Consider the following 57,671-nt stretch of genomic DNA (forward strand, 5'->3'; position numbering starts at 1 on the left):
CGCGTTTCCCTTCGACCGTCAAGTGCTTTTTGAAAACTTTTTTCAAGGCGCTTATTAGGTCGACTGACTCGGGCTTAATCAGTGGCTGTTTGGCCCTGTGCCGTGTCAGTGGATGCGCATTATAGGGCGCTGATTATTTAGCGCAAGGGGTTTTTGATCAAAAAGGATCAGTTGCTGATCATTTGCACACAAAACTCAATTTTTATGCAATATGGTTGGGTTTTAACCTAGCGCTACGATGCTAGAATTCGAGATTAGAAAATTTTGCAGAGAAATTAAGCGTATTTGCTAGTGGATAAGAGATTTTTTTATTAATATCAATAGTTGCGTAACAAAATTACGTTCATTCAGCCACATCATAACAACACAAGAGACAATAAAATGGCTAAACCATTACCAATCGCTGTCGTCATTGCACTTATTTGCGCAGCAGCAATTCAATTTATTCCAATCGAGATCCCCGCTTCAATAGCATTCTTAGTAGGCTCCACCATCTCTATCGCTGTCTATCAAATGACTGCACCCAGTCATGTTGGTGAGCAAGAAAGTATGACTCTTTATGTAGGTAACCTACCTTATCGTGTGCACGAGGGAGAAGTGAAAGCATTATTTGGGGAATACGGCACCGTCCAATCAGTACGCCTGGTACGCGATCGTAAAACCGGTCGTAGAAAAGGGTTTGGATTCGTAGAAATGCCGGAAGATGGTGCAAAGAAAGCGATGAATAAGCTTAACGATTTTACTTTCCAAGAACGAACACTAAAAGTTAGGGAAGCGAAATCTCAGGAGAATGAAGGAAAAAGTTAATACCTCCGCTCTTCTACAACAACCGCCATAATGGCGGTTGTTTTAGTTCACCCTCTAAACCGCATCGACCGACTCAAAGCCAAAACGCTGAATAGATCGAATTAACCCATCGGACAATAAGCTTTTGTCAGTACAGGCAGCACTCAAACAATTAGTGCTCGTGACAACTGGTGAGGTCGATAAGCCCATTAGATGGCTCACACGTTTTGCAATCGCGGTACCTGAATCAATCAGTTCAATGTCATTACCAATGACTTGGCGTATTTCATTAGACAATATCGGAAAATGAGTACATCCAAGCACAATGGTATCCGCATCAGACCCCATAACATCAGTTAATGCATGGCGTAAACGATTTAACGAAATCGCGTCTCCAGATAACTTTCGTTCTGCTAACTCCACAAGCAGCGTTGACGCGTATAAAGACACCTGAGCTTGGTCTGCATGGTCTTGAATGAGTTGCAAGGTGTAGTCGCGTCTGATTGTTGCCGGCGTTGCAAGCACGGCAATAGAATTGTTTCGACTCACTTTTGCAGCGGGTTTAATTGCAGGAACAACGCCAACCACGGGTCGCTGCAATCTCTTTCTTAAGTGAGGTAGCACCAGAGTGCTCGCCGTATTACAAGCAACAACTATCATTCCCGCACCTACCGCCTTTGCTTGTTTGCAAATCAGCTCTACGCAGCCAGATATCAGTTCATTGTCATCGAGAGCACCATAGGGCAAACGTGCGTTATCAAACACATAATGAACATCGATATTCGGTATTTGCTGTTGAATTTCGGCTAGAATGGACAGTCCACCAACACCGGAATCAAACACCAATAATGGTGATGACACAAACTTGCTCTCGTAAATAGTAGGTTGTCACGAATTTTTGCATAGCTGGCGCTAGGTTACAAAGGCTAATCAAATACTGGACAATTATTGGGCTTTCGCTAGTATTCGCATCGCCCCCTTAAAACGAATTGGATAATCCATGAATTTAGATGCAATCAGTCCAGACAATTACCAAGAACAATTGCAATCAAAAGGTACGCAACTAAGAGAGCAGTTTGCTCACTTCGATGCTCCAGCGTTAGAAGTTTTTGCATCTGAACCTAGCCATTATCGCATGCGCTCTGAATTTAGAGTGTGGCACGAGGGCGACGATTTGTTTTACATCATGTTTGATAAAAAGCTAAATCAGCGTGTTCGTACGAACCAATACCTGCCAGCCTCTAAGTTAATCAATCAAATGATGACGGCACTTATGGAGCAACTGCGTCCTAACGACGTATTAAGACGTAAATTGTTTCAGGTGGATTTTCTGTCGACATTAAGTGGTGAAATCTTAGTGAGTTTGCTTTATCACAAACCACTCGATGAGGAATGGCTACAACAAGCAAAACTACTAAAAGCTCAGTTGGGAAAGCAATTTCGTGTCAATATTATTGGTAGAGCACGCAAGCAAAAGGTCGTTATCGATAAAGATTACGTGGTTGAAGAGTTATTAGTAGACGGCCGCCACTTGGTGTACCAGCAAGTTGAAAACAGCTTCACACAACCCAATGCTAAAGTCGCCATTAAGATGTTGGAGTGGGCCATAGACTGTACGCGTGAAAGTGAGGGCGATCTATTGGAGCTGTATTGTGGTAACGGTAATTTTTCATTAGCTCTCGCTAAAAACTTTGAGCGCGTCTTGGCAACTGAGTTAGCAAAACCGTCGGTCGCGTCTGCACAATACAACATCAATGCCAATCAAATTGACAACGTCACTATTATTCGAATGTCAGCAGAAGAATTTAGCGACGCCATGGCGGGAACGCGCGAGTATAACCGGCTGAAAGGCGTAGACCTTAAAAGTTATCATTGCAATACCATACTTGTTGATCCGCCACGCGCTGGAATCGACGAAGAAAGCCTGCAATTGGTCAACCAATACGACAACATAGTATACATTTCCTGTAACCCAGATACATTGGAAGATAATATGCGTATTTTGTCAAAAACCCACCACATCGAGCGGTTTGCTTTGTTTGACCAATTTCCTTATACCCACCATAAAGAAGTGGGTGTATTGCTAAAGCGCAAAGCTTAATAGCGATTAGCTAACCCTTCTGCGCCCTTCACAACCATCCTTAATTGCAATACAAGTCGCTCTGTTAGCGGCTTGCGTTGCGATGATTTTAAATCCAAAGCTTCCGCGCCAGAATGAAATACTAGGGTAACTAAAGCTTCCGCTTGCGCCCACGCTGCGTCACTTGGGCGATCCGCCTGTTGTTCAATATAGTGGGCTAATTCTGCAATGAAATGACGTATTTCTCGAGCAACCGCGGCTCGAAAAGCTGGAGTTGTGCCCGAGCGTTCGTGCAGTAAGATACGGAATACGTTGGGATTAGAATCGAGAACTTCCATGAAGGTTTCTGCCGAAGTTCGAATGACGCTACCACCACTGGCAGCACGCTGTCGACCTTTGCGCATCAGTTGTCTCAGCGTTAAACCACCTTCATCAACCATGGTTAAGCCAAGCTCGTCCATGTCTTTAAAATGACGGTAAAAGGAGGTAGGGGCGATTCCAGCTTCTCGAGCTACTTCTCGTAGGCTCAACGATGAGAAGCTGCGCTCAGCACTTAACTGATTAAACGCCGCGTCAACCAAAGCTCGCCGAGTTTTCTCTTTTTGCTGTGCTCTTACACCCATAATTGTTTCCGATATTAACTGAACATTCAGGATGATAGCGCATCGCTGTAAAAATATCAGTACTCCGATCTCTTGCTAATTAGTAAATCTTTCTTGAAATATTGACGCGACCCACATAAATTAGCTTACAACTGTAAGCTCAAAATAATTAAGAAAAAAGGTAAGACTCATGAAAAAGCCGGATCTCATATGGCTTAACATATTTATATTTGCCGCAAGCGCTTTGGTCGCAATCGTTGGAGTACCTGTGTGGGCTGCTACAATTGGATTCGACGGATTTGAAATCTCTATTTTCGTACTATTTATCCTATTAAGTGGGATGTCTATTACTGGTGGCTATCATCGCCTTTGGTCCCACAAAGCCTATCAAGCCCACTCAATTGTCCGCTTCATCTACGCTCTTGGCGGCGCTTTGGCGCTGCAAAATAGTGCGTTGCATTGGTGCTCTGATCATCGCCGACATCATAAACACGTGGATGACAACGACAAAGATCCTTATTCTGCAAAAATGGGCTTTTTTTACAGCCACATTGGTTGGATGATTCGCGAGTACCAAGCACAGATCTACAGTGATTACTCCAATTGCCGCGACTTACAAAAAGACAAAATTGTTATGTGGCAGCATAAACACTACCTGTGGCTTGCTGCACTCATGAACATAGGGTTACCGTTGTTTCTTGGTTGGCTGAACGGGTCGATTTTGGGCATGTTACTGTTAGCTGGCGTAGCACGTCTGGTTATTGTGCATCACAGCACGTTTTTTATTAATTCGTTGGCGCACATTTGGGGTGGCCAACCCTACACTGATAAAAATACTGCAAGAGACAACGGCGTGTTGGCCATGCTTACCTTTGGAGAAGGCTACCACAACTTCCATCATATCTTTGAATACGATTACCGCAACGGCATCCGTTGGTTCCAGTTTGATCCAACAAAGTGGTTAATATGGAGTTTGAGCAAATTGGGGCTTGCACATAAGCTAAGACGCACCCCGCAGGAACGCATTGAAGCCGCAAAAGCCAAAATGCAATTGCAACGCAAAGCACAACATTTATGTAGGACGAAGGATGAAACCTTATTAAGTCGGTTAGAATCGGAGCACGAAATTCTGGTTGAACGCATGACGGCTTATTACTCTGCTAAGCGCGAGGCCATAGCCCAAGGCCGTTCAAAGATTAGCCAAGAGGGTAAGCAACAAATGGCTCAATTAGCATTGTCATTAAAACAGCAACGCGCGATTTGGATGCAGCTGCAGCAACAAGTAAAGTAGTGGTTAATCCATCAAAAAAGCTGGCTTGAGAGCCAGCTTTTTAGTTGGGAGAGATTAACCCTAACGCAACACTTGATTCAGTGCCTGCAGACACAAGGCGACATTTTCTTTACGAGCAGCGTAACCCATTAGTCCAATACGCCAGGCCTTTCCGGCCAAATCACCTAAGCCTGCGCCAATTTCTAAGTTAAACTCATTAAGTAAGCGGCTTCGAACCTTTGCATCATCAACTCCTTCAGGGATTGTGACCGCATTCAGTTGAGGCAATCGATATTGTTCGTCCACAATAAACTCGATGCCTAATTTGGTTAATCCCGTAGCCAAGTCTCGGTGCTGCTGACGGTGACGCGCCCACGCATTTTCCAGTCCTTCTTCAGCAAGCAGTCGCAGCGATTCATGCAGTGCATAGAGACCATTTACCGGAGCAGTATGGTGATAACTGCGCTTACCGTCGCCGCTCCAATAGCCCATGACCAAGGATTGATCTAAAAACCAGCTTTGCACCGGATGACTGCGATCTTGAATCTTTTGAACCGCCCGCGGTGAAAATGAAACCGGTGAGAGTCCTGGCACGCATGATAAACACTTTTGTGAACCTGAGTAGATGGCGTCAATGCCCCAATCATCCACTCTCAACTCAATACCGCCAAGTGATGTAACGGCATCGACAATAGATAAGCAATCGTATTGGCGAGCGATGGCGGCAATCGTTTGTACGTCGGAACACACCCCTGTTGAGGTTTCTGCATGCACTAATGCCACAAATTTTGCTTGTGGGTTTTGCTGTAATGCTTGTTCAACTTTTGCTGCTGAAACAGGTTGCCCCCATGGATCATCAACCACAACGGCGGTAGCACCAATGCGCTCGACGTTTTGTCGCATTCTTTCACCGAAAACACCGTTTCGACAAACAATAACCGTGTCCCCAGGTTCGACTAGGTTCACGAAACAGGTTTCCATGCCCGCTGAGCCTGGAGCCGATACTGCTAATGTCATCGGGTTGGTCGTTTGAAACGCGTATTGCAGTAAACTCTTTAACTCGTCCATCATCTTAATGAAAAGCGGATCGAGATGCCCAATGGTTGGCTTAGATTGTGCTGCCAGCACCTGAGGCGAAATGTCAGATGGGCCGGGTCCCATGAGCGTTCGTCTAGGGGGAAAAAATGTGGAAAATGCCGGTGCACTGATCATGTCGAGCTCCTTGTGAAAGCAAAAATCTGCAAGATAGCGAAAATCTAACAAGCCAATCTTCAGGGATAAAGCTACAAATCAATTTATGAGAGGTGATACATACATTAATGTTTGCTGGCTTGATTCAAAAATAATCGATAAGCCGGTGAGTCACTCTCATCTCGATAAACCAGCCCCAGTTCATCCAAAAATTGCATAAACTCTTTTTGGTCCGATTCTCGGGTTTCAAAGCCAACCAAAACCCTACCGTAAGCGGCGCCATGATTTCGGTAATGAAACAAGGTGATGTTCCAACGATGACCCAAAGTGCTTAAGAAGGTAAACAAAGCTCCCGGCGATTCTGGAAATTCGAAACTGTACAGCCGCTCACTAATGGGCGTTGGTGGGCAGCCTCCAACCATATAACGAATATGCTGTTTGGCTATCTCATCCTGTGTGAGATCGGTTACGGGGTAGTGATTTTGTCTCAATAATTCTATTACTTTGGGCAGTTCATCGGCCGCCTGACCTAATCGCAAACCAACAAAGATTTGCGCGCCTTCACGATCGGCAAATCGATAGTTAAATTCGGTTACCGCACGACCACCGAGCAACTTGCAAAAACTTAGAAAACTACCCGCGCGTTCAGGAATCGTTACCGCTAGAACCGCTTCTTTACCTTCCCCAAGTTCGCAACGCTCAGATACGTAGCGCAAGCTATGAAAGTTGACGTTGGCGCCACTGAGCACCGCCGCCACTTGCGTTACCGAGCCATCCGATTCATTTAAATACTTTTTAAGCCCCGCTAAAGCTAACGCTCCTGAAGGCTCTGCAATGGCTCTCGTGTCCTCGAAAATATCTTTTACTGCGGCACATATCTCATCGCTGCTTACCGTTATAACCGAATCAACACAGTGTTGAGCAATCTTAAAGGTATTACTGCCGATGCGTTTAACTGCTACTCCGTCGGCAAACAGTCCAACCTGTTCTAAATTAACAGGAGCGCCGTGTTCCAGTGCTGCTTTTAAACAACTCGAGTCGTGCGGCTCTACACCAATCACTTTTACGTGCGGCAACAATGCCTTGTAATAGGCTGCCATACCAGCAACTAGCCCCCCGCCCCCGACAGGGACAAACACACACTCTAGCTGTCGGTTTTGCTGCACCATCTCTTGCGCTACGGTCGCTTGACCGGCGATTACATCGGGGTCATCGAAGGGATGAATATAGGCTCGCCCGTGTTCTTCTGCGAGCTGTTTGGCATGGTCATTGGCCTGATCAAAACTGTCGCCATGTAAGACCACTTCGCCTCCAAAGCGTTTAACCGCTTCAACCTTAATCTCTGGTGTGGTGGTTGGCATTACGATTACAGCGTTGCATTGACGAGATGTTGCCGCTAAAGCTACGCCTTGGGCGTGATTACCCGCAGAAGCCGCAACCACGCCATTTTTCAACGTTTCTTTGTCTAAATGCGCAATGCAGTTGTAGGCACCGCGTAACTTAAACGAATGCACCGGTTGCTGGTCTTCGCGCTTTAACTGTATTTGACAAGCAAACCTTTGGCTCAACTTCTTCAGTGTTTGCAACTCTGTTTGCTTGGCGACATCGTACACTTTAGATAATAAGGTACGCTGCAAATACTCTTGGGTTAACGACATTAATGAAACTCCAAAAACAGATACCGTTATAAATGATCCAACTTGCTGAGATCGCGCACAGCACCTTTATCGGCACTGGTCGCTAATAACGCATACGCTTTTAGTGCTGGTGAAACCCTGCGCTCTCTGTTGTTCGCCTTATACGGACTGTTACTTTTTTCAATTACCTCTCGACGTCGGGCTAACTCGCTGGAATCCACAGCCAACTCGATGGATCGTTGCGGTATGTCGATATTTATCGTATCACCGTTTTCCACCAATGCTATTGCTCCCCCAGAAGCAGCTTCAGGAGAAACGTGTCCAATACTCAAGCCAGACGTACCTCCTGAAAAGCGACCATCCGTAATCAATGCACAGTCTTTTCCTAACCCTTTGGATTTCAGATAACTGGTTGGGTAAAGCATCTCTTGCATCCCCGGCCCGCCTTTAGGGCCTTCGTAGCGAATAACCACAACATGCCCTGCTTTCACTTCGCCTGACAAGATACCCGCAACAGCGTCATCTTGGCTTTCATAAACAATGGCTTTACCGGAAAAAACGAGGCAAGAATCATCGACACCGGCGGTTTTCACAATACAGCCATCTTCCGCAAGATTCCCACCTAAGACAGCCAAGCCGCCTTCTTGACTAAACGCGTTGGCGGCCGTGCGAATGCAACCATTTTGTCGATCCGTGTCTAAGGTGTCCCATCGACAATCTTGGCTGAAAGCTTGAGTGGTTGGAATGCCCGCGGGACCAGCTCGATAGAAATTTTTGGTACGCTCAGAAGCACTTTGCATAACGTCATATTCCGACAGCACTTCAGCTAAAGTGCCACCAGCAACATGATTAACATCGGTATGCAACAGATTAGCCCGCTGCAGCTCACCCAAAATGGCCATAACCCCACCGGCTCGATGCACATCTTCCATATGATAATCCGGCGTGGATGGAGCCACTTTACACAGGTGAGGTACTCGCCGTGACATACGGTCAATATCTGCCATGGTAAAGTCAACCTCAGCTTCTTGAGCAGCGGCTAACAAATGCAATACCGTATTACTCGACCCACCCATCGCAATATCCAATGCCATGGCATTTTCAAAGGCATCAAAATTGGCAATATTCCTTGGTAAAACGGAACTATCATCGTCACCATAATAACGTTGGCACAGGTCAACTATGCGCTTGCCGGCGGTTAAGAAAAGTTGCTCTCGATCAGCGTGCGTTGCCAACATAGAGCCGTTGCCGGGAAGTGATAACCCCAACGCCTCTGTTAAGCAGTTCATCGAGTTTGCCGTAAACATGCCTGAGCATGACCCGCACGTTGGACAAGCGCTGCGCTCAATCGCCTCTGAATCTTCTTGCGATACTGACTCGTCGGCTGCAGCAACCATTGCATCGACTAAGTCCAGTTTAATTATCTTATCGGAAAGCTTAGTTTTACCGGCTTCCATAGGACCACCGGAGACAAAGACTACCGGTATATTTAAACGCAATGCGGCCATTAACATGCCGGGGGTAATTTTGTCGCAGTTGGAAATGCATACCATGGCATCGGCACAATGTGCGTTTACCATGTATTCCACTGAATCCGCTATCAATTCGCGGCTTGGAAGGCTGTATAGCATGCCGCCATGCCCCATGGCGATGCCATCATCAACGGCAATGGTATTAAACTCTTTCGCTATGGCGCCGGCTTCTTCAATTGCGCCGGCCACCAACTGCCCCATGTCCTTTAAATGAACATGGCCGGGTACGAATTGCGTAAACGAATTCACCACAGCAACTATTGGCTTTCCAAAGTCTTGATCTTTAACTCCGGTGGCCCGCCATAGTGCGCGAGCGCCTGCCATATTGCGTCCTTGGGTACTGGTAGCTGAACGAAGCTTTGCCATGATGAATTCCTTAAATTTGCTGAATGCTAATGATTAGTCGTTAACGTAGTGCAACCAACCCCATTTGTCTTCTGTGGTTCCGTTGAAGAGTCCGAAGAAGGCTTTTTGCATTTGCTCTGTGATTGGGCCGCGTTTACCTTCACCCACTTGAATCTGGTCAACACTACGCACCGGTACAATCTCAGCAGCGGTTCCCGTCATGAAAATTTCATCAGCCAAGTACATAGACTCTCTTGGCATCGCTTGCTCCACCACTTTAAATCCAGCTTCTTTAGCCAATGTCATAATGGTGTCACGCGTGATCCCAGGCAAAATTGCAGCGGTAACCGGTGGCGTGAATAACACCCCATCTTTAACAATGAATAAGTTTTCGCCTGCACCTTCAGAAATGCAGCCGTTGTTATCTAAGGCGATGCCTTCGTTATAACCATGACGCTTGGCTTCTCGGGAGATTAATTGCGAAGACAGATAGTTGCCACCCGCTTTGGCGCCAGTAGGCATGGTGTTTGGTGCTAATCGATTCCAAGAAGTCACTGCAACATCAACCCCCTGCTCCATGCTTTCTTCACCGAGGTAAGCTCCCCATTCGAATGCTGCAACAATAACTTCTGCCTGAGCATCTAGCGGTGGCGTCAGCCCCAACCCTACATCACCAATAAACGCCATGGGTCTTATATAAGCACTTTGCAGTCCATTTTTGGATACCGCTTGCTTACAGGCCTGATTAATATCTGCCTCAGAATAGGGCACATTCATGCGATAAATTTTCGCCGAGTCAAATAATCGTTTGGTATGCTCCGTTAAACGGAACACTGCAGGCCCTTTTGGGGTGTTGTAAACCCGCACGCCTTCAAATACGGAAGAGCCGTAATGCAGTGCATGTGACATCACATGAACCGTCGCTTCTTTCCATGGAATTAGGGAACCGTTAAACCAAATAAACTCTGCGGAGGTAGACATCTTTTTTTTATTCCTATTTGCTAAGCGGTAGCGCTCGATTGCAGACTGTCCAAATGTGCAACTTGGCAGTCCATTACGTCAACTAATTTAATCAGTTGCAAGCGTAATAATTCTATTGATCGTTCTGAGTGAACGTTCAAGTTCATCACACCTTGACTGCTATTAGGGTAACGCATATCCATTTCGGTTACCGCAAAACCACGATGCCGTGTCACTCTTAAAATCCGCTCTAACACCTCTGGGCGTGAACGAAATTGTACAGTAAGTTGATGATCCATCAGTTTTCCTCCATCATTTCGCTGTTGGGTGCGCCGGGTGGCACTAACGGCCAAACCAGTTCGTTTTCGGGGATGCAAACGTGTAATAAAAAGGCCTTGTCGCTATTCAATAATGCATCAAGCCCTTGTTCTACTTGTTCAGAGCGTTCTATTCTCATGCCATCAATGTCGAACGCCTTCGCTAACGTAACAAAATCCGGGTTATCCGTAAGTGTGGTTTCGCTGTACCTTTGTTCGAAAAATAACTGCTGCCATTGCCGCACCATCCCTAAACGTTGGTTATCCATGACAACTATTTTTAATGGCAGTTGCTTACGCTTCACGGTAGTGAGTTCTTGCACATTCATCATAAAACTGCCGTCACCGGATATGGTGACAACAGTGGCCTGAGGTCGTGACACTTGAGCCCCTATGCCTGCTGGTAAACCAAAGCCCATAGTACCTAAGCCACTGCTAGAAAGATGATCTTCGGGACGACGAAACCACATGTGCTGAGCAACCCACATTTGATGCTGCCCTACATCACAACTCACCACTGAGTCATGGGGTAACCTATCAGCAATGTTTTTAAGCAAACTCGGAGCATGGATTGGGGTTTCAGGGCTTAACTTCGGGTAGTACCAAGCAAACTTCTCTGACAATTCGTCGCAATATTTTCGCCAGGACTGAACTGAGCATGGTTGACCAATGGCACTCAACAGGCTACCCAAATTTCCAAGCAGCGATACATCGGCTTGACGAAGTTTGTTAACCTCCGCTTGGTCGATATCAATGTGAATCACTTTTGCTTTGCAAGCGAACTCTTCTAGTTTGCCGGTGACACGATCATCGAAGCGAGCGCCCGCTACAATCAGTAAATCGCATTCTTGAACGGCTAAGTTCGCGGCTTTGGTGCCGTGCATGCCTAACATGCCCAAAAAGCCTGGAGTGTCTGGTTGTAAGACGCCGATACCTTTCAATGTGGTAACAGACGGCATCCCTGTGGTCTCTAAAAATTGCTTAACCTCTGCGGATGCTCCTGCACTGGCAACGCCACCTCCTAAGTAAAGCATGGGTCGCTTCGATGCCGTTAACAAGGCTTTGGCGGCATTAATTGACTCAGTGGGCAAAGATTCGGGATCATTGGCCGCCATTAAAGGAGCTTTGTATTCCAACTGTGCCAGTTGAATATCTTTTGGCACATCCACCAGTACCGGTCCTGGACGTCCACTCGCCGCCAATTCGAATGCCTGATAAAGCGTATCAACCAGCTCATCAACTGATTCCACCATGAAACTGTGTTTGGTGCAGGAGAGCGACATACCGAGCACATCAACTTCCTGAAAAGCATCGGTACCAATTAAATTCGAATGTACCTGCCCAGTAATTGCCACCATGGGTATTGAATCCAAAAGGGCATCTGCCAATCCGGTGACTAAATTGGTAGCACCAGGACCTGAGGTCGCAATACACACCCCCGTTCGGCCGCTAGCTCTCGCATGGCCAAGCGCAGCAAACGCTGCTCCTTGCTCGTGACGACAGAGTAAATGCTGCAACTGCTGCTGTCGGTGTAACGCGTCATAAACCGGCATGATAGCACCACCTGGGTATCCAAACACTGTGGATACTCCATGCGCAGATATCACCTTCATTATCGCTTCAGCGCCTGTAATCATTTGAGCTTCCTTTTGGCATAAAAAAACCCCCGTTCCTTTCGGAGCGGGGGTTTTTCTGGTTTCTTTGCCTTAGTTTTGGCTAAAACCCATCCCCCGCTTGGAGATAATAATCACCACGGTAATCACTAGCAGTACTAGTTGGGACAAGGTCAAACTAAGCTTATGTATATTCATAACTTAATAATTAGCAAAGCCTTCATAAATTAACAAGTGCTTTTTCAATCTATGAGTGATTTTATCGCTAGACCTCCTGTCCGCTCACAGTTCTGCTTCAACCTAGTCCACCGCTATCTGTTTCATTGCCGTCATGTAACCTCGTAACTCTTCACCGATAATTTCAACCGGATGATTTCGAATGGCTGAGTTCACTGCAATCAAATGCTGATTGTCTACCGTATTCGATTCTGGGACATAGCCTTTGCCAACAAACTCGGAAGGTAATTGATTGACAAAGTCCCGCAACAACGGAACGGCTTCATTGCAGAATAAATAACAACCGTATTCCGCGGTATCTGAGATTACGATGTTCATTTCATACAATCGCTTACGCGCGATGGTGTTAGCAATTAATGGGGTTTCATGAAGCGACTCGTAGTATGCAGATTCCTCGATGATTCCAGCTGCCACCATGGTGTCGAATGCTAGTTCCACGCCCGCCTTACACAAAGCCACTAAAAAAATGTTCTTATCGAAGTAATCTTGCTCGTCGATATCATCATCAACAGTCGGCGCTTTCTCAAAGCTGGTTTCATTGGTTTCTTCTCGCCAAGTCAACAGTTTAATGTCGTCGTTCGCCCAATCTTCCATCATAGTTCGAGAGAACTCACCGCTAATGATATCGTCCATGTGCTTTTCGAACAGCGGGCGCATTCGTTCCGTTAGATCGTCCGCCAAGGCATAGGCTTGAATTTTCGCGGGATTAGAGAGGCGATCCATCATATTGGTGATTCCACCGTGTTTTAGTGCTTCGGTTACCGTCTCCCAACCTTGCTGAATAAGCTTCGCCGCGTATCCTGAGTCAATGCCATCGGCCACCATTTTCTCGTGCGCGAGAATTGCTCCGGTTTGCAATGCCCCACAAAGGATCGTTTGCTCGCCCATTAAGTCGGATTTCACTTCCGCAACAAAAGAGCTGTGCAAAACGCCAGCTCGGTCTCCGCCAGTGGCTGAGGCATAAGCCTTAGCAGTTTCAAAACCAATACCTTGCGGATCGTTTTCAGGGTGAACAGCAATCAGGGTTGGAACCCCAAAGCCGCGTTTATATTCTTCTCGCACTTCGGTTCCCGGGCACTTAGGGGCTACCATGATTACCGTGATGTCTTCACGAACCTGCATCCCTTCTTCCACAATATTAAAACCATGAGAATAAGAAAGCACGGCACCTTGCTTCATTAATGGCATTACAGAAGAGACGGCGTTGGTATGCTGCTTATCAGGCGTTAGGTTTAACACCATGTCCGCTGCAGGGATCAATTGCTCTACTGTCCCCACCTTAAAGCCGTTTCCTGTGGCAGTCAGATACGATTTACGCTTTTCTGCAATCGCTTCTGGGCGAAGCGCGAAGCTAATATTGCACCCTGAATCACGCATATTCAGGCCTTGGTTTAATCCCTGAGCACCGCACCCAAGAATCACGATATTCCAGCCTTTGATGTAGTTACAGCCATCCACAAACTCATCGGAATCCATAAAACGGCATTGCCCTAGTTGTTCCAATTGTTGACGTAAATTCAAAGAATTAAAGTAATTAGCCATAACGACTCCAGTGCAATTAATCAGCAGAAAAGATAGAACTTGAACAAACTATAACCTAGCTATCTAATTGCTTAAAATGATATATTCGGGATAACGCCTTGCATAATATGAAATGTTTTAACGATCATGGATATTCGATCTCTGCGGTTATTTCTTCATTTAAGCCAAACTCTTCATTTCGCTAAGACGGCACAACAGATGCACGTTAGCGCATCAACCTTAAGCCGTTGCATTCAACGACTAGAAGATCAAGTTGGTCAACCCCTATTGCTACGAGACAATCGCAGAGTAAAGTTAACCTCCGCGGGTGTTGAGTTTTTGAATTTTGCCCGGCAAACCTTAGAAAATTGGCAATCGTTGAAACAAAAGATAGCCGATTCCAGCGGTTTCGTCACAGGAGAGCTTAAGCTTTTTTGTTCGGTAACCGCCGTTTATAGTCATCTGCCCGGAATACTGGAGCGATTTCGTCAAGATTACCCAAAGATCGAGATTCAATTAACCACCGGTGACCCTTCTCAGGCTGTAGATTTAATTCAACGCAATCAGGTGGATATAGCGGTTTCAGCGCACCCAGATGTACTGCCCGAAGCGGTTCACTTCTCTTCGTTAGATGAAATACCTCTGTTGATTATTGGCCCTGCACTGCCAGGAGCGGTATCCAAGCTTATTAACGAGCCCCAAACTCCCTGGGAGAAGCTACCGTTCATTTTGCCGGATCATGGACCGGCACGACGCCGAGCCGATGCTTGGTTTAAGGAAATGGAATTTCAGCCTAACATTTACGCCAAAGTTTCCGGACATGAAGCCTTGGTCAGCATGGTGGCATTGGGATGCGGCGTCGGTATCACGCCTTCAGTAGTGGTGGAGAATTCACCCGTGAAAGACAGAGTAGTAACCATAAACAGTCGGGCCACCATAGAACCATTTACCATAGGTATTGTGGCGCAAAAAAGGCGGCTTAATGATCCCATCATCGCCGCTTTCTTATCGATATTAGATTAGCTTACAGTGGTTTGCTGCGTTTCGATTTAAATCGCTTAGCATTGCTCGATTTAGCGCTTTTGCTCGGCTTTCCCTTCGCTATCGCTTTACCCGCATGAACGCCGGTGTGCTTCGTTGCTGCGCGATAGCTCTTGTTAGAAGCATGTTTGTGCGAGCTTCGACCTGCTGGCGGCACCAAATGCTGAGGTCCGGTTCCAATTAAGTCTTTTCGACCCATGTTAAACAGTGCTTCACGGATTAATGGCCATCCTTCTGGATCATGATATCGAAGCAAGGCTTTATGCAACCGTCGCTGCCGCCCTTTTTTCGCCACAATAACTTCGTCACTACCGTGTTTTACCTTCGTCAAAGGATTCAGCTCGGCATGGTACATGGTGGTAGCATTCGCCATCGGGGATGGGTAGAAGTTCTGAACTTGGTCCAGCTTAAATTTTTCAGATTTAAGCCAAAGCGCCAAATTGACCATGTCCATGTCTTCGGTACCGGGATGTGCCGAAATAAAATAGGGAATCACGTATTGTTTTTTACCGGCGGCCTTAGAGTACTTATCGAACATGGATTTGAATTTATGATAACTACCCATGCCCGGTTTCATCATCATTTGCAGCGGATTTGATTCCGTATGCTCCGGCGCAATTTTCAAATAGCCACCAACATGATGCTCCACCAGCTCTTTTACGTATTCAGGATCTTCGATGGCTAAGTCGTAGCGCACACCGGACGCAATAAGTATTTTCTTAATGCCGGGCACGGCCCGCGCTTGCCTATACAGGTCGATGGTGTGCTTGTGATCCGTTTTTAAGTGACCGCAAATACTCGGAAAAACACAGGAGTATCGTCGACATGTGGATTCTGCCTTTTCACTGTCACAACCTAAGCGGTACATGTTGGCCGTGGGCCCTCCTAAATCAGAGATTACACCAGTAAACCCAGGCACTTTATCTCTGATTTGTTCAATTTCGCGAACAATGGATTGCTTCGAGCGATTCTGAATAATACGACCTTCATGCTCGGTAATGGAGCAAAATGAGCAACCACCAAAGCAGCCGCGCATGATGTTGATGGAGGTTTTAATCATGTCATAGGCTGGAATTTTTGCCTTGCCATAGCTTGGGTGAGGCACCCGCGCATAGTTAAGGTCAAACACCCAGTCCATTTCTTCAGTTGTGAGTGGAATTGCCGGCGGATTGACCCAAACGCCACGATCGCCATGGGGCTGAAACAGTGCTCGAGCGCATCCAGGATTCGTTTCTTGATGCATCACTCGAGAGGCGTGAGCGTATAAGTATTTATCGTCTTTTACGCGTTCGAATGAGGGTAATAAGATGTATTGCTTTTCCCACGGCTTTGGCTTCGCCGGCTGCACAGTTACTGGCTTAGCAGTTTCATTATCGAATATTTTAACGTCACTGGGACCCGACAAATTTTGACAGCCTACATCATCTGCACCATAGGGGTTGGGAATGGGGTCGATGCGTTTTAATTGATCGAGTTTACGCGAGTCCATACCACCCCACTCTGTGAGCGGCTGTTTGGATATGATAGCAGTGCCGCGCACGCTGGTAATAGACGCAATGGGCTCTCCCGCGGCCAGTCGAGCGGCCACCTCGACTAACGGGCGTTCGGCATTGCCATAAACTAGAATATCGCCCTTGGCATCAAAGATTACTGAACGGCGCACTTTGTCTTGCCAATAGTCATAATGCGCAATGCGGCGCAAACTTGCTTCAATACCGCCGAGGATGACCGGCACTTCTTTGAAGGCTTCTTTACAACGCTGAGTGTAAACAGTTACCGCTCTATCAGGCCTTTTACCGCCTTCATTGTTGGGAGTGTAGGCGTCGTCATGCCGAATCTTCCGATCAGCGGTATAGCGATTAATCATGGAGTCCATGTTGCCTGCCGTAACCCCAAAAAATAACTTGGGTTTGCCCAGCTTCATGAAATCATGTTTAGAGTGCCAGTTGGGTTGCGCAATAATGCCCACTCGGTACCCCTGAGACTCCAACATTCGGCCAATCACGCCCATACCAAAACTTGGATGGTCCACATAAGCGTCGCCGGTTACTAGGATAATGTCGCAAGCATCCCACCCCAATTGCGCCATTTCTTTTTTCGACATCGGCAAGAATGGCGCTGTCGATTCACTGGCGTGACAGTATTTGGGGTAATCGAATATGTTAGTGGCGGCTTGCATGCATTTTACCTAGCAATAATATGGCGGCGGATTATAGCAGTCTGCGCAGAAAAGCGGGAGTTTATTGCTTAAATATTAGCCCTGTGCTCATTTAAGGGCAAACCTAAGATGGTTAAATCTACGTATCGTTTATCTAACCGAGCAAGTTGGGGTAATTCTCCCCAAACTTGAAACTGATTCTTTTGAAAAAGACCAATGCTCGGCAAATTATGAGCAAACACAAAAGCCACTAAAGTTTGAATTCCCAAGCTCGGCGCTTTGTTGATGGCGTGCCGTAGCAAATATTGTGCTACACCAAATCCATGCCAATCACGGTCAATATACACGGCGACTTCTGCGGTAATATCGTAGGCCGGACGACCATAAAAATCTCGAAGGCTGCACCACCCGAGCACTCGATTCTCTTTTACCGCCACCCAAAGCGGTCGTCGCTCATGATGGCTATCAAACCATGCTTGCCTGCTGCTCACACTCACCGGCTCAACATCTGCGGTGGCCATACGTTTAGGAATGCTTTGATTATAGATATCAACAATCGCTGCTAATTCATCTCTGTTAGCATGCCTTATGGATACGACCGAACTCATGGATATGCTATACCCATCGAATTATCGCTAACAGCATGGTTATAAGGGCTAACGCGGCCAATAGGATCCAAGTAATTAAGGTGCCCCAAAATCGACCGCTATGAACCGCTCCGCGACCAACAATAAGCCCCCACGGATGGGCTATTCTTGCAACTATCCATGCGACACCAAACAGATGCAAAATCCAAGGTGACAATTGCATTGACTCGGCACCAATAAACAACAGCAAAACAATCGGTGCGTACTCCAACAAATTGGCATGGGCACGAATCCGAAGTTGCAAATCTTTATTGCCACCGTCTCCTACGCCTATTTTTGCTTTACGACGCATAGCCACAACCAGGTAGCCTAAGTAAAGCGCCAACAAGCCAGTGGCACCTATATAAAAAGCACTAACGGTCAGTTGCATGGAATTCCCTTTCTAGTAATTGCTATTCGTGACTTGGAGCCGCTTGCCATGGTGCTAGAGCACTCTCATAACGCTCAATCGCCGCTTTATGTTCGAGTGTTAAACCTATCGTGTCTAAACCATTAAGTAAATTATGACGAGCAGAATCTTCAATGACAAAACTAAATGCTTGTCCCGATGCGATCGTGACTTTCAACGCTTGTAAATCCACTTCTATGTAATTGACTTTATTCCGAATGAGCTGCTGTAAAATGACCTGTATGTTTTGTTCACTTAACCGAACCGGCAGCAACCCGTTGTTAATTGCATTGGAATAAAAAATATCCGCAAAACTTGGAGCTATGATGACCTTAAATCCATAATCGGCCAATGCCCACGGGGCATGCTCTCTCGAAGAGCCGCAACCAAAATTGTCGCCAGCGAGCAAAATACTGGCGCCGCGATTCTGAGGTTGGTTCAATTCAAAATCCGGGTTGTCTTTTTGCCCCTCATCATCTAAAAAACGCCAATCGTGAAATAAGTGCTGTCCAAACCCTTCTCTGGTTACTTTAGACAAGAACTGTTTAGGTATGATTTGGTCAGTATCGATGTTGTTATGCAACAGCGTGGCAACAATGCCTTTGTGAGTAGTAAAAGCTTGCATTATTGACTCCGTTATAACTTTCTAATATCAACGAAATGACCGGCCACAGCCGCTGCCGCCGCCATAGCTGGGCTCACTAAATGGGTTCTGCTACCGCGCCCCTGACGCCCTTCAAAATTACGATTACTGGTTGATGCACAGCGATCACCCGGTTCCAGCACATCATCGTTCATCGCTAAGCACATAGAGCAACCAGGCAAGCGCCACTCAAAACCGGCCGCCTCGAAGACCTTATCTAGCCCCTCTTTCTCGGCTTGCGCTTTTACTATGCCGGAGCCAGGAACAACGATGGCTTCAACACCTCGAGCCACTTTTTTACCTTGAGCTTGAGCCGCAGCTTCGCGTAAATCTTCTATACGAGAGTTGGTGCACGAACCAATAAATACCTTATTAATCGCGATTGACTCGATAGCTTGACCAGCTTGGAGATCCATATACTCCAATGCTTTTTGCATACCTTGACGCACTGACTCATCAATGGTTTGACGAGGGTCCGGCACGCGTTCGTTGATTGCTACCACTTGCCCCGGGTTAGTCCCCCAAGTGACTTGGGGGGCAATGTCATGGGCAAAGAGCGTTACGACGCGATCGAAAGACGCTCCTTCATCGCTTTTAAGCTGCTTCCAGTCTTGTATCGCAGCCAGCCACTCTTCATCCTTTGGAGCGTATTTACGGCCTTTCAAGTAATCGAAAGTGGTGTCGTCTGGCGCGATCATTCCCGCCTTGGCGCCCATCTCGATAGCCATATTACATACGGTCATGCGGCCTTCCATCGACAAGCCTGTAATGCCTTCACCACAAAACTCGACTACGTAGCCGGTGCCTCCTGCTGAACCCACTTTGCCAATGATGGCTAATACCACGTCTTTTGCAGTAATGCCGGCAGCTAACTCGCCTACCACTTCAATTTTCATCGTTTTCGCACGTTGTTGACGTAAGGTCTGAGTAGCCAGAACATGCTCAACTTCTGAGGTACCAATACCAAACGCTAACGCTCCAAATGCGCCGTGCGTAGCGGTATGAGAGTCGCCACAAACTATCACGGTGCCCGGTAAGGTAATCCCTAGCTCAGGCCCCATAACATGGACAATCCCTTGATTCGGATGGTGAATGTCATACAGCACGACTCCAAACTCTTGGCAATTCTTTGTTAGCGTTTCGACTTGCGTCCGAGCCATCGGGCTCAAGGCATCTAACGATGCTGAGCGTGTCGAAGTGTTATGGTCCATGGTTGCAAACGTTTTTTTAGGTTGCGCCAAGCGACGACCTGCTGCTCGCAAACCATCAAAAGCTTGCGGAGAAGTGACCTCGTGAACCAAATGTCTATCGACGTATATGAGTGGCGCCTCATCTTCTCCGGCAGTGATTAAGTGAGCGTCCCAAACCTTTTCGTATAATGTCTTTGCCATTGCTTCGATACTCTTAGTTAGACTCATTGATGTATTGCACAATGATGTCGCCCATTTGCTTAGTAGTTTTAGCTGTGTGTTCGCTTCCTGGAGAGATAAGCTCACCGGTTAGATAACCATTGCTAAGCGCCTTTGCCACCGCCTCTTCTATGCATTGAGCGGCGGCGTTTTGATTGAGACTGTAGCGCAGCATCATGGCAGCGGAAAGAATTTGCGCCACAGGATTAGCAACCCCTTTACCTGCGATATCTGGCGCAGAGCCCCCAGCAGGCTCGTATAACCCGAACCCTTTGGAATTTGTGGAAGCAGAAGGTAGCAGTCCCATAGAGCCCGTCAACATAGCGCACTCATCGCTGATGATGTCGCCGAACAAATTTGAACACAGCATAACGTCGAACTCATTCGGACGTTTTAAAAGCTGCATCGTCGCGTTATCAATGTATATATGCTCTAGTTCAACATCTGAAAACTCTGCAGCCACCTGCTCTACCACTTCACGCCAAAGTACCGAGCACGCCAATACATTAGCTTTATCAACCGAAGTGACTTTTTGTCGGCGTGACTGCGCGGCGATAAAGGCGTTTCGAGCAATTCGTTCTATCTCCGAACGGCTATAACGCATGGTGTCGTATGCAAACTCTTGATCGCCGCTACCTTCCCGGCCTTTCGGTTTTCCAAAGTAAATGCCGCCGGTTAGCTCGCGCACAACCAAGATATCGAAACCTTTTTCAGAAATATCCGCTCGCAACGGCGACAGCGCTTCTAATCCTGGGTGAAGCGTGGCGGGACGTAGGTTACAGAACAATTCGAAATGGCCACGCAAGGGTAAGAGAGCACCTCGCTCGGGTTGTTGCTCTGGAGGCAAGTTTTCCCATTTGGGCCCACCAACCGACCCGAACAAAATCGCGTCGCTTTGTTCGCAGCCTCGTAATGTTGAATTTGGTAAAGGCGTTCCATGATTATCGATCGCAATACCACCAACATCGTACTCCTGATAATCGATAACTAAATTAAATTTCTGCTCTACCGCCTGCAAAACTCGTCTTGCTTGTGTCATTACTTCAGGGCCGATACCATCGCCCGCTAATACTGCTACTCGGTAGCTCATACTTCCCCCGCCATTTTTCCACGTTCAATTTGATGTTTGCGCTGCGCAACTTGATCCGCCCGCCAAGTTAAATTCATGACATGCACTAAGGCTCGAGCTGAGGCCTCCACCACATCGGTCGCTAACCCTACGCCGTGAAAGTTTTGATCTTGATAGTTGGCAACAATATCGACCTGCCCGAGCGCATCTTGCCCATGCCCTTTAGCACCTAAGTTATAAGAGCTAACCTCGATACGACGTTGGCTAGCGCGTTGCACTGCTTTATACGCTGCATCGACAGGCCCATTACCCGTTGCCGCCTCTACCACACGTTCTTCTCCAACCAGCATATCAACCGATGCCGTAGCCATGCCGCCCGTATCGGAATGAACAGACAGCTGGGTCAACTGGTAGTAGTCGTCTTGGCTGGTTTGACTATCAATAAACACCAAGGCCTCTAGGTCATAGTCGAAAACCTGCCCTTTTTTATCCGCGAGCTCCAAAAATTCATCGTATAACGTATGCAAATCATAATCTTGTTCGCTATATCCCATCTCTTCCATGCGATGTTTGATCACGTGGCGACCGCTGCGAGAGGTCATATTTAGATGGTTTCGACTCAAGCCAATACTCTCAGGAGTCATAATTTCGTAGGTATTTTCGGATTTCAACATTCCGTCTTGGTGAATCCCCGAAGAATGCGTGAAAGCGTTTCCTCCCACAATGGCTTTGTTTGGCTGGATGGGCATATTACAAACCCGACTAACTAACTGTGAGGTTCGATGAATTTCTTTTGGATTAATATTAGTTTGCAGTCCTAGTAGGGCTTTTCGAGTTTCTAGAATCATAGCAACTTCTTCTAGCGAACAATTGCCAGCTCGCTCACCAATGCCATTAATCGTACACTCGATCTGGCGTGCCCCCTGCTCAACCGCGGCTATTGAATTGGCAACAGAAAGCCCAAGATCATCGTGGCAATGTACTGAAATAATGGCTTGATCGATGTTTGGCACCCGATTAAACAGTGTCGTGATGATATTGGAGAACTCGCTAGGCACGGTGTAACCTACAGTGTCTGGAATATTAATAGTTCTCGCACCTGCTATGATTGCCGCTTCCACTGTTCTGCATAAATTATCGATAGGTGTTCGACCTGCATCTTCGCATGAGAATTCTACATCATCAGTGTAGTTGCGAGCATGTTTAACGGCATTAACCGCCATCTCTAAAACATCATCAAAACTGCGCTTTAGTTTATTCTCGACATGAATGGTTGAGGTTGAAATAAAGGTATGAATACGGAATTGGTCAGCAACCTTTAACGCTTGTGCAGCCGCATCAATGTCTTTTGCAACCGCTCTAGACAAAGCGCAAACTCGGCTGTTTTTAATCTGCCTTGCAATGGTTTGCACTGATTCAAAATCTCCAGGAGAAGATACCGGAAAGCCCACTTCCATAATGTCGACGCCTAGCCGCTCTAACGCTAGCGCAATTTGAAGTTTTTCATTCACCGAAAGGCTCGCAGCTAAGGCTTGCTCACCATCTCGTAACGTGGTGTCAAAAATAAAAACTTGATCCGACATCAGATCTCTCCCTGAGTCTTGCTAATTATTAGTTTGGTATAAAAAAACCCGCACTGGTTGAGTGCGGGTTTTTGAATTCCTTTGGACTTAATTGGCAACCAAAAGCTATTCTCCCACACGATTGCTCGTAAGGTTGAGGAGTAGCTTGAGCAGTAGAACGTTGCCTGTAAACACGTCGATTCCTAAATAAATCCAGTCATGCAATGATTGACTCAAAGACTATAGAAGTCAAGCTCCCCATCACCGTCACAAATGAATATTTATCAAGTTTAACTCACCCTGCTGCTCCTGCTATTGAAAATAGATCAGTGTAAAGGGGTTGTACAAACAGCCCACAAGCTCTAAATTGGCACTATAGAGGGCTGCTATCGCTTTAAATATTACTCAAGGATGATGGTTGATAACTTATGAAACAGCTTAGCTTCTTAGTGTTGGCTTTGGTTGGTTTCTTTGCCTATGCAGGTCCTTCAAAGTCAACACTAGACTCCTTGGCTGCTGACACCTCTATTTCTCCCAATACTGCACTAGAAAAAATAAAGGAAGTTTCCGAAGAGATAGACAACTCGAATTTAAGTTTGAAATTACAAGCTCAGTTTTTACTTTGCATTGCACAAAATAACGCCGGAAACTATTTGTCCGCAAGCAATATAGCAAGTTCAATATTACAGCAGCGCCAAACTCAACTTTCAACCGCTCAAACAGCTTATTTCAAATCATGTTTAGCGATGTCGAAGCTCTATCAAGAAAAATTTACTGATGCTGTAGTTTTGCTCGAATCAGCAGTCCGGCTTGCTGAAAAGTCGGGAAATCGCTCAGCTCTGATTACCGCAATGCAAGTCAGAAGCCTATCTTCTAGCTTTCGTCTCGCATATGCCGAAGGGTTAGAGGATTTACTAGTCGCTTCAGACGCCTATCAATCGGCTATTGACGCTTGGAGCGAGAACGATTGGTACATTCCTCCCCGAAGTACTCTCATTATGACGACAGCTATGATGTACTACTATCTAGAGCAGCATAAAAACGCATTGGAGCAACTCAAGCAGAATAACGCTGATAAATTGCACGACTCGGCAAAGTTAATGCACTTTACCATGCTTGCTGAAATTTCGAATAAGCTAGGTAACACTCCGGATGTTCGTGTTTATCAAAATATTGTTCTAGAAACTTTAACGGAGGTATCAAATAAGCATTATGTAGGAATTGCATTGGGAACAATGGCTAATATTTCTATTGATTTAGAAGACTACGACAAAGCTATTATTTATGCAACGGAAGCGCAGACATTGTTTGCGGAATTAAACCGATATGACTCAGTCACGAACAAGATCCGGATACTTGGCAAGGCTTATCTTTTCAAAGGTGATTACAGATTAGGTTTAGATTACTTAAACCTTGCTCTCAATCGTTATGATTCGACTAAAAACATCTATGAGATTAAATACATTTATGAAGCCTTAAATGAATATTATTCGAAAATTAAAAATTATCAGGAAGCAAATAACGCTAAGAAGCATCTACTCGACTTAGCGAAGCAGCAACTGAAAAATTTGGAGAATAGTCGAATTGCCCAAGCGCGGTTGATATCGACGGCAAAAGAAATAGAAATGAAACAACGAGAGTCTGTAATCCAGAATCAAACTCCTAATTCTATTTCCAAAGCATACATCGCATACGTTGTTGGCTTTATTGGAGCTTTGTCTCTAATCGTACAACTAACTATGCATTTAGTCGGACGCTTTAAGTCTAGACAATCCATTCTATTTGAGCCTCGTAGTATTCTGAAATCTAGAATATCTGCGGCTAAATTTATCGAAAAAAATAAGACACTAAATCTAACAATGACGGGGATAAATATTCAGCTCAATCGAACGGTTGTTACAGATAAGCAAAAATCTAAACTCCTTTTAGAAAATGCAAGTAAGATCTGTACGCAGCACTTGCGAAACACAGATGCTATATTCTCTCACCAGTTAGGTTATATGCTACTTTGTCCGCACATGGACGATGCGGGAGCGGAAATTCTTATTCAAGAACTAACTCGTCATTTCGATTCATTGGGAATCGCAGAGCACATTGAGCTTGGGGCCGCGCAAATGCGAAGTATCGATACGCTTGAAACTCTTTTACAACAAGCTCAATTGGACAGTTTACGCCGCCATGGAGTTAGTTCCCGCCAATACCATCAGCCGCTAAATGAGCTTCAATAGCCGCCATAAAGTCTTGTCCATACCGCTCTAGTTTAGTTTGGCCCACACCGTTTATCTCTAAAAACTCTGTAGCGGTTGTCGGTGTTGTTTGCGACATTTCCGCAAGAGTCGCATCTGAAAAAACAACGTAGGGCGGAACTCCGTGTTGGTCAGCAAGCTCTTTTCGCAAGCTCCTCAAGCGACTGAATAACACGCGGTCATAGTTTCTTGGTATGGTTCGTTCTTTAGAGCGACTGCTGTTGACAAGTCTTGGCTCCGCAAGTTCTAGTTGCTGCTCTCCTTTGAGGACCGCTCTTGCTGCGTTGTTTAGCCTTAGTATTGCGCTTCTGGTGATATCTTGGCTAAGAAATCCAAGATGTATGAGTTGGCGAGTAATGCTATACCAATGTTCGTGACTCCGATTACGCCCAATTCCAAACGTTGAAAGCTTGTCATGTCCGCGTTCGGCTATGGCTTGGTTTTTGGTTCCCTTCAGCACCTCTACGGTATGCCCAACTCCGAAGCTCTGCTTTAGTCGGTAGACACAAGAAAGTACTTTTTGAGCCTCTTCAGTGCCATCAAATCGTGCCGGCGGATTCAAACATATATCACAATTACCGCAAGCGACATGACTTGGTTCGTCGAAGTAATTTAGAAGTACTTGTCGTCGACAGGTAATGCCGTTAGCAAACTCCGCGACACTGCTTAATTTGTGAAGCTCAACTCGCAATTGTTCTTCATTCTTAGCGCTAGAGCTTAGCAAGCTTCTAACTCTGCCTTCATCCGCAGGGTCGAACAACAATAATGCTTCCGCATCCAGCCCATCTCGGCCTGCACGACCAATTTCCTGGTAGTATGACTCTATGCTCTTCGGAAGGTCATAGTGGACCACAAATCGCACATTCGACTTATTAATGCCCATACCAAACGCAACCGTAGCAACGACGATATCAAGCTCGTCACAAATAAAGCGTTCTTGAACCTTAGCTCGAACATCAAGCTCCATTCCTGCGTGATAGCCTGCCGCTTTATACCCTGCCATTACAAGCGTTTCGGCAACCAGCTCTACCTTGCGCCTGCTGCCACAATAGATGATGCCGCTGCTGTCTTTTTGCAGCATTAAAAAGCGCTTCAACTGCTGCATAGGTTGCAACTTTTCAGCCACGGTATAGCGAATGTTAGGCCTATCGAAACTGGAAAGCTGTACCAAAGGATTTTGCAGCCCTAATCGTTGCAAGATATCTTGGCGGGTCGCGTGATCTGCAGTTGCTGTGAGCGCCATAATGGGCACTTGAGGCATAAGTTGTTTAAGCCGACCCAGTGACGCGTAATCCGGTCTAAAATCGTGCCCCCATTGCGAAATACAATGGGCTTCATCAATTGCTATAAAGCTTATATTTGACTCTAACAGTCGCTCTAAAAAGGTGCCCGCCAATAATCTTTCTGGTGACACATAAAGCAACTTAAGGTTATCGCTACGAATTCGACTAAACACCCCTAATATTTGTTCTCGGGAGCGAGTGGAATTAATGTAATCTGCAGCGACACCGGATTCCACCAAAGCATCCACTTGATCTTTCATTAGACTGATCAACGGCGAAACCACAATAGTCAAGCCCGGCATCAGCAATGCGGGAATCTGATAGCAAAGGCTTTTACCTCCTCCTGTCGGCATGATCACAAGCCCATCACGCCCTTGCATACAGGCCTCAATAACTGCTAATTGCCCATCTCGAAACGCTCGATAACCAAAAACGTGTTCGAGTATACTTTGAGGCGTTTTATCAACGGGTGCTAGCGTGGTGTGAGCTAAGCTCTGTGCTGTCATGGTTCGCTTTATCGTAAAAGATTGGCAGTTATCAGGGTACGTATTTTAATGGTAAATAGCAGCTCTGTCTGTAGTCCTTACGGTTATCAATCTAAATACTTTGGTATCCGCGCTACTAAACCGTACAATAGCGCAAATTTTTCCTGTTGAGCTATTTCATGCAACAACAAAATCAAGGCATCGCGTTTGCTGTCTGCGCCTATGTAATGTGGGGGATGGCTCCATTATATTTTAAGCAACTGCTTGATGTTGAAGCCGATGAAATATTAATGCACCGAGTAATTTGGTCATTTTTCGTCGTGATTTTTATCGTCGCTATTCAAAAAAATTTTGGTAAAGTTCGACAAGTACTTAAACAACCAAAAAATTTACTGGTACTCACACTAACATCCGTCCTTATTGCAGCGAACTGGCTAATTTTCATCTGGGCTGTTAATGCTGGCTATTTGCTAGAAGCCAGTTTGGGTTACTACATAAACCCCCTTCTAAATGTCATGCTTGGGATGATATTTTTCAATGAACGTCTTACGAAACCGCAAGCCATAGCAGTAGCAATTGCCACAATTGGAGTCGCCATTCCTATCGTTTCTCATGGTAGCTTACCTTTGGTTGCATTGGGGCTCGCAGGGACCTTCGGGGCTTATGGCTTACTTCGAAAAAAATTACGGGTAGATGCCAGCACGGGCCTCTTCCTTGAAACCAGCTTACTATTGCCTGTGGCGCTTCTCTACTGGTTAATGTTAACCCCGACAATCACCAGTAATTTATTCACAAACAGTGCTCAGCTTAATACCTTATTACTCGCCGCCGGTATCGTTACCACATTACCATTGTTGTGCTTTGCCGCTGCTGCTAGCCGCATTCCCTTATACATGGTGGGTTTCATTCAATACATAGGACCAAGCATTATGTTTATACTCGCGGTGAACTTATACGGGGAGGCGTTCACTCAAGAAAAAATGATCACCTTTGGCTTCCTTTGGACAGCACTCTTGATCTTTACCTGGGACTTAATCGCAACAAGTCGACGCCAGCACAAACAACGCACCAATTAGCTTTACTTTTTATAGGACAAAAAAAAGACTCCCAAAGGAGTCTTTTTTCATAACAGCTTAAATTAATTACTTAATTTTAGCTTCTTTGTACATAACATGCTTACGAACAACTGGATCAAACTTTTTGATTTCCATTTTTTCAGGCATGGTACGCTTGTTTTTGTCGGTAGTGTAGAAGTGACCAGTTTTGGCGCTTGATACCAATTTGATCTTCTCACGAACACCTGATTTAGCCATGAGTTACCCCTTAAACCTTTTCGCCACGAGCACGAAGTTCTTTAAGAACAACTTCGATACCCTTTTTATCAATAATACGCATACCTTTAGTAGAAACACGTAGTTTAACAAAACGTTTTTCGCCTTCTACCCAAAAACGGTGCGATTGTAGGTTCGGCAAAAAGCGACGCTTAGTCGCGTTGTTAGCGTGCGAACGGTTGTTACCAGTCACAGGACGCTTGCCAGTTACTTGGCATACTTTAGACATGTAAGTCTCTCCAAAAAATAATCTAACGCTCGAGCATTCAATGTACCTCGTATGGCCGTCGCCCGAGGCACATAATAGAGGGCGCATTTTATACAGCATCTAAAATTAAAGATCAAGTAAAGCTTACTTAAATCCAACCTCGCTCCGCAAATGAGACGACATGCTGATGCCCCACAACCAAGTGGTCTAAAACTTGTACGTCGATTGACTTTAACGCTTGGATCAGACGTTCGGTTATGCCTCTGTCCGATTGGCTGGGCTCAGCCAAACCGGACGGGTGATTATGCACTAAAATTAACGCCGCTGCTTGCTTTTCCAGCACAATTTTAACAACTTCTCGAGGATAAACCGCCGCAGCATTAATCGTTCCCTTAAAAACTTGTTCAAAATCAATGACTCGGTGCTGGTTATCCAACAATATCAGGGCAAAGACTTCTCGATCTAAATGAGACAATTGTTGCAACACAAAGGCTTTCGTCTGGCTGGGATTTGTTATTGCCTGCATGTCCACGATTTGCTCAAGACTTGCTCTGCGACATAGCTCAAAAGCCGCGCAAATGACCGCGTACTTGGCAGGGCCAACCCCTGCTAACGCTTGCACGTGTTTGGCGCAGGCGCGTTTCACGCCATTTATTCCAGAAAAGGTGGTCAGTAAATTATGGCCTATATCAACTGCGGACAATCCTTTTCGGCCGCTACCAATAAGCAATGCTATTACTTCTGCATCCGTTAAATGTTCAGCCCCCTTAACCAGCAAACGCTCTCTAGGACCGTAGCCTTTAGGCCAGTTTTTTATGGTCATAGCAGTCCCGCTATTAATTCATCCGTATTAGCAGCATAGATGGTTTCCCGACGGGTTAGCGCTGTGATATTGTTAACTTTAATTAAATCCGTCTAAATTGGTCCTATGAGTCTAACCAACAAAAACATACTAGTAGCTATTGGTGGTGGTATTGCAGCCTATAAATGCGCAGAGCTCGTCCGGTTAATAGGGAAAGCAGGCGCTAATGTGCGTGTCGTTATGAGCCAAAGTGCGACCGAGTTTATTACGCCGCTAACCATGCAAGCACTGTCGGGAAATCCGGTGAGCCAAGATTTGTTGGATCCGGCCGCAGAACTCGCAATGGGTCACATAGAGCTAGCTAAATGGGCCGATCTGGTTGTAGTAGCTCCCGCAACCGCTAACCTGCTAGCACGCATGTCTGCGGGCATGGCTGACGAATTAATTACAACGGTAACACTAGCCACTGCAGCGCCTATTGCTGTTTGTCCCGCCATGAACCAACAGATGTACCATCATCCAGCAACCCAAGCTAACCTGACTACCTTACAGCAACGTGGTTGCCTCATTTGGGGACCTGCAGCAGGTGATCAAGCTTGCGGCGATGTGGGCAAAGGACGAATGCTAGAACCTCAGCAAATTTTGGAGCACATTCAAGCAACGCAGCACCCTCAAATCCTAGAAGGCAAGCACCTTTTAATTACCGCAGGCCCCACTCGTGAAGCCATTGACCCAGTGCGCTATTTAACCAATAAAAGTTCTGGGAAAATGGGGTATGCCCTTGCGGAGCAAGCACTCGCTTTAGGAGCCGATGTCACCTTAGTCAGTGGTCCTGTATCGATCAAAGCTCTTCAGGGCGTTAACACCATAACGGTAGAGTCGGCAGAGCAGATGCACCAAGCTGTTATGGAAAACGTCGATAATGCTGATGTCTTTATTGGTTGTGCAGCGGTCGCCGATTACAAGCCTGCTGAGCTGGCGACTCAAAAAATAAAGAAAAACAATACGACAATGGCCATCGAGTTGACTCGAAATCCAGACATATTAGCGGACGTTGCAAAACGTTCTAACAGGCCCTTCACCGTAGGTTTCGCAGCGGAGACCAACGACGTCGCAAAGTATGCCAAAGGCAAATTAGCTAACAAAAAACTGGACATGATTGCAGCAAACGACGTTTCAAAGCCAAATCAAGGCTTTAATACTGACGATAATGCGCTTACAGTATATTGGCCTGAGGGTGAGTGTGCGCTCACTCACGGTCACAAACAACAAATTGCTCGACAATTATTAGAACTGATTCACCAACAACTCAAATAAGAACAACAATCGATGAAAACACCCATTGAAGTTAAAATTCTTGACCCGAAAATAGGTTCAACTTATCCCCTTCCAGCTTATGCGACACCTGGTTCAGCCGGCATGGATTTGCGCGCAATGCTAGATGAGCCGTTAACGATAGCCCCTGGTGAAACCCAATTACTGAAAACAGGTATTGCCATTCATGTAGCGGATCCTAATCTTGCGGCGGTTATCCTGCCCCGCAGTGGCCTTGGGCATAAACACGGTATCGTATTGGGTAATCTAGTCGGGCTTATTGACTCTGACTATCAAGGGCCGCTGATGGTGTCGTGCTGGAATCGCAGCGACTCCGCATTTGAAGTGCAACCGGGCGACCGCATTGCGCAACTCGTTTTCGTACCGGTTGTTCAAGCTGAGTTTTCTGTCGTAGACGATTTCGACAGCTCTGAGCGCGGCAGCGGTGGCTTCGGTCACTCAGGAACCCAATAAGTTATTGATAGTTATCATCAAGGAAGTTGTAGTTAATGACTGCTAATAGTAATAAGAAAAACCGCCGCCAACACATTTTGCAATGCCTCGCTGAAATGTTAGAAACCTCGCCCGGACAGCGCATTACCACCGCGAAACTGGCTGCGGAAGTTGGCGTATCAGAAGCTGCGCTTTATCGGCATTTTCCGTCAAAAGCCCGCATGTTCGAAGGACTTATCGACTTTATTGAAGATTCAATTCTTTCTCGCATGAACCTTATTATGCAGCAAGAAAAAGACACCATGAATCGTGTACACCTGGTGTTGCAATTGCTGTTAGTCTTTGCTGAGCGCAATCCCGGAATATCCCGAGTGATAAGCGGTGATGCGCTGCTTGGTGAACACGAACGGTTACGCACTCAAATGGCGCACCTGTTTAATAAGATTGAAACCAATCTTAAGCAAATTTTGCGGGAAAAAACCCTCAGAGAAGGCAATGGCTTTGCCGCTGACGAAGCCATTATTGCCAATCTATTGCTCGCCTTTGCTGAAGGTAGAATTTCACAATTCGTGCGCAGCGAATTTAAAGACAAACCAACCGCTAACTTCGAGCAGCAATGGAACCTTATCCACCAGCAGTTGCTTAACAGTTAACAACCAATAGCCCGTCTCTCGGCGGGCATCTATCTTGTTAAGTTTGCCTTCTGTTGAAGAATCACTAAAATATTGCGCCTTTCTAATAACAATATATTTGGTGTCGAGAGTGTCATGAGCAAACTGTCCAATCAGCAGATTCAGGATCTATTTTTCAAGCTGCGAAGTAACAAAGCGTTTGAAATGTTTGTCATTGGGGTGATCGTTTTTTCGGCCCTAATGGTCGGCGCCAAGACTTACGATATTCCGCCAACACTGTTAAAAATAACCCATCTACTGGATTGGCTAATTACCTTTATCTTTTTAACTGAAATCTCGGTTCGGTTTATGGGCGAGCCACGTAAGCGAGATTTCTTTAAGAACGCCTGGAATGTATTCGATACCGTCATTGTTCTGGTGAGTATCATCCCTATCGACAATTCCGAAATGGCTGTTATTGGTCGCTTAGTTCGTATTTTCCGAGTTCTACGAATGATCTCTATTATTCCAGAGCTTAGAACACTGCTGAACAGCTTACTCAAAGCACTACCTCAGCTCGGCTACGTCATGCTCATGATGTTCATTATTTTTTATATCTACGCCGCGGTTGGCAGCACATTCTTCGAAAAAGTCGATCCTTTCTTATGGGGTGACATCAGCATCAGTATGTTGACGCTATTCCGTGTTATGACGTTCGAAGACTGGACCGATATCATGTACGACACCATGGAAGTTTATCCGATGAGCTGGGTTTATTACTTTACCTTCATATGCTTAACGGCTTTCGCATTTTTAAATATGGTGATCGGCATCGTCGTTAGTACTCTAGATGAAGAGCACAAGCAGCAGGACGCTGAGCGCGCAGAAGCCGAAGGAGAGCCAAGCTTAAAAGATCTTCAACAACAGATCAGCGAGCTTAAGTCACTGATTGAAAATAAGAAAATATAGTGAAAATTTATTCGAAATTTAGACTGTTTTTCAACCGTTATCGCTGGGTTCGACTGCTAAGCTTGATGTAGAGCGCAACGCTTTATACCGACGAAGGAGAACCTTATGGCGTATGTAATGATTGATGGCGTTAAATACGAACAGGAGCTCATTGATTTAGCCAGAGCTCACACCACAGGAGTTGGTGAGAGTAAAATTTCTAGAGATGAAGCCGTGGATATAATCGATTCCGCGCAAGATGGCATGGGAATAACCGATACCGAACGAATGACGCTCTACTACATTCGCAACCATTTTGACTTTACCGATTCTGCGGCTCAATGGTTCGATAACGAAATCGCCAAATGGTAGCGATTAGCCATTAACGACAAAAGCCGGCTATAACCGCCGGCTTTTAAATCTCACGAGCAATCGTTTTTCAGCTCATATGCCGTATTGCTCACGATAGGCGCTAACTGATGCTAATTCCGCTTGCATTCCAGGCTTTTCCGCCAGATAGCTGATTAAATCCGCAAGCTTAATGATGGAAATCACCGCACAACCAAAGTCGTGCTCTACTTCTTGAATGGCCGACAGTTCTCCTTGGCCTTTCTCTTGGCGATCTAGCGCAATAAGCACACCTGCCAGTTCAGCGTTGTTGGCTTGAATGATCTCCATGGACTCACGAATAGCCGTGCCCGCTGTGATCACATCATCCACCAGCATAACTTTTCCGTTAAGTTCGCTGCCCACAAGCGAGCCGCCTTCACCGTGATCTTTCTTTTCTTTGCGATTAAAGCAATAAGGTAAGTCTTTGCCGTGATGATCATTGAGCGCCACCACTGTAGTAGTAGCAATTGGAATGCCTTTGTAGGCAGGACCAAATACCAAATCATAATCCACGTTAGAATCCGCTAAAGCTGCTGCGTAAAAACGACCTAAACGCGCTAAATCTTTGCCGGTGTTAAACAAGCCAGCATTAAAGAAATACGGACTGGTGCGACCGGATTTTAAGGTAAATTCGCCAAATCTGAGCACCTGACGCTCTAGTGCAAATTCAATAAACTCTTTTTGATACTGTTTCATAGCCGTTGTCTTTAGTTAAGCGCAGCTTGCTGCACGTCAATGATTTCGCGAATGCCGTGTTTAGCCATTTCCAGCATGGCTAACAGCTCTTCGTGGCTAAAGGGGGCTTCTTCAGCTGTGCCTTGAACTTCGATGAACTTGCCGGTTTCGCTCATGATCACGTTAAGATCCGTATCTGCAGCGCTGTCTTCTGGGTAATCCAAATCACACACCGCTTCGCCCTTATAAATACCAACGCTTACCGCTGCAATCATGTGCTTAAGCGGGTTGGTTTTTAAAATGCCTTTGGCACGGGCCCAATTAAGCGCATCTACAAGCGCCACACACGCGCCGGTGATAGAGGCTGTACGAGTACCGCCATCGGCTTGAATAACGTCACAATCAATCACTATGGTGTTTTCGCCCAACAGGCTTAAATCAACCGCGGCACGCAAGGAGCGGCCAATTAAGCGCTGAATTTCTTGGGTGCGGCCAGACTGTTTACCGCGAGCCGCTTCACGTCCCATGCGCGAGTGGGTGGAGCGTGGCAACATGCCGTATTCAGCGGTCACCCAGCCTTTACCTTGGCCTTTTAAAAAGCGCGGCACCCCTTCTTCGAAGCTGGCGGTACACAGCACCTTAGTATCACCAAATTCCACCAGCACAGAGCCTTCGGCGTGAGCAGTAAAATTGCGGGTAATGGTTACAGGGCGGGTTTGTTGGGGAGTACGTCCACTCGGTCGCATGAGCTTTTCCTAAAACGGCAGAATTTAAGTGCTGCATAGTATACGTAATAGACCGAATTGATGCCATGATTTGCACCCACAACCGACAAAAGCCTGTGGAATTCATTTAAAAAGTCACCCATGAGGCATATAATCAAAACGACGTTAACGAATCTTGGAAAAACACATGATCCATAGCATGACCGCCTACGCTCGCGTAGAACACAAAGCTGAGTGGGGCAACGCCTCTTGGGAAATTCGTTCGGTAAATCAACGCTATCTAGAAACCTATTTGCGCCTACCAGAAACCATGCGTTCGTTAGAGCCAAGCTTGCGCGAGAAGCTGCGTAAGCGCCTTAACCGCGGCAAAGTAGAAGTTAACCTGCGCATTGACGTTAAAAACGATGAGCAAAGTCAGTTGAGCATGAACGAAGCGCTCGCTAAACAGTTGCTGCAATCGGCGCAATGGGTGCAAGAACAAAGCGGTGGCCATGCAGAGCTTAATGCTTGCGATATTATGCGCTGGCCTGGTGTGATGTCGGCGCCCGAGCAAGACATGGACGCCATCGCCAAAGAAGTGCTGGCCAAGTTCGACGACGCCCTTAACGACTTCGTGGCCGCCCGTGCTCGCGAAGGTGCCGCCATAAACGAAATGATCACCACACGCTTAAGCGCCATTGAAGAGCAAGCGGCTTTTGCCAAAAAACGCATGCCCGAAATTTTGCAATGGCAGCGCGATAAGCTTACTAACCGCCTAGCGGAAATCAAAGACGAGCTGGACCCTGCTCGCATCGAGCAAGAGATGATTTTGTTGGCGCAAAAACTGGACGTCGCCGAGGAAATTGACCGTCTAGACGCGCACGTTGCAGAAACCCGCCGCATCCTTAAAAAAGGTGGCGCTTGTGGCCGTCGCTTAGACTTCATGATGCAAGAATTTAACCGCGAATCGAATACGCTGGCCTCCAAGTCCATTAGCCCAGACATCACGGCTGCGGCGGTAGAGCTTAAGGTGCTTATTGAGCAAATGCGTGAGCAGATCCAAAACATCGAATAGTTTTTTTACCCGTCCAAGAATGTCTTAGAAGCCCTGTTATTTGCTTGTAAATACAGGGCTTTTTTATTTTTCCCGTCCAAATCGGTTTGCAGATGTCCGTTACCAGTTGCTGTTTAAGTGGTGGGCAAAATGGTGGGCAAGACCTGTTTTTTTGACTCAATAAGCAAAAAGTCAAGGTATCTGGTGAGCAGATTTTTGCATCTATCTCACCACCGCCTTATGCCATCCCCACTTATCGTGCTGCTTGCAGATTGTTCAATCACTCAACTATCGAACCAATCGATAAACAAACAGTGGTGGGCAATGGTGAGCAAATTTTAACGATTTCTTAGGAATATAGAGTAACAAACGATGGCAAAACTAACCGCAACTCAGGTGCAATCTTATGCTCGCACCGCAGCAGCAAACAAAAAATACAGTGATGGTAATGGCCTATATTTTTGCGTAAGAAAATCTGGCATGCCGTATTGGATGCTAAGGTATACCAGCCTAAACGGACGACGAGAAGCCACGCTCGGTCAATATCCAAGTATGACCTTAGCAGAGGCTCGACTTGAATCGTCTAAAATGCAGCTACAACTTCAGCAAGGTGAAGATCCATTAGCAATTCGCGCTATTGAAACCATCCCAGAGATCCAAAATGTCAGCCAGCTGTTTCAAGACTGGTATGCCAAAGACTTAAGTCGCCGGTTAAAGCACCCCAATATACCCAAACGTGTTTTTACCAAAGAGATTGCACCAGTGATTGGTCAACTTTCTATCCAAGCTGTGCGCCCCACACATGTGCGCGAAGTATTAGAGCGTATTCGAGAAAGTAACCGCCCTACCATTGCCAACGATACCTTGATGTACATGAAGCAGCTGTTTCGGCATGCGATAAAGCTCGACTTAACGCTGAACAACCCAGCCGCAGCCTTTACCGTGGACGATGCCGGTGGCGTGGAGTCCAGTAAAGACAGGATGCTTAGCAAAGAGGAAATTCACTACGCCTTTAGCGTGTTTCATACCCATATCAATAGCTTTGGCCGCGACAACTACCTCGCTTGCTGTCTTTTTTTGGTATTGGGCGTACGCAAAAGCGAACTTTGCGAAGCCATGTGGCGTGAAATGGATTTAACCACGGGCGTATGGGACCTACCCAAGGAACGCAGCAAAACTGGCGTGCCGATAAGCATTCCCTTACCGCGCCAAGCCATTGCTTGGTTTAACGAGCTGCAAATCCGCGCTTGTGGCTCGCCTTATGTTTTCCCAGCCAGACGAGCAAGCCATCGTCCGCATATGGGGCCAGATACGCTGAACCGTGCCATTTCTAAACTCTTTGGTCGCGAGCCTGGGCGCAAAAAACAGCCACCCAATAAAATGGGTAAACTTGAACACTTCACCGTACACGATTTACGCCGTACCTTTCGCAGCCTTGCCGCCTCTTTAGGCATTGCAGGCAACGTGGCCGAACGCTGTCTTAACCATAAGCTAAAAGGCGTTGAGGGTATCTACGACCGCCACGATTACTTTGAAGAGCGCCGAATTGCCCATCAAACCGTGGCTGATGTGGTTGAACCGCTGGTGAACTTTGAGCCCGCTTCACAATACAAAATCGGAGGGCGCTAACATGCAGTTTATGATGCGACTCGCCCCCATTACCTTTCCAATAGCCATGCTAGCAGGCCTTGGTTGGTGTATTGGCATTGCCTTACTCGAACAACCTCATGGCATAGGCTACGCGCTTACTCGGTATTGCCTGATGGTATTCGTGGTACTCGCTCCATGGCTGACGCTAAAACTCACGTTCTACGTGATTGTCGGCCTAGGACGCAAGCTGGGGCTCATCCCGCCTGCACGTCCAACGCACAGCTTGGGGTATGAAGAATCACTCTATTGGTTCAGAGTATTGGCCTTCTTCGATGGCAAACGCAGCCGCATGCCGAAAAGGCCCATCAGGCGAAACTAACAATCCCCCATTTGCTCACTTACCGTGGGCAGTTGGGACAATGGGGCAACACTTGATATGCCGAGCTTCAGAGGGTGAATAAGAGGGATGTGAACCGCCCCAAGGAATGGGGCAATCGGGGCTTAGCAAAGTTTATAATTGGGTTAAACGCTGTTTTGCAAGCGCCCAAGGTAAGCGACGACCAGCTTTTGCCATTTTATCGTAGGCAGCTTGAGCTTCTTCAACTGACAATACACCATGGGTGACGAGCTGCTCGACAACCCATAGCGTACCTTGAACTAATATCGCTTCTTTTTCAGCCGCCTTCCTAAGCGCCATATCCCCAGTTAGCAATGGACACTGTTCTTGTTTCGCCAACGCAAGTGCAAAGCAATCGTTCATGCTAGGGCCTGCATACTTTTGCCTCAGTTCAAATGAGTACATCATAGACTCCGGGCTTAACTCACCCAACAACAACCCTAACTCGAGTAAATAGCCATGTTGATCGCTTAGCTCCTCGTGGAATAACACATCTGGAACTTTGAACTGGTAAGGCAAATTGAAAAAGACGCCTAATAATTGGCCTTCTTCGAGATCAATGAGGATATTGGCATCACTGATCAACAAATACATTTAAACAGCCTCAGCCAACATTTGGCGTTGCTTATGCAATGCCATCACTGACATCTGTAACAGCTCAGCGGCTTTCGATTCACTAACAATTCCCTCTGCCAATGCACGATAAACCAACTGCTCAAACAATAATGTCTGTTCTTGTGGATAAGGATTCCCTGGCTCCTGCTTACGCCAACCGTTTTTTGAGAACTGTATAAATATTTGGCGTTTTTTCTCTTCGGTGATCACACCAAGGTCGGCACTGCGATACAAACAAGCTGCCATGCTTAAGCCATATTCGTGTTTCAGGAAATATAGCTCTTTGGGGTCTACGTTCGAACGTCGCTCTCCTAGATGCTGAAAAAGGCCTACTTCAGGCAGTAAAAACGCAGAAGCAAAGCGGTTGCAGGCCATCTCTTCGTCAAGGGATTCATCGAGTAAGCCATGTAAAACAAGGTGGCCAAGCTCATGCGCCAATGTAAACCGCTGACGGCAACCAGGCCAATGAGAGGACACAACAACAATTGGCTGCCCTGATATTTTGGCTTGTAACCCATCAAATTTATCGGCTTGGGGTACGTTACTGACAATCACCAGAATACCTTTAGACTCAAGCAAGTCGATTAAGTCTGGTAGTGGATTCATACCTAACTGCCAATCAGTACGGACTTTGGCGGCAACCTGCTCTACTGCGTCTAAAGTGCTTACAGCAGGAACGTCGGGCTGGTAGTTAAAACTCGCTATCGGGAAGTTTGGCCATACATTTTTAAGTGATAACCAGCGCTCAGCTTGGTCAACCACATCGGACTCAATCTTCTTTAGCAACTTAGCTGAAGCTGAGGCTTTTTTTCGATACTCCACCTCACCCAAAGTCACCTGTGCTGGGCGAAAGAAGTATTCAGTACGAACCGACAAAGCCGTCGCCAATTTAAGTAAAACTCCCGACGAAGGCATGCTCTGGTCGTGCTCGTATTTCTTAACCATGTTGGCACTAATACCAACTTGCTCACCCAAGGCCTGCATCGACAGGCCAGCGGCTGCACGGGCTCGTTTTATGCGCTCTCCAATCATACAGACCTCCGGTTTATAAAAACTAAAATAATTTTAAAAATATAAACCAAGTTGGCGTTTTTGTCGATTGGTTTTGCAGGGCAATCATTCGCGTGTTCGCGCACACACTTCCCCATGCCTTTACCCCCATACGCCAAAACCACTATCCGTTTGGCTTTTGGATCGAAACGCCAAACAGGGAAATTAGCCCATTTACTGTTTGGCTTCTCGATTGAAATCCAACGCTGGTAGGCCTTGCCATTACTGGCTCAAAGCAAGGTTTGGCACTTTTTTCGCCCTAAACCAACCTCGGCATCAAAGTACAAACCGTTTGATTTTTTAAACCCAGAATGCAAACGATCGTTTGGCGTCTCGATTTTTTTGCACTAGTTGAATGCCGCCAAACAGAGCCGCATTGGACGATATATTTCAATCAGTTAGCCGCGCACAGGTCATCATAAAAAACCGATTTGACTGGTGAGTTTGATGGCCATTTCTTTCATCTAATTCACCACCGCGTCTGCACCCGACGACTGAAAATAGATGGCATGAAAAACCAACAAGGTGATAAGTGACGTGTTATGGGCAAGTGCTAACGATTGGGATAGAGAATGGATACAGCAGATGGTCACTTTACTGGTTGGGCATGGCGCGTTTACCCTCTACCCAGAATTAAGCCAGTGCTATAATGCCGCCGAACGTTTAACCCGCTGGCTGACCTATCAGTTACCGCGCATTAAACAAGCGCATCCAGGCTGCCCGATTCACCAATGGCTAAATAGCATTGGCGCACAAGTGATCGTAGAAAAATGGCAAAGCTCTGAGCAATGGCCAAATCTGTATTGGCTACCTTTACCTGAGGTTGAAGGCCACGCGCAAGGCGGGTTGGTTTTGTTACCAGCACATTTGTTACCGACAAATAGGGATGGCAAGATTCAAACTAGAATATTGCAAGCAAACACGCCCGCTAACGCCTGCATCTTTTGGTGCATTTCGCCTTTATCTAAAACAGGAAAACGCGCTACCTTGCATCCCAAGCAGCAAAACCGAGCATTTTGCCTGCCCAGTTCGCCGGAGCAAATGGGCAAATCATGCACGGGGTTATTACTAAGAGGTTTGAGAAAAGAAAGCCAAAAACGAAACGGCAAAGTGGTCAGCCACCAAATCAACCTAGCGCTGCTGCACCACCTTTGTGGGCCAGAGAATGATGTGTGGATTACGAACAAATGCTTTGTTAACGAGAACGAAACTCAACAACAAGGCTAAATAGCTTGATATTTTTCATCAAGAGCACCATAATTCACCCAAGTTCTTCGGAACTGGTTGAACCTTTACCTAGTGTTTTGGTTCGTGGCTGCGCCTCAGTCGCCGTTAAGACTGGGGCTTATCTCCCTCCTTGTTTAGTTTCCACTAAAAAGCTAGTCCTCTTTATCCGATCAAAATAGGCTTGGTCTGCTGGAAATGCTGTGACAAACCAATGTGGATCTCCGACCTTCCTTGGATCATCAAATACAACTACATACTTTTCTTCAACGACGACCAATGTCCTACGCTTTGCGGTTTTACCGCGATCGGTTTGACGAGATTGACTGTAACGCTGCACCGTCCCGGCTGATAGAGCCAACACTTCTTTAATCCACATTATTCGTCTAGCACGCTTTTTGGAGAAACCGCCATCGTGAATACCTGCACTGGTTCGGTAATTGGTAGACTCCGTAAAGGCATGATCAAAAGCACCCGCACCAAACTGGTAGGTTACACCACACCAATCGGTAAACACTCTGGCATTGCCATTTTCATCATGAACATAATTTTCCAGATATATCTGACGGTATTTCTCAATCAGCTCGTCTTCGCTATCGGCTTTTAACCGCAATTGCGGCCACAGACTTTCTGTCACTGCTATCGTCCCTGCCAATTGAAGATATTAAAGTTTCGCTCGCCTTTGGTTGTGGTGTAACGCAGGCTACCCTTACCTAACGATCTCGCAAGTTCATCAACAAACGCAGCTTTAAATGCACTTGCATTAGGTCGGTTCTGCATTTCGTTCCAGCTATATCCTACCGCTCCCATCAATAAATCAGAGAGTTGTATCAGTGGTTGGTTATGTGATTCAACTGGCTCTAAACAAGCAAGCTTAGCGCGGCCAGACAACTTATGAACCAAGATCTGACGTAACTCTTCAAAGCGTGTACTTGAAGCATTCTGCTGCCAATCAAGATATACATGATAGCTGTCGCCAGGTTGAAGCCAGTGGACTAGCAATTGATAGTACAGCTTGTAAAAACCAAGCTCTTTATCCCCATCGTTCCACTGTTCGTGATTCAGTTGCCTGCGGTCGACCACAATACATCGAAATGAAAGTGAGTTTTCTTCAGAAAACAATTGTATAAGGCTTCGATAAAAATCAGCCTTGTTAGGCGATAGCTTTTTCCAGCCAAATTCGGTCTTAATACCATATTTAGTCATCAGGCCATGTAAGCGCCCAACAATACGGTGTTTTTCTTCACGAGGGCATTGCAGTGCACCGATAACAATATAGTGTTGAGACGGGTCTGATGTATGGCGACTTTCGTCGCAATAGACATTATAAATGGTCACATTTTCCTCTGAAAAATTTAATATTCAACAGGTCTAAAAAATCATATCTTGGAAGCATAATTTTAACTATCACCTTGCAACTCTGGTGCCGGCACAATAAGACCGCGAGTACGCCACCGATTACCATTCACAAGTGCTTCAAAATCAAATCCATTAGAGAGAGTCAGATTGTCCGCATGGTCAGTCACTATAATTTGCGGACTAAAGCCATTGCTTAATTGGAGGTCATTGCAATAAATCGATAGCTGGCTGAATAAGTTTTCAACGGCTTTTATATCCTCATCAATATTTTGATCCACACTGTGGATCTTGCGCTGTTCTGCTTCTTGTTTCTTTTGTTCTTCGAAGGTTGCAGAGTTATCACGGTTAAAATTAGGGAAATATACCTGTGTTGGTTGGTCTAAGAAAAGCACTGAAGGTATGGCACACTTTTCACCTAATTCAACGAAATACTTGTGCAAAGCCAAAAATAACGTTATATGACAATAAAGCCAGTTTGCACCGCTACCCATTGAACGAAGGTAGATTTTTTCGTTTTCGGGCGTTAAATGATAAAGGTCGAATGTCTCAAATGAGAAATGGAGGTTAATTGGTTTATAGCTTGCCTCAAATTCAAAATGGCTACCTATGCTGGCCATATATTCGTTTACCTTAAGCGATGCAGCTGCCAAACCTTTTTGCACATCGTATTCTTTTAGTGCATCAGTAATCTTCTTGAGCTTCCTCTTTAACTCTTTGATTTCTCCATCAAGTTCAGCATCATCAGCCATATTTAAGGTATCAAGAAGTGCAAACAGCTTGGCTTTTTGCATTATAATGCTTTCATACAAGCTCTTCTGTTCGGCTAACTGCTGATTTACTTTCTCAATTTCAGCTATTTGTTGATTGAGATCGGTTAGCAACTTACTAACAATCTCTGTATCACGCTGTACTTCAATTAAAGATGATTGAAACTTTGCTTTCATAGGACGAGCTTGAGCAAGATTCCCCGATACTTTCGTAATGGCCTGTTGAAGCTTCTCTGCACTTTGTCGCAAGTTGTCTTTTTCGGTATGGCAGAATGGGCAAACCGTGGCGGAAATATGAACATGCTGAGGTGAGTTAAAGCGTTTTACATTCTCAACAAATAGCTCTTCTTCCTGGATGTGTTTATTAATAGATGCAGCTTGACGCTGCAACTTTCGTAACTCAGAAGTTTTTTGATTGCGCGCCAGTTTCAACTGCTCATACCGTTGTGTCATCGCATCGGAACTGTGAACGATTTTCTCGGCAACTATGATGCTATCTAGCTGATCCTTTGCATCTTGAGGATGCTGGAGCACCTTTGTCAGAGATATAGGCTCATCTTTAAAACCCATTAAAGCGTAAAGCTGACTTAATACAGGGGCGACTTTTTGTTTGTAGCTTTCTGATGTGCGTTTATTGGTTTCTTTTTGCCGTTCTAAACGTTTTACGTCTGTGCTTAACCGCTCTTTTTCTTGTGATAAGTGAAAGAACTTTTGATCGACAAGTCCTAAAAATATCTTTGTATGTTCAATTGCCTGATCGCGCTTTTCCTTTTCATCGAATCGATAAAACAACGCATGCTTATTGGCAACCAAGTTTTGATGCTGAAGCATAAAAGATGTAAAACTACGCACCGATGGTGTAGGTGCTTTTTGATTAAATCTCCTGTTAGCTCTCGCGGCTAAAGATTCATCAACATCATCAATATCTAGGAAAAAGTCTCTTAAATGCTTCTTAAACTCGTTTAACGGACGAAAATAGCTAGAACTAAAATATTCGCGATCAATCTCTTCCGAATCGAATGCGTCAACACGACGGAAAAATGCTTTTGTTGCAAGATTGGGGTCTCTGGCAATCACCATATCTTGTTCATTAACAGCAAGCGCAACATAGTAAATTGCAGCACTGTTTGTAATCACACCTTTTGGAATGGTGTTCTCATCGCTGCCAAAGCAATAATCAAAAATTTCAATTAAGGCACTTTTACCGGTTGATGATTTACCGGTAACCACATTGAGCCCTGCTTGAAAATTAACAGGGTGTTTAAGACCTTGCTGGTCAATCACGCCTATTTCATGAATAAGTGTTTTCATCGCGGTTTCACTCCTAAAAACGCATAAATCTCGACCACTGAGTGACCACTAAACAACCGGCCTAACCTTTCTGCACTCTTTTTAGTGATAAAGCCGGAGACAGCCTCATCACATTTCGTTAGAGATAGCCGCTGCTCATTAACGAATAACCAGTCGTTGACTAAACAATATTGAATACACTGCTCTGTGAGGGTTTGAAAACCTTCAATCCGCTCTTGTAGGTCATAGAGTTTTGCTCTGTCGTCAAATACAGACCAGATAGAGCTTCGCTTGTTCGAGTTTAACAACTTATGGCTGTATATCGGATGACTACAAAGCGGTATGACCAACTGGGCAAGCAACAAATTGTTCTCGGATTCCTCTAGGGCAGTATAAAAAGAGGCCAAGTATGGCCCATACTCAAATGGGTTGTACTTTAATTCATATAGAGCATCGATAATGCTACTCATGGCTCAACCTTCCATTTCAAATCACGCTCGTCATCGTCCATTGCGTCATGGATAAGGCCATTTTTATATTCAATTGGCGGAATATCGTTACCCATGTTGAGTGGCTGCTCTTGCATGGTCTTGTTGTAAAGTAACTTTGAGCTTTTAATTGCATCAACCGACTCAAGTTGAGCACTTGAATACGAAAGCTTGTATTTTTTTACCAATTGATTTTGATAAGTTACCGTTTTTTCTTTATACAAGGGATATTCATCAAGCTGTTCTAAAAATGAGTTTTGCAACTCTAGCCAATTACCTACGGCATCGGGGATCATTGCGTGATGCTCTATCTCAGCTATTTTTTGAACAAAAAGTTTATCTTGATGTAGTTCCACCTCAAGGTCTGATGCTTCATAGCCTGAGAATACTGGGAAAGTAAATTCCCTTTTACATAAAAGAGCTGTTAACTCTTCACACTTAGCCCTAAAAGCCTGCTGACTAATACTCCATGAATGCTGCGTTGCCTGTGCATACACAAAACCAACTAACCCCTGAAGGTAACTACTTAAATTATTCTTAGGAATGCCTACAGGTTTAGCCAAAATACACTGTTCTAAATCCTGTGCGTTATCGGCCTCGGTAAACAAGGTTACTTTATCAAGTACACTTTTTAGCAGAGCTTCATTACAAGCCATCACGGCTTTTTGTAGTTTGATAATTTCTGATGGATTTTCAGCATTCCTCTTATCTTCTGGACGGCTAAAGAAAATATCTTTCAATACTTGTAAACGTTGCTCAGCAGTTTGGATGTTCCAATTCTTCAGCTTGGTTGTTGCACCAAAAGCCTGTGTGGTATGCAGTACCAAAACACCATATTGAGTATGATCGAAATCGGGAGCTAACCAGTTCTTAAGCGTTTTCCAGAGGTTTTCATGGTGGTCAGTAAGTGCTGCCGAATAGTCTTTCACTTCCGTTTGAGATGAAGTTAAAGTATTAGGGGAAATAAGGCTCACATCACCGTCTTTTTCAAACCAAATAGATTGACCTTCTTCCAATACAAAGCACTTTTCCAAGCCAATCAGCACCTGGTAATGAAAGGCTAAAGCGGTTGTTAACGCGGCATTTTTAGTCTGACCACCACTCATACTCCCTCCTTAGAGCTCGCCTTTAAATGCTGAATCGAGAATTGATGCTTTTAGTTGGTTCAATGACGTAATTTCTGCTGTCACTCCAGCTTCCAAATTCCGGCTTTTATTTACTAATTGCCCAACTTTATCAACAATATCATTCTGAATAGCTTTACTCGGAACTGGGATAAGGTATTTCTCTAACGCCTTTTTATTTACCCCTGACTGACCAGCTGCCCTTTGAGAAATGCCAATAACATAGTTCTGTATTGACGGTGACTGAAGGAACCAAAATAGGTAGTCCTTTGTTAAAACATCTTCATTAGGTACAGCTTTCATCAAAGCAACGTTATAAGCGCCATCAAGCCCTCTCAATATCTGAAATACTGGCGGTCCATAGCGTCCAATCATCACATCATCTTTCGTACAGAATTTCTTCGTTGATGCGCTATCGACATAAACAATATGGTTATCAGTCTTATAATCACGAATCTGAATTAATCGAACATAGCCTTCTTTCTGAACATCAGAAAATTGTGATTTTGGAGGCTGTGAACCACCGATAAAATCAACCACCTCCGTTAGTGGCACAGAATCACAATCCGACAGTTTAAAAAATTCATCTAATACACTGTCGAACAGTTGTTTAGATAAATCGAGCTTGCTCTGTAAATGCTCGATGGCGGTGTCGATACGGGTGAGAAGTGCATCGAGTTTTTCGACGATGCGTATTTGTTCCGTTAGTGGTGGTGTAGGAATGTCGATTTCACGAACATAAGCTTGACTAATATTTGGCTGCGCTCCACCAAAGCTATCTTCGATGATCTTTTTTCTTTGAGATAGCAAATAGTAACGTAAAAAATCTCTTGCCAATAACTGGTCATCTTGACTTATGCAGCAAACCGCTTGATTAGTCGCGGCATCATAAGTTAAAACCCCAAGCTTACCCGCTGTTGCTCCATATAAGGCAAGCAACAAGCTTTCCTTTGGAAAAAGTTTTGCTGAGGAATTTTTCAACCCTACTTCGGTAATAAATTCTTCATTTTTTTCAACTCTGCTATCACCTAACTCTCCAGATTTTACCCAGGGAATTGAGCCTCCCCAATAATCCTTATTTGAGCGTGACGGAGTTCCCCCACTGGTTGTCTTAGCCAATTCACTTAGCTTTCTCCAGCTCCACCCGTCCGGCAATGAATATAAAACCGGCTCCATGCTTATTTCTCCGCCAACAGGTTTTCAATTTCATCCAACAGCCCTGATACCAGCTTTTCTTTGGTACGGATCTGCTTAAGAATATCGCTTGGCGCTAAATGCTCGGCATCTTTCTGCTTGGCAGGGTTTTTAGCGGATAGGTCATAGTCTTCAGCCAGTTTGCTGGCTGAAACTATCCAGGAACGTTCGGTCGTCTCACGGCTGGTATACAGCTCAACAAACTCTTTTAAGTGGTCATCGGTAATAGGTTTGTTTTTGGTGAGCTTTTGCTCAGGCTCACATTCGTAGTACCAGACATCGCTGGTGCCGCCGTTACGCTCAAAAAACAGTACGTTGGTTTTTACGCCCGAATACGGCAAAAACACCCCGGCAGGCAGGCTTAAAATGGTGTGCAGGTTAAAGTTTTCCAGTAGTTCTTGTTTGACTTGTTTAAACGCACTGTTGGTTTGGAACAGCACGCCTTCTGGCACTACGATGGCTGCCTTGCCGCCACTTTTTAGGGTTTTCATGAAGTGTTGTAAAAACAGCAATTCAGTAGCGTTACTTTGGATAGGGAAGTTTTGCTGAATTTGTGACTTCTCTTTACCACCAAAAGGTGGGTTAGCCAGAATAATGTCGTAACGGTCTTTTTCCTGAATATCACGGATATTCTGAGTCAGGGTATTACCACGGAATAGGTTGGGGGACTCGATGCCATGCAAAATCATGTTCATCATACCCATTACATAAGCCAATGAGGTTTTCTCAAAGCCGAAGAAGGTATCACGCTGGATAAAGTCCCATTGCTCGGTAGAAAGCGCACTCTTTTTTGCTTTCAGGTGGTCAAAGGCTTCCACTAAAAATCCGCACGAGCCAGCCGCTGCATCGTAAATGGTTTGCCCGGCTTGCGGGTCAATGGCCTTAATCATGGCTCGCACCACTGGGCGCGGGGTATAAAACTCGCCCGCATAGCCTCCGGCATCCCCCATGTTTTGCAGTAAGCCTTCATAGACCAGCGAGAGTTCAAACATTTCATCACTGGACTGGAAATTCAGTGTGTCGATAATATCCAGCACTTCACGCAAAGTATGGCCAGAGGCTACCTTGTTATCTAAATACTGGAAGATGGCACCAATTTTATAGGCGAATGATTTAGGGTCGGAGCCCGTAATGGCGGCATTGGCAAAGCTCTTTAAGTACGGAAACAACTCGTTATTCACATAATCCGTCAAGTCATCGCCCGTGCGAACTTTGTTAATGTCTAGCTTGCCCTCAGCATTTTTCGGGCAGGCCCAATTTGACCAGCGGTGTTCGTCATCCAAAACCGGTTGATAGGCTTTACCTGACAGTACCGCTTCATCTTCTTTTTCAGACTCATAATCATCCAAAAATTTTAAGAACAATACCCAAGAGGTTTGCTCGGTATAGTGCATAGCACCGCTAATGCCATCGTCGCGGCGCAGTATGTCGGTAATTCGGTCTATTTTCTGTTGTAGTGACATGGTTTATAGTTTTCCGATAATAAAATTGTACATATTGGTGATGTCTTCGCTGATTTCGTCTGGCGGAATCAGGTCGATATAGGCTTGGAGTTTTGCAGGGTCTAAGCCTTCGCCATCTGTGTTAATCAGCGGGTTGATAATGTCTTTGACGTTCATCCTACGAATATCGTCGTTATCACCAGGATTATTGGACTGAAGGTGATTGCGCTGCGCAATATCACCATTGTTTATTTGGCCAAGCAGATTGTGGTGCGCCAATGCGGTGTATGAGAGCAAATAGTTTTTGATTTCACGGCGTTTCCAAGCCAATAGATATGGCGATACGTTGGTGCCACGAGGCCATTGAATGGCATTTAGCAACTCACGGTACACTTGCCCGTTCACTTGAACGCCATTGGCAGCATTCCAGTCCAATGCCGCCTCGTCTCGATCACAAATTAGGAAAATCTGTGTTGTTACAAGTGGTGATTCAATCTTGCTTAAGCCATGTAACCAATCTATTTTGCCCTTGCCAAAGGTTTCGTTAGCAGTAGCGTAGCTGGACGACTTTTTCATGGCATGCACAGTGGCTAGACGGTTTATATCTAGCCCTGCACGTGCAGCAAGTTTGGTAAAAATAATCCAATCGTTGTAGTCATCTAATAAGGCGATGTTAGGCAGCTTGCCACACACCTCAAATTCAACGGATTTGGCACGAGAAAGTACACTGAGTCGGGAGATTAGCTGTTTGATTTTGTCGTCTTCATTGATTCGGCCGTGTTCTACAACTTTCAGATGTTCTATGCGGTTTTCTTTTGCAGAAATAGAATCCAACAGGTGTGTCGTAGTAATCGCATGGCCTTGTATGCTGTGTAATAGAGACCATAGTTTCTCTACGTTTTTGTAGTGCAGGTGCGAATCTGCTTCATCAAACAGGAATAGCGTATTCGGTGCATCAAAAAGGTCTATCAACGCGTATAGAAAGAGCAGCTGGTATTCACCGTCGCTTAACTGGTCAAGCTCTATTCCATCTTTAAAAACGAGTTTGTAGCCTTGTTTGTCTATGAAGTAATCGTTATCCGCCGCTTGGGTAAAAAAACTCACTTCAGGATCAAAAGCTGTATTTTGAGCCTGAGTATTTGCTTCACCGGCCTCAATACCTTCTTCACCTGCTTGTGGCTGTCTTGGGTAATCGAACGAAACATCGATCAATCGGCTTGCTGGTATTTCAATGGTTCGCTTACGTAGCGGTTGCTCAAACTCATAATCATTTGAGACAAATGTGTTGATGAAGCTATCTAACGAACGGAAATAGGGCGTATTTCGTAGCGTATCAACCTCACCACTTTCTTCACGCTTCAGAGCGTCCTGAACTCGATTGACATAGTTTTTATCAATTTTGAATGCGCATTTTAAGCACGTAGTTTGGTCATCGCCTGCAAATGCCGACTCAGTAACATAACCTCTTTCGCGCAAAAAAGAGCGAACTTTGCCACTACGTTTAGTCGCTGTTGCGAGGAAAATGAGTAATTTTGACCAGGGCTTGTCAAAGTAAAGGCACTCTAACCCCAACCCTCTGCCAGCTTGACGCTCGCGTTTTAAGTAAATACCAAACTTTTCAGAGTAATTTTCATTCTGCCCTGAAGAAAAGCACACCACATTTAGGTGGTGATGTGCGCGTTTGTTTAACCGCTCTTCAAATACTGACTGCAAGATACTGGATTTACCACTGCCATTTTCACCAATTAAAGTAGCAACCTTATTGATGTTTAAGGTTTGTGGCTGGTCGTGCAAGAGGTTAGGTGCGAGTATTAATTCCATTTCAATTCACGTGATAAAGCTGTTGTTGTAATTGTTTAAAAGCCGCCAGCAAATAGGCTGGTTTTCCACCGAATGCTGTTGAGGCGTCTTTGACAGTACCCAACCCTGATAGCTCGATAAGTGCTGGCAAGCGCTCGCGTGATAGCTCGGTGCTGCCGGTTTGCTCATACCGGTTAAGCACAAAGTGCAAAAACTGCTGTGCCTTTTCTTGTTGGTACTGATTAAAGAAGGCGCTGTTAGTACGTACTTGATCGGCACGAGCTTTGCGGGTTGCCATAGGCTGTTCAAAGGCTAAAAAAGCCAGCAGATCGAAGATATCGCACTCTTCTGCTTCAAACATCCGTCGAAGTGTGGCGAGTTGCTCTTTATCAAAGCCTGCTTGTACGAGTTTTCCGAGCAAGGTTTCGCGTTCGTCTGGGTCTGACCATATCTGCCGCAATTCCTCAACCGATTTAAACAACCCTGGTAATTGGGTGATCAAGCGCTCAACAAATTCTTGCACCGTGAGAGGTTTGCCGTTTTCATCGATATAACGAGTTTCAACGTCAATGACTTTCAGTTCACGGTGTTTGCCTAACTTTACTTTCAACCGAGGTTTTGGCTCACCCGGTTCAGGCTCTGGGCCATCTGTTCCTCCGGGTGGTTCTGGTGTGTAAGGTGGTGTTGGCTCACCAATACCTCCTGGCTCTGGTGCTTCGGGTTCACCATCCCAATCTTTGTCGTAAAACTTATTGGTTGCACCGCGAAAATCGACAATGGTGAAATAGTCTTTGCCATCAAAAACACGGGTGCCGCGACCGACAATTTGTTTAAACTCCACCATTGAGCCAACGGTTCTATCCAGCACTACGTTACGCACGTTACGGGCATCCACCCCTGTGGTTAACATTTGTGAGGAGGTAATAATGGTGGGGATGTCTTTGTCGTTATCTTGGAATTTTTCTAGTAGCTCGCGGCCGACTTTGCCCTCATCACTGGTCACGCGCACGCAGTAGTGCGGATCTTTCAGTTTTTTGTGTTTGTTGATCATGTCACGCATGGTCAGTGCATGATTTTGGTTTTCGCAAAAGACGATGGTTTTTTCTAGTGGATTGATATTGTCCAAAATGGCTTTTGCGACCAGCTCGGTACGTTCATCTACGACGATTTTTTTGTCGTAATCTTCTACCTGATAGACGTCTTGCCCTGATTCACCTTCGATCACTTGGTCATCTTTGGTCAGCACTAGCTCGTCTAAGTTGGTACGTACCCGTTTAACACGATATGGCGTTAAGAAACCATCGTTGATGCCGTCTTTTAATGAGTATTCAAATGCAGGTGTACCAAAGTAATCATAGGTATCTACGTTGGCTTCACGTTTCGGTGTAGCTGTTAGGCCGACATGTACCGCACTGCCAAAATGGACCAGTATGTCTCGCCATGAGCCTGCTTCATTAGCACTGCCTCGGTGACACTCGTCAATCATTACAAGGTCAAAAAAATCTCTTGGATACGCTTTGTAATAGCCTTCAATGTTTTCTCGCTCAGCAATGGCTTGGTAGATAGCAAAAAAGATATGTGCATTGGTTGGCACTACACCGCCACGCTTGCGTACCTCTTCACCGTTTATTTTGATGAGGTCTTTTTCATAGGGATTGAAAGTGTTAATGGCTTGATCGGCCAAAATATTACGGTCAGCTAAAAACAAAATTCTAGGCCTACGCGTACCCGGAGATTCTTTGTTCCAACGGGACTGAAACAGTTTATGGACGATTTGAAAGGCAATAAAGGTTTTACCTGTACCAGTCGCCAGCGTTAATAGCACTCGTGGCTTACCTTTGCCAATGGCATCTGTGGCGGCATGGACCGCTAATTCTTGGTAATAACGTGGCTGCATTGCGCCTTCTAAATGAAAAGGCACATTACGAAGCTGCTGGCCTAGATCCGAATTAACACCCGCGTAGCGGTTTTCAAGCTCTTGTGGTGTTGGATAAAACTCGATGTAGTCGCCTTTACCCGTTTCTAAATCGAACTCATAGGTTTGTTTGCCGTTGCTTGAATAGACAAAACGAACGAGTAGCTTCTTAGCATAGTCTATGGCTTGTTGAAGGCCTTTGGTTGGGTGCTCAGACTCTTTTTTGGCTTCAACAACCGCAAGGTAACGATTGTCTTTGTGCAGCAGATAATCGACGAAACATCGACGACCACGGACACCGCCAGCAAGCTTACGGCCATCGGTAAAGTAGTGCTCCCGAATGATATTGCCCGGTTGCCAATGTGCGGCTTTTAACGCTGGATCGATGTAGTTTGCTCTGGTATCTGCTTCTGACGACATGTCGTCACTCCTTGATAATTTTTAGCCCTGTCTATCGCTTGGCATTTTTTCCAATATATCGCTCAATGGGCAGTTAAATAAATCGCATAGCTTATCGAGCGCTTCTAAGTCCACCTTGAGCGCGGTTTCTTTGTAAAGTAGCGTGACGGTGGTACGGCTTAGGCCGGTTTCTCGCATCACGTCGCTAATGCGCATTTTTCTCTCGCCCATTAAACGGGCTAGATGGCAGCGGATCATGCTCTCTCCACGGTGTTTTCTTAACCATAAACTTGGGGATTTTTCACTGTTGCTTACCCTACCACGATTATGATTATTCTCAACTTATTTGAGTTAAAACCAAATAATTGAGCGTATTTGTTATTCGTTCGGTGCTGGTTGTTGGTACGCTAGCGGTTCACGGGAATGCCTCTAGCGGTATTGTCTGCGTTGGACTTCAAACATCGCTAGCTATTTATGTTGACTGGCGGTTCACTGCAAGTCGACAAGCCCACACAAGATTAATCGCCTCGTTAGTCATCCAAAATACTGCCTTTAACACAGTACATTCGTGGGCGGGTGTTGTCGGGCAGGCTGACTTTTCGCTGTGGTCGGTTGCCATCGGGGATTAGGTAACCTGCGGCTATCAGCGCTTTGGCGGCGCGATCTGGGCTTAGGCCTTCGGTGGCTTCACGCCAGCCAGTTGGGTAAAACAGGTAGAGGGTTTGTGGGCCGGTGACATCTATCCACCCTGCTCGTTGGCGTACTTGGCTGCTGTAACCAATTTGTTTAGGCGTAAAGCGGCTTTCGCCATGCTGCTCAATAAAGCTGCGCACTTGGCGAATGGCTTGTTGATCTTCATTGGCGGCTACACCACCGCGAGCAAGTATCCATTGGTTAAGCTGGCTTAAACAGGCGGCTTCGACACTTTGGGTTGGCCAATCGAGCACCTTGGCTTGAATGGCTAACAGGCCTGCGCTAGCCAGTAAGGCAAACTTTTCGGCTACTCGGCGCACTTGGCCGTCAGCCTCGGTTGGTAAGCTAGCTAAAAAACGTTGGCGTACGTTTTGGAAAACGGGTCGCACCTGTGCGCCGTGCTGCGTTAAATACCGTAACCAGTCCAAGGACAAGCTGCCGTAATGTTGGCGACTTTGCTGTTTTAGGTGGTCAGCTAAATCGGCGGCGTTCATACCATGGCTCTGGTTAAACACGCCCATTTGCGCTCCAGCATCGGCACTGAGATCAATCACGCGCACTTGCTGGCCGGCTTTTACGCGCTTGCCGATACTGGCAAGATGGCTTTCAAGCGTCACTTCGCCAGTGGATAAAAACACCAAGCGCCAACGGGCGGGTAAGCGCATTTCACCGTATTTGCCTGCTCGTGTTTTACCCTGACCATTGGCAAGCATATAAGCGACATCGCCCGCCTCTTTTGGGTCAACTTCGCCCATTTCATCGAGCGCCAGCAAGGCATCGTTATGCGCTAATGCTGTGCCTTCTAAACCGTTGGCCGTGGCACGCCAACTATGGCGCAATTGATTAGGCTCGCCCCACACCGATAACGCCGGATACAGCGCCGCAGTTTTACCAGTACTGCTGGCACCGTAGAGGTGTAAACCAAAACCATCCACTCCGCACAAGTGCAACAAAGGCGCGGCCAGCGCAGCGCAGACACCAACGATTAATAGCGGGTTATCCAGACAATAACGGCCAACGTGCTGCCGCCAACTGTCGCTACTACCTTGTTGAATAAAGCCTTCTATCGGGTGCATGGTTTGCAGCACCATGCGCGGGTTGTTGCTGTGTTCGCTTGGGTAAAAGGTGAGGCGCGGATGCACATAAGCGTGGTGATGCCAGCCAATACAGTTCACGCTGATGGCCTTTTGCGTGGCCAGCTCGCCCATTTGTTGAATAAACAGGGAGAGCAACTGCCGCGCTTTGACACTGTTACTCAGCCGCATGCCTCGGCTGAGTAGGATTCGGCGGTACTCGCTGCCGTCTCCGGCCAATAGTTCTGCGGGCATGGCCCAATAGCGATGGCGATTGTCATCGTCTAACCAGTGCAATAAATAGCCGTAGTTGTCCCCTTGCGGATCGCGGGTGCGAGCAGCAACTTGCAGCCAAGAGCAGATTTTGACTGGGCTATCTTGCCCTGCCGGTTGCATCACCAGCCAGTTTTGCGCGTTATAGGCAAAACCAGCCGGTAATGTTGGTGCGTTGCTATGCATTTCACTGGCAGGTAACGGGTTTGATGCTGATGCTTTATCCACGGCCATAAGTAGCACCGATACGGCGGGTTTCAATCCACTGGTCGATATCGCTTTCTAACCAGCCCACGGCACGCGCACCAATACGAATGGATCGCGGAAATTCACCGTTGGCCATCAGGGCATAAATGGTGCTGCGGCCAAAGCCTGTTTTGGCCTTTACCTCGGGCAAGCGCAAAATCCGCTGCTGACGCGCTGGGTGTACTAAGTTTGTGGGTGACTGTGTGGTTGGGCTCATCGTTTGCTTCCTCACTGATCTGTTAAGTTCAGTTAGGAGTTTGCCAGTACTAAACGGACGCAGTAGGCAAATAAATGCCCAGATCGTGCAGCTTTCTGAGGGTACAAGTAGCTACTTGCCCCAGAATTTACATAATGCCCCAAGTCATAAATACCCTGTGGGCAGGGTTAGTGTGTGCCTAAGTGGCGTGAACTAAGGCTTTGCCCATATTGTCCCAAATGCCCAAAGGGTAAGTGCCCAAAGCCATCTCAAAAGGGAAAGCCTTGCCCAACGATAACGCCATAACACTTTTATGCGCATAAAAATGTAAAATTCCGCACTTTTATGCGCGTAAAAGTGTAGACTGAGTTATACTACAGGCAGTTAACAGTCTTAATTGGCGGGAAATGACAATGCAGCGCAACTTACTCAACGCCCTAATAGCATGGAAAAGTCAACCTGTGCGCAAGCCATTATTGATCGATGGAGCAAGACAAACAGGTAAAACCTATCTACTGCAAGAGTTGTTTGGGAATACCTTTGCCAACATCCTTCGTATCGACTTCCTTGAAAACCCAGCTTACAAAGAAGCGTTCGATGGCTCGTTGTCACCTGACGAGCTAGTAATGAACATTGAGTTGTTAACCAACCAAGCGTTCAATCCAGACACCGACTTGCTGATATTAGATGAAATTGGCGAATGTGAACGAGCTGTAACTTCGCTGAAGTATTTTGCCGAAAAAGCACCGTCCTATTTTGTCGCAGCCAGCGGTTCAAATATTGGTTTGCTCAACACCTTCCCTGTGGGCAAGGTAGAACAATACAATTTACGACCACTGACCTTCCAAGAATTTATTTACGCATCCAACGAGCAAGCACTGATCAAAGCATTTGATAGTCAAGCAAGCACACCGGCGGTGCACACTAAATTGATGGATAAACTAACCGACTATTTTTTTACCGGTGGTATGCCGGAAGCCGTTTCTGCTTGGTATCAGTTTAAGGGTTCAAGCATTCTAGAGCGTGTTGAAAAAGTCACAAAAATTCATGCCGATTTAGTTGAAGGTTATCGCCGCGATTTCGGTAAGTACGCGGGCAAGGTCGATGCCACACTGATTGAATCGGTGTTTAATAGCATTCCAGCCCAGCTATCACTTGTCAGCGATGAGTCAGTTAAACGCTTTAAATTTAAGCATGTGCATGAGCGTAAATCTCGTTATAGCGATTTTGAAACCGCGATCCATTGGCTTAACTGCTGCCGCTTAGCTTTGCCAAACTACCCTATTGAAGGATTACCTAAATCTCCGTTGGCGGCCTATAAAAAAGACAATATGGTTAAACTATTTCTGTTTGATGTGGGCCTGCTCAATCATATGCTGGGCAGCAGTTATAAAGAGATTAAGCAACAAAACTATGAATACAAAGGCTATGTGGCTGAAAACTTTGTGCAACAAGAGCTCACAGCTATTGGCGTTGACCCAAGCTATTCATGGAATGACGCCCGCGCCGAAATCGAATTTATTTTGGCGACCGATGAAGGCGATATCATCCCTGTGGAAGTCAAAAGTGGTAAACGTACAAGAGCAAAATCGTTGGCATCCTACGTTGAAAAATGTACTCCAAATAAAACCTTTAAGTTAACGGGTACACAAGGCTCTTCAGCGTTAGAACAAACCAATATCGTGATGCCTTTGTATTTCACGCAGTATTTACCAAAGAGGTGGTAAAAGCGCGTTGCCTAGCCCCGAAGGTCTACACAAAGTTACCTTAGGGATAACAATTTGTAGACCTGATGCTTACCATTCGACACTCAGTCTTATCTCTCTTGGATACCATAGTATCCATATTGAGCTTATTTCTATTAAAATGGACATCATAATGTCCATTTCAGGCTAAGTGAGCTTTCTGCTGACTCATTACTATCGCGTAGAACCAGTGAAAAAATGGCAAAGCTATGTTGACGGAAATCGTGCTCGATAAAGCCCTTCAAAACTGCTATGTTTTAGCTCTAACAGCAGCATAAAAACGGCACTGTTTTTCCATTGCTAACCACTAAGATTTAGTAAAAGCCATAGGCAAGTGGTGGGCAGTTTGGTGGGCAAACAGGCATTTTTGAACGGTTTCTTTTCGATAACTCGTTGAGTTTGTTAGGTTCTAGGCCGCTACTCAATGAGCAGATCCAGAACTTGGAATAACATCTGTTGATGTAGCGACCGAATCCTTGAAAGCCCTGTATTTACAGGGCTTTTTAATATCTTATTGCGTGGGCTTAGTAAGCTTGGTCGGTGGATTCCAACAGTAAACTACATAAAAACTACGTACTTCTATACACGAATCATAAGATATGTATAATTTTTCGTATTATCTATACATATAAGTGTTTAAATGTATGAATAGACCTGCCTTTCCTAGTTCGTAAAATCCCCAACCTCCCCCAAAACCATGATAACCTAACCAGCAAGGCCTCCACATATTGCCAAGGAACCTCAAAATGGACTTACCTACTAACTTACGCTTTCAAGCCTGCTTGCTAGGCGGCGCCATTGGCGATGCTTTCGGTGCTGCTGTCGAGTTTATGTCTCGCGACCAAATTCTTGCTCAGTACGGTCAAGACGGGGTTACTGATTTCATTAAAGCCTATGGCAAAATTGGCGCCATTACCGACGATACGCAAATGACCTTATTTACCGCTGAAGGTCTGCTTAGAGCTTGGGTTCGAGGTAAAAATAAAGGCATAACGACTGAAGTTGGCTGCGTTGGCCATGCTTATTTGCGCTGGCTGTACACCCAAGGCTATCAATCTCCCTACCGCGATGACTATTACACACCCAACGGCGTACTTTGGAATACGTCGGAGCTTCACAGCCAGCGCGCTCCTGGCAATACCTGCTTGCAAGCACTGCAAGATATGAAAACCTACGAAACCTTTGCCGTAAATAACAGCAAAGGCTGCGGTGGCGTTATGCGGGTGGCTCCAGTTGGGCTTTATAGCCACGTACTAAAGCGTCGCCCTGAAAAATGCTT

At 45.8% G+C, this 57,671-nt stretch carries 52 protein-coding genes and 1 pseudogene (1 of these 53 running past the window's edge); 17 read left to right on the top strand and 36 right to left on the bottom strand.

The genetic code is table 11. The features are described 5' to 3' along the window. Nucleotides 1–381 precede the first annotated feature (381 nt). On the top strand, nt 382–807 hold the full coding sequence (locus CLC91_RS13040) for an RNA recognition motif domain-containing protein (RefSeq protein ID WP_095499347.1): 426 nt from the start codon (nt 382–384) through the stop codon (nt 805–807). A 54-nt stretch (nt 808–861) separates the two neighbouring features. Here the strand turns inward: CLC91_RS13040 and murI are convergent, their stop codons facing one another. Continuing rightward, nucleotides 862–1,647, bottom strand: coding sequence for a glutamate racemase (gene murI / locus CLC91_RS13045; protein ID WP_158220746.1), 786 nt, complete (start codon nt 1,645–1,647; stop codon nt 862–864). A 139-nt stretch (nt 1,648–1,786) separates the two neighbouring features. Between murI and trmA the strand changes: the two genes are divergently transcribed. Further along, on the top strand, nt 1,787–2,887 hold the full coding sequence (gene trmA / locus CLC91_RS13050; RefSeq protein ID WP_095499349.1) for a tRNA (uridine(54)-C5)-methyltransferase TrmA: 1,101 nt from the start codon (nt 1,787–1,789) through the stop codon (nt 2,885–2,887). Here the strand turns inward: trmA and fabR are convergent. Then, nucleotides 2,884–3,489 (bottom strand): HTH-type transcriptional repressor FabR, encoded by a 606-nt coding sequence (gene fabR, locus CLC91_RS13055; RefSeq protein ID WP_095499350.1) that lies wholly within the window; start codon nt 3,487–3,489, stop codon nt 2,884–2,886. The genes trmA and fabR overlap by 4 nt on opposite strands. 169 nt (nt 3,490–3,658) lie before the next feature. Between fabR and CLC91_RS13060 the strand changes: the two genes are divergently transcribed. Next, nucleotides 3,659–4,759, top strand: coding sequence for a fatty acid desaturase (locus CLC91_RS13060; protein WP_095499351.1), 1,101 nt, complete (start codon nt 3,659–3,661; stop codon nt 4,757–4,759). A 60-nt stretch (nt 4,760–4,819) separates the two neighbouring features. Here CLC91_RS13060 and CLC91_RS13065 read toward each other — a convergent pair whose 3' ends face one another. The 7 genes from CLC91_RS13065 to ilvC form a co-directional block, all read right to left on the bottom strand. Next, on the bottom strand, nt 4,820–5,950 hold the full coding sequence (locus CLC91_RS13065) for a pyridoxal-phosphate-dependent aminotransferase family protein (RefSeq protein WP_095499352.1): 1,131 nt from the start codon (nt 5,948–5,950) through the stop codon (nt 4,820–4,822). A gap of 104 nt (nt 5,951–6,054) precedes the next feature. Continuing rightward, nucleotides 6,055–7,587, bottom strand: coding sequence for a threonine ammonia-lyase, biosynthetic (ilvA, locus tag CLC91_RS13070; protein ID WP_095499353.1), 1,533 nt, complete (start codon nt 7,585–7,587; stop codon nt 6,055–6,057). A 26-nt stretch (nt 7,588–7,613) separates the two neighbouring features. Then, complete coding sequence (gene ilvD, locus CLC91_RS13075; protein WP_095499354.1) at nt 7,614–9,464, bottom strand: dihydroxy-acid dehydratase; 1,851 nt, start codon at nt 9,462–9,464, stop codon at nt 7,614–7,616. 33 nt (nt 9,465–9,497) lie between these two features. After that, on the bottom strand, nt 9,498–10,424 hold the full coding sequence (locus tag CLC91_RS13080) for a branched-chain amino acid transaminase (protein WP_095499355.1): 927 nt from the start codon (nt 10,422–10,424) through the stop codon (nt 9,498–9,500). A gap of 20 nt (nt 10,425–10,444) precedes the next feature. Next, nucleotides 10,445–10,702, bottom strand: a complete 258-nt coding sequence (gene ilvM / locus CLC91_RS13085) for an acetolactate synthase 2 small subunit (protein WP_179287581.1) — start codon at nt 10,700–10,702, stop codon at nt 10,445–10,447. Beyond that, nucleotides 10,702–12,357 carry an acetolactate synthase 2 catalytic subunit gene (gene ilvG, locus CLC91_RS13090; RefSeq protein WP_095499356.1) on the bottom strand — a complete coding sequence of 552 codons (1,656 nt, stop codon included), beginning with the start codon at nt 12,355–12,357 and terminating at the stop codon, nt 10,702–10,704. Before ilvG ends, ilvM begins: the two co-directional genes overlap by 1 nt. A 276-nt stretch (nt 12,358–12,633) precedes the next feature. Beyond that, a complete protein-coding gene (gene ilvC / locus CLC91_RS13095) occupies nt 12,634–14,112 on the bottom strand; it encodes a ketol-acid reductoisomerase (protein WP_095499357.1) in 1,479 nt (492 codons plus the stop codon). A 126-nt stretch (nt 14,113–14,238) separates the two neighbouring features. On the opposite strand from ilvC, the gene ilvY reads away from it, so the two are divergent. Then, nucleotides 14,239–15,114 carry an HTH-type transcriptional activator IlvY gene (gene ilvY, locus CLC91_RS13100; protein ID WP_095499358.1) on the top strand — a complete coding sequence of 292 codons (876 nt, stop codon included), beginning with the start codon at nt 14,239–14,241 and terminating at the stop codon, nt 15,112–15,114. A 19-nt stretch (nt 15,115–15,133) separates the two neighbouring features. Here the strand turns inward: ilvY and CLC91_RS13105 are convergent. The 7 genes and pseudogenes from CLC91_RS13105 to leuA form a co-directional block, all read right to left on the bottom strand. Then, nucleotides 15,134–17,311, bottom strand: a pseudogene (locus tag CLC91_RS13105) (YgiQ family radical SAM protein); the annotation flags it as partial. A gap of 68 nt (nt 17,312–17,379) precedes the next feature. After that, nucleotides 17,380–17,898: a GNAT family N-acetyltransferase gene (locus tag CLC91_RS13110; protein WP_095500535.1), complete on the bottom strand. Its 519-nt coding sequence runs from the start codon at nt 17,896–17,898 to the stop codon at nt 17,380–17,382. Nucleotides 17,899–17,905: 7 nt separating this feature from the next. Next, a complete protein-coding gene (locus CLC91_RS13115; protein ID WP_095499361.1) occupies nt 17,906–18,307 on the bottom strand; it encodes an MAPEG family protein in 402 nt (133 codons plus the stop codon). A gap of 22 nt (nt 18,308–18,329) precedes the next feature. Beyond that, nucleotides 18,330–18,950, bottom strand: coding sequence for a 3-isopropylmalate dehydratase small subunit (leuD, locus tag CLC91_RS13120; RefSeq protein ID WP_095500536.1), 621 nt, complete (start codon nt 18,948–18,950; stop codon nt 18,330–18,332). An 11-nt stretch (nt 18,951–18,961) separates the two neighbouring features. Next, nucleotides 18,962–20,359, bottom strand: a complete 1,398-nt coding sequence (gene leuC, locus CLC91_RS13125; RefSeq protein WP_095499363.1) for a 3-isopropylmalate dehydratase large subunit — start codon at nt 20,357–20,359, stop codon at nt 18,962–18,964. Between the two features lie 13 nt (nt 20,360–20,372). Next, the gene (gene leuB, locus CLC91_RS13130; RefSeq protein ID WP_095499364.1) at nt 20,373–21,467 is read right to left on the bottom strand and encodes a 3-isopropylmalate dehydrogenase; all 1,095 of its coding nucleotides are present in this window, start codon (nt 21,465–21,467) and stop codon (nt 20,373–20,375) included. Continuing rightward, complete coding sequence (gene leuA / locus CLC91_RS13135; protein ID WP_095499365.1) at nt 21,464–23,029, bottom strand: 2-isopropylmalate synthase; 1,566 nt, start codon at nt 23,027–23,029, stop codon at nt 21,464–21,466. Before leuA ends, leuB begins: the two co-directional genes overlap by 4 nt. Before the next feature lie 407 nt (nt 23,030–23,436). Here leuA and CLC91_RS13140 point away from each other — a divergent pair, with 407 nt between their 5' ends. After that, nucleotides 23,437–25,236 (top strand): hypothetical protein, encoded by a 1,800-nt coding sequence (locus CLC91_RS13140; protein ID WP_095499366.1) that lies wholly within the window; start codon nt 23,437–23,439, stop codon nt 25,234–25,236. Here CLC91_RS13140 and recQ read toward each other — a convergent pair. Beyond that, a complete protein-coding gene (gene recQ, locus CLC91_RS13145) occupies nt 25,193–27,043 on the bottom strand; it encodes a DNA helicase RecQ (RefSeq protein ID WP_095499367.1) in 1,851 nt (616 codons plus the stop codon). The two genes, CLC91_RS13140 and recQ, sit on opposite strands and share 44 nt — an antisense overlap. A 158-nt stretch (nt 27,044–27,201) precedes the next feature. On the opposite strand from recQ, the gene rarD reads away from it, so the two are divergent. Beyond that, nucleotides 27,202–28,098, top strand: a complete 897-nt coding sequence (gene rarD / locus CLC91_RS13150; protein ID WP_095499368.1) for an EamA family transporter RarD — start codon at nt 27,202–27,204, stop codon at nt 28,096–28,098. A gap of 66 nt (nt 28,099–28,164) precedes the next feature. Here rarD and rpmG read toward each other — a convergent pair whose 3' ends face one another. From rpmG to radC, 3 genes are all read right to left on the bottom strand, one after another. Then, on the bottom strand, nt 28,165–28,335 hold the full coding sequence (rpmG, locus tag CLC91_RS13155; RefSeq protein ID WP_095499369.1) for a 50S ribosomal protein L33: 171 nt from the start codon (nt 28,333–28,335) through the stop codon (nt 28,165–28,167). A gap of 10 nt (nt 28,336–28,345) precedes the next feature. Continuing rightward, nucleotides 28,346–28,582, bottom strand: coding sequence for a 50S ribosomal protein L28 (gene rpmB, locus CLC91_RS13160; RefSeq protein ID WP_095499370.1), 237 nt, complete (start codon nt 28,580–28,582; stop codon nt 28,346–28,348). Nucleotides 28,583–28,709: 127 nt separating this feature from the next. Next, nucleotides 28,710–29,384 carry a RadC family protein gene (gene radC / locus CLC91_RS13165; RefSeq protein ID WP_095499371.1) on the bottom strand — a complete coding sequence of 225 codons (675 nt, stop codon included), beginning with the start codon at nt 29,382–29,384 and terminating at the stop codon, nt 28,710–28,712. 105 nt (nt 29,385–29,489) lie between these two features. On the opposite strand from radC, the gene coaBC reads away from it, so the two are divergent. From coaBC to CLC91_RS13190, 5 genes are all read left to right on the top strand, one after another. After that, nucleotides 29,490–30,680, top strand: coding sequence for a bifunctional phosphopantothenoylcysteine decarboxylase/phosphopantothenate--cysteine ligase CoaBC (gene coaBC, locus CLC91_RS13170; RefSeq protein ID WP_095499372.1), 1,191 nt, complete (start codon nt 29,490–29,492; stop codon nt 30,678–30,680). A gap of 12 nt (nt 30,681–30,692) precedes the next feature. After that, nucleotides 30,693–31,151 carry a dUTP diphosphatase gene (gene dut, locus CLC91_RS13175; protein WP_095499373.1) on the top strand — a complete coding sequence of 153 codons (459 nt, stop codon included), beginning with the start codon at nt 30,693–30,695 and terminating at the stop codon, nt 31,149–31,151. Nucleotides 31,152–31,186: 35 nt separating this feature from the next. Beyond that, nucleotides 31,187–31,783: a nucleoid occlusion factor SlmA gene (gene slmA, locus CLC91_RS13180; protein ID WP_095499374.1), complete on the top strand. Its 597-nt coding sequence runs from the start codon at nt 31,187–31,189 to the stop codon at nt 31,781–31,783. Nucleotides 31,784–31,906: 123 nt separating this feature from the next. After that, entirely contained in the window at nt 31,907–32,710 is an 804-nt protein-coding gene (locus tag CLC91_RS13185; protein WP_408634233.1) for an ion transporter, read from the top strand. Nucleotides 32,711–32,815: 105 nt separating this feature from the next. Then, on the top strand, nt 32,816–33,061 hold the full coding sequence (locus tag CLC91_RS13190; RefSeq protein WP_095499376.1) for a hypothetical protein: 246 nt from the start codon (nt 32,816–32,818) through the stop codon (nt 33,059–33,061). A 72-nt stretch (nt 33,062–33,133) separates the two neighbouring features. On the opposite strand, the gene pyrE is transcribed toward CLC91_RS13190, so the two are convergent. Further along, a complete protein-coding gene (gene pyrE, locus CLC91_RS13195) occupies nt 33,134–33,775 on the bottom strand; it encodes an orotate phosphoribosyltransferase (RefSeq protein WP_095499377.1) in 642 nt (213 codons plus the stop codon). An 11-nt stretch (nt 33,776–33,786) separates the two neighbouring features. Then, nucleotides 33,787–34,500 (bottom strand): ribonuclease PH, encoded by a 714-nt coding sequence (gene rph / locus CLC91_RS13200; protein WP_095499378.1) that lies wholly within the window; start codon nt 34,498–34,500, stop codon nt 33,787–33,789. A gap of 166 nt (nt 34,501–34,666) precedes the next feature. Between rph and CLC91_RS13205 the strand changes: the two genes are divergently transcribed. The 3 genes from CLC91_RS13205 to CLC91_RS13220 all read left to right on the top strand — a co-directional run bounded on the left by CLC91_RS13205 (nt 34,667) and on the right by CLC91_RS13220 (nt 37,481). Next, the gene (locus CLC91_RS13205) at nt 34,667–35,533 is read left to right on the top strand and encodes a YicC/YloC family endoribonuclease (protein WP_095499379.1); all 867 of its coding nucleotides are present in this window, start codon (nt 34,667–34,669) and stop codon (nt 35,531–35,533) included. A 351-nt stretch (nt 35,534–35,884) separates the two neighbouring features. Then, complete coding sequence (locus CLC91_RS13215) at nt 35,885–37,141, top strand: tyrosine-type recombinase/integrase (protein WP_014980770.1); 1,257 nt, start codon at nt 35,885–35,887, stop codon at nt 37,139–37,141. A 1-nt stretch (nt 37,142) separates the two neighbouring features. Beyond that, nucleotides 37,143–37,481: a hypothetical protein gene (locus CLC91_RS13220; protein WP_095500537.1), complete on the top strand. Its 339-nt coding sequence runs from the start codon at nt 37,143–37,145 to the stop codon at nt 37,479–37,481. A 132-nt stretch (nt 37,482–37,613) separates the two neighbouring features. Here the strand turns inward: CLC91_RS13220 and CLC91_RS13225 are convergent, their stop codons facing one another. Both CLC91_RS13225 and CLC91_RS13230 read right to left on the bottom strand, forming a co-directional pair. Beyond that, entirely contained in the window at nt 37,614–38,093 is a 480-nt protein-coding gene (locus CLC91_RS13225; protein ID WP_095500538.1) for a PIN domain-containing protein, read from the bottom strand. After that, on the bottom strand, nt 38,094–39,146 hold the full coding sequence (locus tag CLC91_RS13230; protein ID WP_095500539.1) for a helix-turn-helix domain-containing protein: 1,053 nt from the start codon (nt 39,144–39,146) through the stop codon (nt 38,094–38,096). 555 nt (nt 39,147–39,701) lie between these two features. Here CLC91_RS13230 and CLC91_RS13235 point away from each other — a divergent pair. Continuing rightward, nucleotides 39,702–40,391, top strand: a complete 690-nt coding sequence (locus tag CLC91_RS13235) for a hypothetical protein (protein ID WP_095500540.1) — start codon at nt 39,702–39,704, stop codon at nt 40,389–40,391. Between the two features lie 118 nt (nt 40,392–40,509). Here the strand turns inward: CLC91_RS13235 and CLC91_RS13240 are convergent, their stop codons facing one another. The 12 genes from CLC91_RS13240 to CLC91_RS13295 form a co-directional block, all read right to left on the bottom strand. Continuing rightward, nucleotides 40,510–41,025 carry a hypothetical protein gene (locus CLC91_RS13240; protein ID WP_095500541.1) on the bottom strand — a complete coding sequence of 172 codons (516 nt, stop codon included), beginning with the start codon at nt 41,023–41,025 and terminating at the stop codon, nt 40,510–40,512. A 2-nt stretch (nt 41,026–41,027) separates the two neighbouring features. Next, nucleotides 41,028–41,726: a DUF3800 domain-containing protein gene (locus tag CLC91_RS13245; RefSeq protein ID WP_095500542.1), complete on the bottom strand. Its 699-nt coding sequence runs from the start codon at nt 41,724–41,726 to the stop codon at nt 41,028–41,030. A 62-nt stretch (nt 41,727–41,788) separates the two neighbouring features. Continuing rightward, nucleotides 41,789–43,825, bottom strand: a complete 2,037-nt coding sequence (locus tag CLC91_RS13250; protein WP_095500543.1) for a DUF3732 domain-containing protein — start codon at nt 43,823–43,825, stop codon at nt 41,789–41,791. Further along, nucleotides 43,822–44,274: a three component ABC system middle component gene (locus CLC91_RS13255; RefSeq protein ID WP_095500544.1), complete on the bottom strand. Its 453-nt coding sequence runs from the start codon at nt 44,272–44,274 to the stop codon at nt 43,822–43,824. Before CLC91_RS13255 ends, CLC91_RS13250 begins: the two co-directional genes overlap by 4 nt. Beyond that, nucleotides 44,271–45,398 carry a hypothetical protein gene (locus CLC91_RS13260; protein ID WP_095500545.1) on the bottom strand — a complete coding sequence of 376 codons (1,128 nt, stop codon included), beginning with the start codon at nt 45,396–45,398 and terminating at the stop codon, nt 44,271–44,273. The genes CLC91_RS13255 and CLC91_RS13260 overlap by 4 nt, the downstream gene beginning before the upstream one ends. Nucleotides 45,399–45,407: 9 nt before the next feature. Beyond that, complete coding sequence (locus CLC91_RS13265; protein WP_095500546.1) at nt 45,408–46,592, bottom strand: restriction endonuclease subunit S; 1,185 nt, start codon at nt 46,590–46,592, stop codon at nt 45,408–45,410. 2 nt (nt 46,593–46,594) lie between these two features. Continuing rightward, nucleotides 46,595–48,073, bottom strand: coding sequence for a class I SAM-dependent DNA methyltransferase (locus tag CLC91_RS13270; protein ID WP_095500547.1), 1,479 nt, complete (start codon nt 48,071–48,073; stop codon nt 46,595–46,597). 3 nt (nt 48,074–48,076) lie between these two features. After that, nucleotides 48,077–49,873: an ATP-binding protein gene (locus CLC91_RS13275; RefSeq protein ID WP_095500548.1), complete on the bottom strand. Its 1,797-nt coding sequence runs from the start codon at nt 49,871–49,873 to the stop codon at nt 48,077–48,079. A 1-nt stretch (nt 49,874) separates the two neighbouring features. After that, a complete protein-coding gene (gene hsdR / locus CLC91_RS13280; protein WP_095500549.1) occupies nt 49,875–52,187 on the bottom strand; it encodes an EcoAI/FtnUII family type I restriction enzme subunit R in 2,313 nt (770 codons plus the stop codon). A 21-nt stretch (nt 52,188–52,208) separates the two neighbouring features. Next, nucleotides 52,209–52,424 (bottom strand): helix-turn-helix domain-containing protein, encoded by a 216-nt coding sequence (locus tag CLC91_RS13285; protein WP_005458449.1) that lies wholly within the window; start codon nt 52,422–52,424, stop codon nt 52,209–52,211. A gap of 272 nt (nt 52,425–52,696) precedes the next feature. After that, nucleotides 52,697–54,439, bottom strand: coding sequence for a DUF927 domain-containing protein (locus tag CLC91_RS13290; protein ID WP_095500550.1), 1,743 nt, complete (start codon nt 54,437–54,439; stop codon nt 52,697–52,699). Then, nucleotides 54,426–54,668 (bottom strand): helix-turn-helix transcriptional regulator, encoded by a 243-nt coding sequence (locus CLC91_RS13295; protein WP_095500551.1) that lies wholly within the window; start codon nt 54,666–54,668, stop codon nt 54,426–54,428. Before CLC91_RS13295 ends, CLC91_RS13290 begins: the two co-directional genes overlap by 14 nt. Before the next feature lie 392 nt (nt 54,669–55,060). On the opposite strand from CLC91_RS13295, the gene CLC91_RS13300 reads away from it, so the two are divergent. Together CLC91_RS13300 and CLC91_RS13305 are read left to right on the top strand one after the other, a co-directional pair. Beyond that, on the top strand, nt 55,061–56,374 hold the full coding sequence (locus CLC91_RS13300; protein ID WP_095500552.1) for an ATP-binding protein: 1,314 nt from the start codon (nt 55,061–55,063) through the stop codon (nt 56,372–56,374). 764 nt (nt 56,375–57,138) lie between these two features. Beyond that, nucleotides 57,139–57,671, top strand: the 5' end (the start) of a protein-coding gene (locus CLC91_RS13305; protein ID WP_095499391.1) for an ADP-ribosylglycohydrolase family protein. The gene runs 562 nt beyond the window's last position; only the first 533 of its 1,095 coding nucleotides appear in the window; the start codon lies at nt 57,139–57,141; the stop codon falls past the right edge of the window.

It is taken from the genome of Paraferrimonas haliotis, from assembly GCF_002282895.1.
Taxonomy (GTDB): Bacteria; Pseudomonadota; Gammaproteobacteria; order Enterobacterales; family Shewanellaceae; genus Paraferrimonas; species Paraferrimonas haliotis.

Excerpts from the sequence above, each read along its gene's own strand:
- CLC91_RS13060 (WP_095499351.1), top strand. The coding sequence starts at position 3,659 with ATGAAAAAGCCGGATCTCATATGGCTTAACATATTTATATTTGCCGCA.
- leuA (WP_095499365.1), bottom strand. The coding sequence starts at position 23,029 with ATGTCGGATCAAGTTTTTATTTTTGACACCACGTTACGAGATGGTGAG.
- CLC91_RS13300 (WP_095500552.1), top strand. The coding sequence starts at position 55,061 with ATGCAGCGCAACTTACTCAACGCCCTAATAGCATGGAAAAGTCAACCT.
- CLC91_RS13220 (WP_095500537.1), top strand. The coding sequence starts at position 37,143 with ATGCAGTTTATGATGCGACTCGCCCCCATTACCTTTCCAATAGCCATG.
- leuB (WP_095499364.1), bottom strand. The coding sequence starts at position 21,467 with ATGAGCTACCGAGTAGCAGTATTAGCGGGCGATGGTATCGGCCCTGAA.
- ilvA (WP_095499353.1), bottom strand. The coding sequence starts at position 7,587 with ATGTCGTTAACCCAAGAGTATTTGCAGCGTACCTTATTATCTAAAGTG.
- fabR (WP_095499350.1), bottom strand. The coding sequence starts at position 3,489 with ATGGGTGTAAGAGCACAGCAAAAAGAGAAAACTCGGCGAGCTTTGGTT.
- rpmG (WP_095499369.1), bottom strand. The coding sequence starts at position 28,335 with ATGGCTAAATCAGGTGTTCGTGAGAAGATCAAATTGGTATCAAGCGCC.
- CLC91_RS13115 (WP_095499361.1), bottom strand. The coding sequence starts at position 18,307 with ATGCAACTGACCGTTAGTGCTTTTTATATAGGTGCCACTGGCTTGTTG.
- radC (WP_095499371.1), bottom strand. The coding sequence starts at position 29,384 with ATGACCATAAAAAACTGGCCTAAAGGCTACGGTCCTAGAGAGCGTTTG.
- CLC91_RS13255 (WP_095500544.1), bottom strand. The coding sequence starts at position 44,274 with ATGAGTAGCATTATCGATGCTCTATATGAATTAAAGTACAACCCATTT.
- CLC91_RS13275 (WP_095500548.1), bottom strand. The coding sequence starts at position 49,873 with ATGGAATTAATACTCGCACCTAACCTCTTGCACGACCAGCCACAAACC.
- rpmB (WP_095499370.1), bottom strand. The coding sequence starts at position 28,582 with ATGTCTAAAGTATGCCAAGTAACTGGCAAGCGTCCTGTGACTGGTAAC.
- CLC91_RS13290 (WP_095500550.1), bottom strand. The coding sequence starts at position 54,439 with ATGGCCGTGGATAAAGCATCAGCATCAAACCCGTTACCTGCCAGTGAA.
- CLC91_RS13225 (WP_095500538.1), bottom strand. The coding sequence starts at position 38,093 with ATGTATTTGTTGATCAGTGATGCCAATATCCTCATTGATCTCGAAGAA.
- leuC (WP_095499363.1), bottom strand. The coding sequence starts at position 20,359 with ATGGCAAAGACATTATACGAAAAGGTTTGGGACGCTCACTTAATCACT.
- CLC91_RS13295 (WP_095500551.1), bottom strand. The coding sequence starts at position 54,668 with ATGAGCCCAACCACACAGTCACCCACAAACTTAGTACACCCAGCGCGT.
- CLC91_RS13205 (WP_095499379.1), top strand. The coding sequence starts at position 34,667 with ATGATCCATAGCATGACCGCCTACGCTCGCGTAGAACACAAAGCTGAG.
- CLC91_RS13065 (WP_095499352.1), bottom strand. The coding sequence starts at position 5,950 with ATGATCAGTGCACCGGCATTTTCCACATTTTTTCCCCCTAGACGAACG.
- CLC91_RS13270 (WP_095500547.1), bottom strand. The coding sequence starts at position 48,073 with ATGTCACTACAACAGAAAATAGACCGAATTACCGACATACTGCGCCGC.
- CLC91_RS13215 (WP_014980770.1), top strand. The coding sequence starts at position 35,885 with ATGGCAAAACTAACCGCAACTCAGGTGCAATCTTATGCTCGCACCGCA.
- coaBC (WP_095499372.1), top strand. The coding sequence starts at position 29,490 with ATGAGTCTAACCAACAAAAACATACTAGTAGCTATTGGTGGTGGTATT.
- CLC91_RS13190 (WP_095499376.1), top strand. The coding sequence starts at position 32,816 with ATGGCGTATGTAATGATTGATGGCGTTAAATACGAACAGGAGCTCATT.
- ilvC (WP_095499357.1), bottom strand. The coding sequence starts at position 14,112 with ATGGCTAATTACTTTAATTCTTTGAATTTACGTCAACAATTGGAACAA.
- ilvD (WP_095499354.1), bottom strand. The coding sequence starts at position 9,464 with ATGGCAAAGCTTCGTTCAGCTACCAGTACCCAAGGACGCAATATGGCA.
- CLC91_RS13265 (WP_095500546.1), bottom strand. The coding sequence starts at position 46,592 with ATGGAGCCGGTTTTATATTCATTGCCGGACGGGTGGAGCTGGAGAAAG.
- CLC91_RS13285 (WP_005458449.1), bottom strand. The coding sequence starts at position 52,424 with ATGATCCGCTGCCATCTAGCCCGTTTAATGGGCGAGAGAAAAATGCGC.
- ilvM (WP_179287581.1), bottom strand. The coding sequence starts at position 10,702 with ATGGATCATCAACTTACTGTACAATTTCGTTCACGCCCAGAGGTGTTA.
- slmA (WP_095499374.1), top strand. The coding sequence starts at position 31,187 with ATGACTGCTAATAGTAATAAGAAAAACCGCCGCCAACACATTTTGCAA.
- CLC91_RS13110 (WP_095500535.1), bottom strand. The coding sequence starts at position 17,898 with ATGAGTTCGGTCGTATCCATAAGGCATGCTAACAGAGATGAATTAGCA.
- CLC91_RS13040 (WP_095499347.1), top strand. The coding sequence starts at position 382 with ATGGCTAAACCATTACCAATCGCTGTCGTCATTGCACTTATTTGCGCA.
- leuD (WP_095500536.1), bottom strand. The coding sequence starts at position 18,950 with ATGCAAGCTTTTACTACTCACAAAGGCATTGTTGCCACGCTGTTGCAT.
- ilvY (WP_095499358.1), top strand. The coding sequence starts at position 14,239 with ATGGATATTCGATCTCTGCGGTTATTTCTTCATTTAAGCCAAACTCTT.
- CLC91_RS13140 (WP_095499366.1), top strand. The coding sequence starts at position 23,437 with ATGAAACAGCTTAGCTTCTTAGTGTTGGCTTTGGTTGGTTTCTTTGCC.
- CLC91_RS13250 (WP_095500543.1), bottom strand. The coding sequence starts at position 43,825 with ATGAAAACACTTATTCATGAAATAGGCGTGATTGACCAGCAAGGTCTT.
- trmA (WP_095499349.1), top strand. The coding sequence starts at position 1,787 with ATGAATTTAGATGCAATCAGTCCAGACAATTACCAAGAACAATTGCAA.
- CLC91_RS13260 (WP_095500545.1), bottom strand. The coding sequence starts at position 45,398 with ATGAGTGGTGGTCAGACTAAAAATGCCGCGTTAACAACCGCTTTAGCC.
- ilvG (WP_095499356.1), bottom strand. The coding sequence starts at position 12,357 with ATGATTACAGGCGCTGAAGCGATAATGAAGGTGATATCTGCGCATGGA.
- CLC91_RS13230 (WP_095500539.1), bottom strand. The coding sequence starts at position 39,146 with ATGATTGGAGAGCGCATAAAACGAGCCCGTGCAGCCGCTGGCCTGTCG.
- rph (WP_095499378.1), bottom strand. The coding sequence starts at position 34,500 with ATGCGACCGAGTGGACGTACTCCCCAACAAACCCGCCCTGTAACCATT.
- pyrE (WP_095499377.1), bottom strand. The coding sequence starts at position 33,775 with ATGAAACAGTATCAAAAAGAGTTTATTGAATTTGCACTAGAGCGTCAG.
- CLC91_RS13080 (WP_095499355.1), bottom strand. The coding sequence starts at position 10,424 with ATGTCTACCTCCGCAGAGTTTATTTGGTTTAACGGTTCCCTAATTCCA.
- recQ (WP_095499367.1), bottom strand. The coding sequence starts at position 27,043 with ATGACAGCACAGAGCTTAGCTCACACCACGCTAGCACCCGTTGATAAA.
- dut (WP_095499373.1), top strand. The coding sequence starts at position 30,693 with ATGAAAACACCCATTGAAGTTAAAATTCTTGACCCGAAAATAGGTTCA.
- hsdR (WP_095500549.1), bottom strand. The coding sequence starts at position 52,187 with ATGTCGTCAGAAGCAGATACCAGAGCAAACTACATCGATCCAGCGTTA.
- rarD (WP_095499368.1), top strand. The coding sequence starts at position 27,202 with ATGCAACAACAAAATCAAGGCATCGCGTTTGCTGTCTGCGCCTATGTA.